Annotated in this window: 49 protein-coding genes, 1 other RNA gene and 1 other annotated feature (1 of these 51 running past the window's edge); of the genes, 38 read left to right on the forward strand and 12 right to left on the reverse strand. The window is 38.6% G+C overall.

Features of this window, described 5'->3' with window-relative positions:
• Positions 1-76: 76 nt before the first annotated feature.
• Positions 77-577, forward strand: coding sequence for an acetolactate synthase small subunit (gene ilvN, locus H8S17_RS06030; RefSeq protein WP_178051539.1), 501 nt, complete (start codon positions 77-79; stop codon positions 575-577).
• 23 nt (positions 578-600) lie between these two features.
• Positions 601-1,623 carry a ketol-acid reductoisomerase gene (ilvC, locus tag H8S17_RS06035; RefSeq protein WP_186866608.1) on the forward strand — a complete coding sequence of 341 codons (1,023 nt, stop codon included), beginning with the start codon at positions 601-603 and terminating at the stop codon, positions 1,621-1,623.
• Positions 1,624-1,628: 5 nt separating this feature from the next.
• On the opposite strand, the gene H8S17_RS06040 is transcribed toward ilvC, so the two are convergent.
• Positions 1,629-1,817, reverse strand: coding sequence for a helix-turn-helix domain-containing protein (locus tag H8S17_RS06040; protein WP_186866609.1), 189 nt, complete (start codon positions 1,815-1,817; stop codon positions 1,629-1,631).
• Between the two features lie 36 nt (positions 1,818-1,853).
• Entirely contained in the window at positions 1,854-2,750 is an 897-nt protein-coding gene (locus tag H8S17_RS06045; protein ID WP_186866610.1) for a LysR family transcriptional regulator, read from the reverse strand.
• Positions 2,751-2,887: 137 nt separating this feature from the next.
• Here H8S17_RS06045 and leuC point away from each other — a divergent pair, with 137 nt between their 5' ends.
• From leuC to H8S17_RS06060, 3 genes are all read left to right on the forward strand, one after another.
• Positions 2,888-4,147 (forward strand): 3-isopropylmalate dehydratase large subunit, encoded by a 1,260-nt coding sequence (gene leuC, locus H8S17_RS06050; RefSeq protein ID WP_186866611.1) that lies wholly within the window; start codon positions 2,888-2,890, stop codon positions 4,145-4,147.
• A 12-nt stretch (positions 4,148-4,159) separates the two neighbouring features.
• Positions 4,160-4,648, forward strand: a complete 489-nt coding sequence (gene leuD, locus H8S17_RS06055) for a 3-isopropylmalate dehydratase small subunit (RefSeq protein WP_186866612.1) — start codon at positions 4,160-4,162, stop codon at positions 4,646-4,648.
• A 133-nt stretch (positions 4,649-4,781) separates the two neighbouring features.
• Positions 4,782-6,380, forward strand: coding sequence for a L,D-transpeptidase family protein (locus tag H8S17_RS06060; RefSeq protein ID WP_186866613.1), 1,599 nt, complete (start codon positions 4,782-4,784; stop codon positions 6,378-6,380).
• A gap of 57 nt (positions 6,381-6,437) precedes the next feature.
• Here the strand turns inward: H8S17_RS06060 and H8S17_RS06065 are convergent, their stop codons facing one another.
• On the reverse strand, positions 6,438-7,247 hold the full coding sequence (locus H8S17_RS06065) for a hypothetical protein (RefSeq protein WP_186866614.1): 810 nt from the start codon (positions 7,245-7,247) through the stop codon (positions 6,438-6,440).
• A gap of 243 nt (positions 7,248-7,490) precedes the next feature.
• Between H8S17_RS06065 and thrC the strand changes: the two genes are divergently transcribed.
• A complete protein-coding gene (gene thrC / locus H8S17_RS06070) occupies positions 7,491-8,984 on the forward strand; it encodes a threonine synthase (protein ID WP_186866615.1) in 1,494 nt (497 codons plus the stop codon).
• A 127-nt stretch (positions 8,985-9,111) separates the two neighbouring features.
• Here the strand turns inward: thrC and H8S17_RS06075 are convergent, their stop codons facing one another.
• Positions 9,112-9,993 (reverse strand): chemotaxis protein CheX, encoded by an 882-nt coding sequence (locus tag H8S17_RS06075; protein WP_186866616.1) that lies wholly within the window; start codon positions 9,991-9,993, stop codon positions 9,112-9,114.
• Positions 9,994-9,996: 3 nt separating this feature from the next.
• Positions 9,997-10,374, reverse strand: coding sequence for a response regulator (locus H8S17_RS06080; protein ID WP_186866617.1), 378 nt, complete (start codon positions 10,372-10,374; stop codon positions 9,997-9,999).
• Positions 10,375-10,592: 218 nt separating this feature from the next.
• On the opposite strand from H8S17_RS06080, the gene H8S17_RS06085 reads away from it, so the two are divergent.
• Genes H8S17_RS06085 through H8S17_RS06095 form a run of 3 tightly spaced genes read left to right on the forward strand, consistent with a single transcriptional unit; the run spans position 10,593 to position 13,247 of the window.
• Complete coding sequence (locus tag H8S17_RS06085) at positions 10,593-10,934, forward strand: hypothetical protein (protein ID WP_178052194.1); 342 nt, start codon at positions 10,593-10,595, stop codon at positions 10,932-10,934.
• A gap of 17 nt (positions 10,935-10,951) precedes the next feature.
• Positions 10,952-11,626 (forward strand): response regulator transcription factor, encoded by a 675-nt coding sequence (locus tag H8S17_RS06090; RefSeq protein WP_178052195.1) that lies wholly within the window; start codon positions 10,952-10,954, stop codon positions 11,624-11,626.
• Entirely contained in the window at positions 11,616-13,247 is a 1,632-nt protein-coding gene (locus H8S17_RS06095; protein ID WP_186866618.1) for a sensor histidine kinase, read from the forward strand. Before H8S17_RS06090 ends, H8S17_RS06095 begins: the two co-directional genes overlap by 11 nt.
• An 82-nt stretch (positions 13,248-13,329) precedes the next feature.
• On the opposite strand, the gene H8S17_RS06100 is transcribed toward H8S17_RS06095, so the two are convergent.
• On the reverse strand, positions 13,330-14,694 hold the full coding sequence (locus H8S17_RS06100) for a citrate/2-methylcitrate synthase (RefSeq protein ID WP_186866619.1): 1,365 nt from the start codon (positions 14,692-14,694) through the stop codon (positions 13,330-13,332).
• 244 nt (positions 14,695-14,938) lie between these two features.
• Here H8S17_RS06100 and deoC point away from each other — a divergent pair, with 244 nt between their 5' ends.
• The 10 genes from deoC to queA all read left to right on the forward strand — a co-directional run bounded on the left by deoC (position 14,939) and on the right by queA (position 26,506).
• Positions 14,939-15,586, forward strand: a complete 648-nt coding sequence (deoC, locus tag H8S17_RS06105) for a deoxyribose-phosphate aldolase (protein ID WP_186866620.1) — start codon at positions 14,939-14,941, stop codon at positions 15,584-15,586.
• Positions 15,587-15,982, forward strand: a complete 396-nt coding sequence (locus tag H8S17_RS06110; protein WP_178052199.1) for a cytidine deaminase — start codon at positions 15,587-15,589, stop codon at positions 15,980-15,982.
• A 102-nt stretch (positions 15,983-16,084) separates the two neighbouring features.
• Positions 16,085-16,266: non-coding RNA, 6S RNA (gene ssrS / locus H8S17_RS06115), on the forward strand.
• Positions 16,267-16,598: 332 nt separating this feature from the next.
• Entirely contained in the window at positions 16,599-18,836 is a 2,238-nt protein-coding gene (locus tag H8S17_RS06120) for a SpoIID/LytB domain-containing protein (RefSeq protein WP_186866621.1), read from the forward strand.
• Positions 18,837-18,913: 77 nt separating this feature from the next.
• Entirely contained in the window at positions 18,914-19,771 is an 858-nt protein-coding gene (locus H8S17_RS06125) for a YihY/virulence factor BrkB family protein (RefSeq protein WP_186866622.1), read from the forward strand.
• Positions 19,772-19,830: 59 nt separating this feature from the next.
• Positions 19,831-20,061: a binding site (T-box leader), on the forward strand.
• Between the two features lie 46 nt (positions 20,062-20,107).
• Entirely contained in the window at positions 20,108-21,127 is a 1,020-nt protein-coding gene (gene pheS, locus H8S17_RS06130) for a phenylalanine--tRNA ligase subunit alpha (RefSeq protein ID WP_178052202.1), read from the forward strand.
• 19 nt (positions 21,128-21,146) lie between these two features.
• On the forward strand, positions 21,147-23,567 hold the full coding sequence (pheT, locus tag H8S17_RS06135; protein ID WP_186866623.1) for a phenylalanine--tRNA ligase subunit beta: 2,421 nt from the start codon (positions 21,147-21,149) through the stop codon (positions 23,565-23,567).
• A 139-nt stretch (positions 23,568-23,706) separates the two neighbouring features.
• Positions 23,707-24,522, forward strand: a complete 816-nt coding sequence (locus H8S17_RS06140) for a hypothetical protein (RefSeq protein ID WP_186866624.1) — start codon at positions 23,707-23,709, stop codon at positions 24,520-24,522.
• Positions 24,523-24,655: 133 nt separating this feature from the next.
• Positions 24,656-25,453 (forward strand): hypothetical protein, encoded by a 798-nt coding sequence (locus H8S17_RS06145; protein ID WP_186866625.1) that lies wholly within the window; start codon positions 24,656-24,658, stop codon positions 25,451-25,453.
• Between the two features lie 21 nt (positions 25,454-25,474).
• Positions 25,475-26,506: a tRNA preQ1(34) S-adenosylmethionine ribosyltransferase-isomerase QueA gene (queA, locus tag H8S17_RS06150; protein WP_178052515.1), complete on the forward strand. Its 1,032-nt coding sequence runs from the start codon at positions 25,475-25,477 to the stop codon at positions 26,504-26,506.
• Here queA and aroA read toward each other — a convergent pair whose 3' ends face one another.
• Positions 26,507-27,787, reverse strand: a complete 1,281-nt coding sequence (aroA, locus tag H8S17_RS06155; protein WP_186866626.1) for a 3-phosphoshikimate 1-carboxyvinyltransferase — start codon at positions 27,785-27,787, stop codon at positions 26,507-26,509.
• A 23-nt stretch (positions 27,788-27,810) separates the two neighbouring features.
• Positions 27,811-28,908, reverse strand: a complete 1,098-nt coding sequence (locus H8S17_RS06160) for a prephenate dehydrogenase (protein ID WP_178052513.1) — start codon at positions 28,906-28,908, stop codon at positions 27,811-27,813.
• 343 nt (positions 28,909-29,251) lie between these two features.
• Here H8S17_RS06160 and H8S17_RS06165 point away from each other — a divergent pair, with 343 nt between their 5' ends.
• The 3 genes from H8S17_RS06165 to leuS all read left to right on the forward strand — a co-directional run bounded on the left by H8S17_RS06165 (position 29,252) and on the right by leuS (position 35,576).
• Positions 29,252-31,339, forward strand: a complete 2,088-nt coding sequence (locus H8S17_RS06165; protein ID WP_186866627.1) for an elongation factor G — start codon at positions 29,252-29,254, stop codon at positions 31,337-31,339.
• A 176-nt stretch (positions 31,340-31,515) separates the two neighbouring features.
• Complete coding sequence (locus H8S17_RS06170) at positions 31,516-32,853, forward strand: InlB B-repeat-containing protein (protein ID WP_186866628.1); 1,338 nt, start codon at positions 31,516-31,518, stop codon at positions 32,851-32,853.
• A gap of 311 nt (positions 32,854-33,164) precedes the next feature.
• On the forward strand, positions 33,165-35,576 hold the full coding sequence (gene leuS, locus H8S17_RS06175) for a leucine--tRNA ligase (RefSeq protein WP_186866629.1): 2,412 nt from the start codon (positions 33,165-33,167) through the stop codon (positions 35,574-35,576).
• An 84-nt stretch (positions 35,577-35,660) separates the two neighbouring features.
• Here the strand turns inward: leuS and H8S17_RS06180 are convergent, their stop codons facing one another.
• The gene (locus tag H8S17_RS06180; protein WP_186866630.1) at positions 35,661-35,915 is read right to left on the reverse strand and encodes a helix-turn-helix domain-containing protein; all 255 of its coding nucleotides are present in this window, start codon (positions 35,913-35,915) and stop codon (positions 35,661-35,663) included.
• Positions 35,916-36,133: 218 nt separating this feature from the next.
• Here H8S17_RS06180 and H8S17_RS06185 point away from each other — a divergent pair, with 218 nt between their 5' ends.
• The 3 genes from H8S17_RS06185 to H8S17_RS06195 all read left to right on the forward strand — a co-directional run bounded on the left by H8S17_RS06185 (position 36,134) and on the right by H8S17_RS06195 (position 42,406).
• The gene (locus H8S17_RS06185; protein WP_186866631.1) at positions 36,134-39,727 is read left to right on the forward strand and encodes an RICIN domain-containing protein; all 3,594 of its coding nucleotides are present in this window, start codon (positions 36,134-36,136) and stop codon (positions 39,725-39,727) included.
• A gap of 102 nt (positions 39,728-39,829) precedes the next feature.
• Entirely contained in the window at positions 39,830-41,317 is a 1,488-nt protein-coding gene (locus tag H8S17_RS06190) for a leucine-rich repeat domain-containing protein (protein WP_186866632.1), read from the forward strand.
• 228 nt (positions 41,318-41,545) lie between these two features.
• On the forward strand, positions 41,546-42,406 hold the full coding sequence (locus H8S17_RS06195) for a hypothetical protein (RefSeq protein WP_186866633.1): 861 nt from the start codon (positions 41,546-41,548) through the stop codon (positions 42,404-42,406).
• Positions 42,407-42,468: 62 nt separating this feature from the next.
• Here the strand turns inward: H8S17_RS06195 and H8S17_RS06200 are convergent, their stop codons facing one another.
• Together H8S17_RS06200 and H8S17_RS06205 are read right to left on the reverse strand one after the other, a co-directional pair.
• Positions 42,469-42,753 carry a hypothetical protein gene (locus H8S17_RS06200; RefSeq protein ID WP_178051314.1) on the reverse strand — a complete coding sequence of 95 codons (285 nt, stop codon included), beginning with the start codon at positions 42,751-42,753 and terminating at the stop codon, positions 42,469-42,471.
• A gap of 20 nt (positions 42,754-42,773) precedes the next feature.
• Complete coding sequence (locus H8S17_RS06205; protein ID WP_178051315.1) at positions 42,774-43,124, reverse strand: hypothetical protein; 351 nt, start codon at positions 43,122-43,124, stop codon at positions 42,774-42,776.
• A gap of 36 nt (positions 43,125-43,160) precedes the next feature.
• Here H8S17_RS06205 and H8S17_RS06210 point away from each other — a divergent pair, with 36 nt between their 5' ends.
• A complete protein-coding gene (locus tag H8S17_RS06210; protein WP_178051313.1) occupies positions 43,161-43,376 on the forward strand; it encodes a hypothetical protein in 216 nt (71 codons plus the stop codon).
• Between the two features lie 98 nt (positions 43,377-43,474).
• Here H8S17_RS06210 and H8S17_RS06215 read toward each other — a convergent pair whose 3' ends face one another.
• Positions 43,475-43,678: a chorion class high-cysteine HCB protein 13 gene (locus tag H8S17_RS06215; protein WP_178051316.1), complete on the reverse strand. Its 204-nt coding sequence runs from the start codon at positions 43,676-43,678 to the stop codon at positions 43,475-43,477.
• Between the two features lie 173 nt (positions 43,679-43,851).
• Between H8S17_RS06215 and H8S17_RS06220 the strand changes: the two genes are divergently transcribed.
• The 12 genes from H8S17_RS06220 to glgA all read left to right on the forward strand — a co-directional run.
• Positions 43,852-45,234: a 2-isopropylmalate synthase gene (locus H8S17_RS06220; protein WP_178051317.1), complete on the forward strand. Its 1,383-nt coding sequence runs from the start codon at positions 43,852-43,854 to the stop codon at positions 45,232-45,234.
• An 18-nt stretch (positions 45,235-45,252) separates the two neighbouring features.
• Positions 45,253-45,945, forward strand: coding sequence for a GntR family transcriptional regulator (locus tag H8S17_RS06225; protein ID WP_186866634.1), 693 nt, complete (start codon positions 45,253-45,255; stop codon positions 45,943-45,945).
• Positions 45,946-45,974: 29 nt separating this feature from the next.
• Positions 45,975-47,183: an NADP-dependent isocitrate dehydrogenase gene (locus H8S17_RS06230; RefSeq protein WP_186866635.1), complete on the forward strand. Its 1,209-nt coding sequence runs from the start codon at positions 45,975-45,977 to the stop codon at positions 47,181-47,183.
• Positions 47,184-47,186: 3 nt separating this feature from the next.
• A complete protein-coding gene (locus H8S17_RS06235; RefSeq protein ID WP_186866636.1) occupies positions 47,187-49,091 on the forward strand; it encodes an ABC-F family ATP-binding cassette domain-containing protein in 1,905 nt (634 codons plus the stop codon).
• Positions 49,092-49,202: 111 nt separating this feature from the next.
• Positions 49,203-49,802, forward strand: coding sequence for a redox-sensing transcriptional repressor Rex (locus H8S17_RS06240; RefSeq protein ID WP_243237991.1), 600 nt, complete (start codon positions 49,203-49,205; stop codon positions 49,800-49,802).
• A gap of 168 nt (positions 49,803-49,970) precedes the next feature.
• Positions 49,971-51,521: an NAD(P)H-hydrate dehydratase gene (locus H8S17_RS06245; protein ID WP_186866637.1), complete on the forward strand. Its 1,551-nt coding sequence runs from the start codon at positions 49,971-49,973 to the stop codon at positions 51,519-51,521.
• Positions 51,505-52,680: an alanine racemase gene (gene alr, locus H8S17_RS06250; protein ID WP_186866638.1), complete on the forward strand. Its 1,176-nt coding sequence runs from the start codon at positions 51,505-51,507 to the stop codon at positions 52,678-52,680. Before H8S17_RS06245 ends, alr begins: the two co-directional genes overlap by 17 nt.
• Before the next feature lie 63 nt (positions 52,681-52,743).
• A complete protein-coding gene (locus tag H8S17_RS06255) occupies positions 52,744-53,088 on the forward strand; it encodes a type II toxin-antitoxin system PemK/MazF family toxin (RefSeq protein ID WP_178051324.1) in 345 nt (114 codons plus the stop codon).
• A gap of 83 nt (positions 53,089-53,171) precedes the next feature.
• On the forward strand, positions 53,172-54,500 hold the full coding sequence (locus tag H8S17_RS06260) for a hemolysin family protein (protein WP_186866639.1): 1,329 nt from the start codon (positions 53,172-53,174) through the stop codon (positions 54,498-54,500).
• Positions 54,501-54,534: 34 nt separating this feature from the next.
• A complete protein-coding gene (locus H8S17_RS06265; protein ID WP_178051326.1) occupies positions 54,535-55,263 on the forward strand; it encodes a YebC/PmpR family DNA-binding transcriptional regulator in 729 nt (242 codons plus the stop codon).
• 77 nt (positions 55,264-55,340) lie between these two features.
• Positions 55,341-56,624, forward strand: coding sequence for an O-acetylhomoserine aminocarboxypropyltransferase/cysteine synthase family protein (locus tag H8S17_RS06270; protein ID WP_186866640.1), 1,284 nt, complete (start codon positions 55,341-55,343; stop codon positions 56,622-56,624).
• 19 nt (positions 56,625-56,643) lie between these two features.
• Positions 56,644-57,671: the 5' portion of a glycogen synthase GlgA gene (glgA, locus tag H8S17_RS06275; RefSeq protein WP_186866641.1), read on the forward strand. Its footprint extends 424 nt past the window's final position; the window shows 1,028 of its 1,452 coding nt (coding positions 1-1,028); the start codon lies at positions 56,644-56,646; its stop codon lies off the right edge, out of view.

Here is a 57,671-nt window from a genome sequence, read left to right on the forward strand (position 1 = left end):
CTAAAAGTATTGACTTTTCGACCATATGTGCTAGAATAATTGCTAGTGTGAGTGAAAAGAAAAGGAAGGTTTTCTTATGAGAAGACAGGTTTTATCATTGTTGGTTGAAAATACCGCAGGTGTTACCAGCCATATTTCCGGTCTGTTCAGCAGGAGAGGTTACAATATCGACAGTTTTTCGTCGGGCGTGACCGCTGATCCGAAGTATACGAGAATAACGATCGTAGCAAGCGGAGATGAACAGATACTTGAACAGATTGAAAAGCAACTGTCCAAGCTAGAAGATGTTTTAGACATCAAGAAGCTGGAACATGGAACTTCCGTGACAAGAGAACTTATCTTGGTTAAGATTCGTGCGAAGGACACAGACCGACAGGCGATTCTTAATGTAACAGAAATTTTCCACGGAAAAGTTGTAGATGTCACAAACGATTCTATGGTAATCGAACTGACCGGTCATCAGGATAAGTTAGATGCTTTCCTTGATCTCTTGCAGGGATATGAGATATTAGAACTGGCAAGAACCGGTATTACGGGACTGACAAGAGGTTCCGCAGATGTCAAATATTTAGACTAATAATTTTAGGAGGATATAGTATTATGTCAGCAAAAATTTTCTATCAGGAAGACTGTAATTTATCATTATTAGATGGAAAGACCATCGCAATCATCGGTTACGGAAGTCAGGGACATGCACATGCATTGAACTTAAAAGATTCCGGATGCCATGTAATCATCGGTCTTTATAAAGGAAGCAAATCATGGGCAAAAGCTGAGAAACAGGGCTTTGAAGTTTATACAGCAGCAGAAGCAGCTAAAAAAGCAGATATCATTATGATCCTGATCAACGATGAGAAACAGGCAGATCTTTACAAGAACGATATCGAGCCGAACCTTGAAGAAGGAAATATGTTAATGTTTGCTCATGGATTCAATATCCATTTCGGATGTATCGTACCACCTGCAAACGTAGATGTTACAATGATCGCACCAAAGGGACCGGGACATACAGTACGTTCTGAGTATCAGGCTGGAAAAGGTGTTCCTTGTCTGATCGCTGTAGAGCAGGATGCAACAGGAAAAGCACAGGATATCGCTTTAGCATACTCTTTAGGAATCGGTGGAGCAAGAGCAGGTGTTCTTGAAACAACATTCAGAACAGAAACAGAAACAGACTTATTCGGTGAGCAGGCAGTACTCTGCGGTGGTGTTTGTGCATTGATGCAGGCTGGATTTGAAACATTATGCGAAGCTGGATATGATCCAAGAAATGCATACTTCGAATGTATCCATGAGATGAAACTGATCGTAGACTTAATCTACCAGTCAGGTTTCGAAGGAATGAGATATTCTATTTCTAACACAGCAGAATATGGTGATTACATCACAGGACCAAAACTTATCACAGAAGAAACAAAGAAGACTATGAAGAAGATCTTATCCGACATTCAGGATGGTTCTTTCGCAAAAGAATTCTTATTAGATATGTCACCTGCTGGAAAACAGGTTCACTTCAAAGCTATGAGAAAATTAGCAGCAGAGCATCCATCAGAAGCAGTTGGTAAAGAGATCCGTAAACTTTACAGCTGGAACAACGAAGATGATAAGCTGATCAACAACTAATCATTTCATAAGAAGTATAATACAAGTCCTCCGGTTTGGAAGAAATTCCTTGCCGGAGGGCTTTTTTCTATTCTTACTTTTCCCTTTTCGTAATCAGAATATGCAGTCTGCACAACGTGGATTGCACAGGCGACCATCGTCTGGTTATAGTCACTGTCTTCTCTTAAAGCTCTGATTCGTTCCGTATACATCATTTTTCATCACTTCCTGTAATGATTTGAAAAATACCACTACGGCGTATACCCACGATAAAATTCAATAAACGCCCGCAGCGATTTCGACGGCTTCAACTGCGTCTTATAAGCAAATCCGACTTCCCGCTTATGAATCGGAATACCTAACGGAATCTCGATCAACGTTCCATCTGCAAGTTCAGAGGTAACAAAACTTTTAATGACACAGGCAACCCCGACACCGATCTTTGCAAATTCGATCAACAGATCCATGTCAGAAATATCAATGGAATCCTGCACATGAATATGGTTGATCTGTAGGTAATCGTCGATATATTGTCTGGTCATATTGTGCTTATCAAGCAGCATCAGCGTGGAATTTTGCAGAATATGGCTTTTGGTGACACCACGCATTTTTAAATTTCTTAGATAATCTTTAGTAGCGACAAAAATATCCTCAATTTCTTCAAGATAATCAAACTGGATATTTTTCGTATTATCCGGCTTGCCGATCAAACCGATATCGATCTTATTTTCCTCTAATAATTTCAGCGTGTCATTCGTAGACTGACAGGTGATCGAAATGCTGATGTGCGGATGGCGTTTGATAAATTCCTTCAGATAGGGGAGCAGGAGATACTTACAAAGTGTGGAACTGACACCGATCTTAAGGTGTCCGACACCAAGTTCGATCGAACGGTGCAGTTTTTCTTCGCCAAGTGTTAGTGTTTCAAATGCATTTTTGACATAAGAATAGAGAAGTTCACCTTCTTCTGTCAAAGTCACGCCCCTGGAACTTCTCAAAAAAAGTTTACAGCCGATTCCGTCCTCTAATTTCTGAATAGACTTGCTGATCGCGGGCTGGCTGATGTATAATTCTTTTGCAGCTTTTGAAATGTTTCCTGCATGAGCAACTGTATAAAAAATGCGATAAGCAGATAAATTCTGATTCATAGGTTCACCTCTATAACTGGAAATTATGGTAAATATATTTAATATGTATTTCTATTATAGCAAAACCTGTGCTACAATACAACCAAAGATAAGAAACATTCACTCACACACACAAACTATTTAGGAGGGATTACTGCATGGGAATGACAATGACCCAGAAGATTCTTGCAGCACACGCAGGTTTAGAATCTGTGCAGGCAGGACAACTGATCGAGGCGGATTTAGACCTTGTTCTTGGAAATGATATTACTTCACCGGTTGCCATCCATGAGATGGAGAAGATGAAAACAGAAGGTGTATTTAATAAAGATAAGATTGCACTGGTATTAGATCATTTTGTACCGAACAAAGACATCAAATCTGCCCAGCACTGTAAATGTGTCCGCGAATTTGCCTGTAGACACGATATTACCAATTATTTTGACGTAGGAGAAATGGGAATCGAACATGCTCTGCTGCCGGAAAAAGGTCTGACAGTTGCAGGTGATGTGATCATCGGAGCAGATTCTCATACTTGTACCTATGGAGCATTAGGAGCATTTTCTACCGGAGTAGGAAGTACAGATATGGCGGCTGGTATGGCAACTGGAAAAGCATGGTTTAAAGTGCCTTCAGCCATTAAGTTCATTCTGACCGGAAAACCGGCGAAATGGATCAGCGGAAAGGATATCATCTTACACATCATCGGTATGATCGGTGTAGATGGTGCCTTATATAAATCTATGGAATTTGTTGGAGATGGTATTCAGTATCTTTCTATGGATGATCGTTTTACGATTGCAAATATGGCGATCGAAGGTGGTGGAAAAAATGGTATTTTCCCTGTAGACGAGAAATGCGAAGCCTACATGAAAGAACATTCCATGCGTCCATACAAAGTATATGAAGCAGATGAAGATGCTGTATATGATGAAGAATATACCATCGACCTTAGCACTTTAAAACCAACGATCGCATTTCCACATCTGCCGGAAAATACAAAGACGATCGATGAAGTTGGTGATATCAAGATTGATCAGGTTGTCATTGGTTCCTGTACAAATGGACGTTTAGAAGACCTTAGGATTGCAGCCGACATCTTAAAAGGTAAAAAAGTTGCAAAAGATATCCGAGTCATCGTGATTCCGGCAACACAGAAGATTTATTTAGATGCCATGGAAGCAGGATATATCCGTACATTTATTGAAGCCGGAGCCGTTGTCAGCACACCGACATGTGGTCCTTGCCTTGGCGGTTATATGGGTATTTTAGCGGAAAAAGAACGTTGTATCTCAACAACGAACCGTAACTTTGTCGGTCGTATGGGACATGTCGAATCTGAAATTTATCTTGCAAGTCCGGCAGTTGCCGCAGCAAGTGCGATTACCGGTAAGATTTCAAGTCCGGATGAAATATAGGAGGTTACATACATGAAAGCAGCATGTGGAACAGTATTCAAATATGGTGACAATGTAGATACCGATGTAATTATTCCGGCAAGATACTTAAATTCTTCCGATCCAAAGGAATTAGCAGGACATTGTATGGAAGATATCGATAAAGATTTTGTAAAAAATGTAAAGCCGGGAGATATTATGGTGGCAACTAAGAATTTTGGCTGTGGTTCTTCAAGAGAACATGCACCGATCTCTATTAAGGCTGCCGGTATCAGTTGCGTCATTGCAGAAACATTTGCAAGGATCTTTTACCGGAATGCGATCAATATCGGACTGCCGATCGTGGAATGTAAAGAAGCAGCAAACGAGATCGAAGCCGGTGATGTAGTAGAAGTCGATTTTGATACGGGTATCATTACAGATAAGACCAAAGGTACAAAGTATCAGGGACAGGCTTTCCCGGAATTTATGCAGAAGATTATTGACAGCGAAGGCTTAGTCAACTATATTAACCAGAAATAGACCGATTGAAAAAAGTATGTGAAGTTTCACATGCTTTTTTTATTACAATAATATTAAATTTGTAATCTTCCTGTCCACTTTTTCGTAAAATGGAGTATAATAAACTGAAATGTGAAAAAGAAGGAGTGAAATTATGGTTCGCAGAAAGAAGAAAGCGGGAGTTTTACGCAGATCTTTACTGTCAGCTTTTGCAGTGATTGCATTTTTAGTACTTGGAATATACATATTCTTTGGAATTTATTTCAGAAATCATTTCTTTTATCAGACGAGCATCGAAGATGTGGATGTCAGTGGCATGACAGCCGAAGATGCAGCAGAAGAACTTCGGAGTGAAGTGAAGGACTATCTGCTGACGATGTATGACAGGAACGGTAATTCCTATCAGATCTTAGGTGCATCGATCGACTATGACTATCAGCCGACCGGAGAGGAAGAAAAACTGATAAACGAGCAGAAATCATTCTTATGGCCGGCTAAGATTACAAAAGACAAGAAGCTGGATGTCGATAAGAGCATTACCTATGATGATGCATTGTTACAGGAGGAGATCAATGATCTTGGCTGTTTAAAAGAAGATTATATGAAGAAACCGACAGATGCATTTATCCAGATGACAGATAATGGTTATGAAATTGTTCCGGAAGATCAGGGAAATTATCTGATCAAGGACAAATTAGCAGCAAGGGTGAAAGCTGCCGTTGATGCTGGAGAAACAGAATTTACTTTTACCGATGATCTTTATGAGAAACCGGAAGTTACATCCGATGATGAAGTTTTAACAGCATGTATGGATAAGATCCAGTCCTATTTTGGGGCAGAGATCACTTATGATTTCGGTGAGGATAAGGAAGTTGTAGATAAGAGCGTAATATCTTCATGGATCACTATCGATGAGAATTACAATGTGACCTTTGACGAAGACAAAGCAGCATCATATGTGCAGAGTCTTGCCAGTAAGTACAATACATACGGCGATGAGAGGGAATTCAAGACTTCCAAAGGTGATACCGTTACGATCGGCGGAGGAGATTATGGCTGGGTAATTGATAAAGAAGCGGAATTAGAACAGCTTTTGCAGGAAGTAAAAAATGGTGATGTTAAGACCAGAGAGCCGGTATATTCGCAGACCGCAGTCAGCCGGAGTAAAAATGATATCGGAGATACTTACATAGAGATCGATTATACGAACCAGCATCTGTGGTATTATGAAAAAGGCGAACTGAAGTTAGACACGGACATCGTATCCGGTAATATCAGCCGGGGAAACGGTTCACCGGATGGTGTCTATAAGATTGTATATAAGAAGAGTCCGGCAGTCCTTAAGGGAGAAAACTACGCATCGGATGTTACATATTTTATGCCATTTGCCTACAATGTCGGTATCCATGATGCACCATGGAGGCATGGCAAATTCGGAGGAACGATCTATAAGACTTCCGGTTCCCATGGATGTATCAATGTATCGGAAGATGCCGCTACTACGCTTTATAAGATTGTAGAAGTTGACACGCCGGTAGTTGCATATTATAGGGAAAAGGTAAAATTAACCGCAGAAAATACCAAAATTTCCAATGCATATTCCTATTATGATGAAGCAAAGGAAAAGGCAAAAGAAGAAGCAGCAAAAAAAGCGGAGGCAGAAAATGCGGCGAATACCCCGCAGGTAAATGAAGGTGAGCGTATCGCAGAAGATGGTAGTGTAGAAGCCGTGCCGGCAATACCGGAGCAATAATAGAATTCTTATCATTCTAAATAACAACAGACAGGTGACAAAAATAAAATGTTTTTGTTAACTGTCTGTTTGATTATATTCCGATATATACTGCAAAAATTTTTTAGAGAGTTTCAGCTCGGAATAAATAGATGCATATTCTTTCGCAGATAGATCAAGAATATAATTTTCGGCATAATTTCTTATAATGCCATGGGCGATCGCAGTATCGACTGCTTTATTATATGCGATCGCGGCAGTGATTTCTGAATCATATATGCCGACGATATAATTGCCATTGATATGCAGCCGGACTTCAAAACAAGGCTTTCCGTTGCGTACTGAAGACGTTACCCCATAATAACGGTTGACTAAGAGGATATTCGAATAACGGTAGTCTGTCTGATCCCCGTTGATAAATGTATAATCCCGTCCATTTACCGCAAAACTGCGGATACCATAGCGGGATAAGATCGTCGTCTGCATTCCATATTCATTGACAAACAGATGCCCGCCACGCTTGATGATCTTATGACTGGAATAGAAGAACAGATCGTCAATGTCAAACTTATATTCCTCCTTTGCAGAAAGATAATAGGAAAAATAATTGTGATGCAGATAAATAGGTGTTTTGATATAAATACGGTTATCCCTGAAATTGACCAGCGTAACAACCTTTTCAAAGTTCAGCATCTTCGGGTGAAATAATTTGTGTTCTAAGGAAATACCAGGATCTGTCAGGATCTTTTCTGCTTCTAAGTACGCAGCATGAGCATCTGCTTCATTTAGAAAACTTCCAAGGCTGATATGTTTATTCCGGTAAGTGATACTTGAACGGTAATAAATCGTTCCATCTTTTTTTACTGCCTGATATACGCCTTTTTGCATGAAGAACCTCCTTATGCACATATGATGTCGTCGTTCAGCCAATACTCCTATAACATATTCATGTTAGCATGATCCGTATGTTACTTAGCTTATAGCCAAACTGTTGTTATATTATAACATAAATTCCGCAAATACGTTGACATTTTCCTTTAGTTTCTTATATAATTAGAATGTTTGATGGTTATTTGAAATAACCATATACCAGAAGAATAACACTCGTACAAAGAGAAAGAGGATGAGAATATGGACTTAATTTATGCAAGTACAAGAAATGCAGAAGAAAAGGTAACCGCATCACAGGCGATTTTAAAAGGTCTTGCCGGAGAAGGTGGATTGTTTGTACCTACAGCAATTCCGGCATTAGATATTGATTTAGATGATCTTGCAAAAATGACATATCAGGAAACTGCATATGCCGTTATGAGCAGATTTTTGACAGATTTTACAGAAGAAGAATTGAAAAACTGCATCAATGCCGCATATGACAGCAAATTCGATACAGAAGAGATCGCACCTTTAGTAAGTGCAGACGGAGCATATTATTTAGAACTGTTCCATGGTTCTACGATCGCATTTAAGGATATGGCATTATCCATTCTGCCACATTTACTGATCACAGCCGCAAGAAAGAATCAGGTAAAAAATGATATCGTGATCTTAACAGCTACTTCAGGAGATACCGGAAAAGCTGCTTTAGCAGGATTTGCTGATGTCAAAGGAACAAAGATCATCGTCTTTTATCCAAAGCATGGTGTCAGCCCGATTCAAGAGAAACAGATGGTTACACAGAAAGGCGAGAATACATTTGTTGTAGGGATCAATGGTAACTTCGATCAGGCACAGACCGGTGTGAAGAAAATGTTCTCCGATGCTAAGTTAGCAAAAGTCATGGATGCCGCAGGATATCAGTTCTCCTCTGCAAACTCCATCAACATCGGACGTTTAGTTCCACAGATCGTATATTATGTATATGCTTATGCAAAATTATATGCAAATGGCGAGATCAAAAAAGGAGAGAAGATCAACGTTGTTGTTCCAACCGGTAATTTCGGTAATATTTTAGCTGCTTTCTATGCTAAAAATATGGGACTTCCAATCGCAAAACTGATCTGTGCTTCTAACGAAAATAGAGTATTATATGATTTCTTCAGCACAGGTACCTATGATAAGAACAGAGAATTTATCCTGACATCTTCACCATCTATGGATATTTTGATCTCCAGCAACTTAGAAAGACTGATCTACCGTATTGCCGGAAATGATGCAGCCAAGAATGAAGCATTTATGAAAGCATTATCAAGTGAAGGTAAATACGAGATCACAGCCGAGATGAAAGAGCAGTTAAAAGATTTCTATGGAAACTATACCACTGAAGCAGAAACCGCAGAGGTCATCAAAGATCTGTATGAGAAAACAGGCTATGTGATCGATACCCATACCGCAGTAGCAGCCGGTGTATATCACAAGTATCTCAAAGAAACAAATGATACAGATACTAAGACAGTGATTGCTTCTACAGCAAGCCCATATAAGTTTACAAGAAGCGTTATGGACGCGATTGACAAAGAGAAATATGATTCCATGACAGACTTTGAATTAGTCGATGAATTAAGCCGTATTTCCAACGTAAAAGTCCCACAGGCTATCGAAGATATCCGCAGTGCAAAAGTACTTCACGATACTGTATGCGAAGTTGATGAGATGGAGAGCGTTGTAAAGAAATTCTTAAATATCTAAGAGAAGTAAATGAAACCGCCAGATCATACCGTAATCTGGCGGTTTTTCTTGTCTATATAAACAATTCGTTTGAGCACAAAAAAACCACCGTCTGAATCGGTGGTTTCTTACGTGATAATATGTATGATTATAATTTGATCAGGAAGTTCAAGATTCCAAACGGATACATGATCGGCAGAAGGATCATATTTGAAGCGCTGCTGATAAGTGTATTCTCCATGCTGACCGGTGGATTTAAAAACAGTTCTATGGAATCATCATTTGATACATTGACGTTGAACAGTCCGTTATGGAGATTTAAGAAATCTTCGATAGAAGCCTGTACATATTCATCATATTCTTCAAATTTCTCTTTGACATATCTGGATGCAAAGATGATCGCTGTATCTTCCTGCATATCAAAATAGGAAGTCATCGAAAACTCACCATTGATGATCTGGGTAGAGCACTGGCTTGTTAAATATTCCTTACAGACCGACGGATTTAACGGAGCAAAATCTTCACCGATAAAACGGATCAGGTTATTGAATAACAGTGTCAGGTATTTAAACAGATTCTCAGAAAGTTCTGTATCTGTAATCAAAAACAGGTTACGGATCAAAGTCTGGAGATTCTCTTTCTGGATATTCGTATGCTCTAAATTAGAAATCTTATTTTCAGCCTGATAAGAGGAAATCAGATCTTCAAGTTGTGCATTTGTTAAAGTACCATTGTCTACTAAATACTGACCGATCAGAAGATAATCCGGTGTCTGCTGGTCTAAAAGAGAATTGACCTGTTCTCTAGTCAGATAGCCTTCTTCAATCGCAAGCTCCCCAAAACGTTTATCCTCATGTGTCTGCCGGATAACAATGGCATCAACCTGTGCAGCTGTCATAAGACCGGCATGGATAGCAAGTGTTCCCAGTTTAATATGCTTTGTGTGCAAATTCTCGATTGCACTGATAAGCTTATCTGCTGGAATGATATGTTTGCTTAGCAGGTAATTTCCGAAAAATTGTGAATACATACATTATCTCCCTTCAAAACGATTATTAAGAATAGATTCAATCTGCCTGCGATTAAGTGGTTTTTGTAAAAAATCCTTAGCACCAAGCTGAATAGCCTGTTTTAATTGTGATTGTGTGCCAACAGAAGATACGATGACGATATCTGCTTTTGGATCAAATTCCATGATTTCTGCAATGGCTGTGTTTCCGTCCTTTACAGGCATAACAATATCAAGAAAAACAACTTCAGGAGATTGTTCCTTATATATATCAATGACTTCTTGTCCATTAGACGCATCTAAAAAATTTCTTCCGCCTAGAGAAGATATAATATCTTTTAATTGTTTCCTGGCTAAAATGGAATCATCACCAATTAAAATTTTAGCATCTTCTAATTTCATAATAACCGCTCCTTTATAGTATGTAATATAATTATATTATACCATGTAGTCCAAAGTTTCAACATTTATTGCCCGAATAGTTCATAAAATTTTAACAAAAGAGACATTTTGTATATGCTCACCACATATTGTACCAGTTTTTCTTATTTTATATTTGCGTATCAAAATAAATCCATATATAATAGAACAATAGAAAAATAAAAAATGAGGTGAAAGACATGAATTTAGTACTAATTTTTGATGTTATCATTGCAGGACTCGGCATTTATCTGATCTATTCTGCCTTTCAGATGAAAAAGACCGGAGAGATCAGCAATGTGATCATTAACGAACTAGAAGTAACAAAGTGTAAGGATAGAAAGAGTTTTATTCAAAGCATTTATAACCAGATGATCATTTTCGGTGCCATTGCTGTGATATTTGGTGTCCTTGGCTGTATTAACGATACCGTTTTTTCGCTTGGAAAAGTCTTTGATATCGGCGGAGTTTTTATCTTTGTAGGTGCATGGCTTTGGTTTACAAGAGAAGTCAGAAAGAAAAAAGGAGAATATTTTTACTAAAAAGATGGGGGAGCAGTATGGATAGGATACTTGTAGTTGATGATGAGGAGAAAATCCGTACGATCATACGTAAATATGCAGAATTTGAAGGATATGACGTAACAGAGGCAAAAGATGGGATCGAGGCACTTCAGTTGTGCCGCAGTCAGGATTTTGATGTGATCATCTTAGATATTATGATGCCGAAAATAGATGGTTTTTCCACTTGCCGCAAGATACGTGAGATTAAAACGACTCCTGTGATCATGCTTTCTGCAAGAGGAGAAGAATATGACAGGATACATGGTTTTGAGATGGGTGTCGATGATTATGTTGTAAAACCATTTTCACCGAAAGAATTGATGATGCGAATCAAAGTCTTGATCAGCAGGACTAAGACACCAAAAGAAGAACATGTACATGAAACCTTTGAAAAAGAAGGTCTTTTTATTGATTTTACCGGACGTGTCGTAACGGTAAACGGTGAGCGGGTGAATATGTCACCAAGAGAATATGAACTGTTATTTTATCTGGTCAAAAACCGTAACATTGCCCTAGAGCGTGAAAAACTGATTACAGATGTCTGGGGCTATGATTACTATGGCGATGACAGGACCTTGGATACCCATATCAAGCTGTTGCGTAACAGTCTTGGTGAATACCGCAAATTTTTAGTAACTTTAAGAGGAGTAGGATATCGTTTTGAAGCATGAGAAAATCAGCATTAAATGGAGGATATTTATCTTCCTTTTGATATTTATCATCATTCTGTTAGTGATACTTTGGCTGTTACAGGTATGTTACTTAGATTCTTTTTACAAATATGTCAGAACGAAAACTGCAGAAAATGTCAGGGAAGAAGTGATCGCTGTCTGGAATTCCTCAGATGAAGAAAGTGTCAAAGAAGAACAGTTTAATCTGCTTGCTGCCGGAAATAATCTTGCAATCTATATCGTAGATACGAATGGACAGGTTGTATACAATGCAGAATACGTGGAAAATTCCCGCCTCAACCAGATGCCCAAACAAGAGTTAGATAACTATTACCAGTTAGCAAAAGACAATGGTGGATGTGCAAAGATTGTATTTCGGGGAAACAGGAATCCAATGTTCCAGGATCAGAATATGCCACAGGGTGGAGAAGATGTTTTATCTACTGAAGCAGCCTTTTTCCAAAAGCCGGATGATCAAGATACACCTCCCGAAAAAAAAGAGTTTCCTCAAAATGTGGAAAATCCAGCCAGTCCAAAGAATGGAAATACTCCGCCAAAAGAAGAAGTTCCGTTGCTGATGCAGTCGCATCAGATGGAACGAGCAGAAAATGTGATCTATGTGACAATCTTAAATGATGGCGAAACAGAGCATATCTTTTTTTTAAATTCCATGCTGACACCTGTGAATGCTACGATTTATACACTTAAGATCGAATTGATTTTTATCAGTATCGTAATGCTGATTTTATCCATTTTATTAGCACTTATCATTTCCAGACAGATTTCTAAATCCATGATACGTGTCAATGATTCTGCAAGGGAATTAGCCAAAGGAAAATATGATGTCGTATTTGAGGGCAAAGATTATAAAGAAATCGCAGAATTATCCGATACGTTAAATTATATGGCAAAGGAATTAGAGCGGACAGAACAATTCCGCAGGGAACTGATCGCAAATGTGTCACATGATCTGCGGACACCGCTGACGATGATCACTGCATATTCAGAAGCCATGCGGGATCTTCCGGGAGAGAACACCCCTGAAAATATTCAGGTTGTGATTGATGAAGCAATGCATCTGACAAATCTTGTTAATGATATGTTAGATCTCTCGAAGTTACAGGCAGGTGTTTTAGTCAATAACAGTGAATGTTATAATTTAACAGAAGGTATCCGTCTGGTATTAAAACGATACAATAAGCTGATGGAACAGGATCATTACCGGATCCGTTTCATTTATGACAGGGATGCATGGGTGACAGCTGATGCATTTAAAATGGAACAGGTACTTTATAACCTGATCAATAATGCAATCCATTATACCGGAGAAGATAAGACAGTCGTTGTATGCCAGATCTTAAAAGATGAAAAGGTCAGGATTGAGATCAAAGACAGTGGGGCAGGCATTGCCAAAGAAGAACTGCCTCATATCTGGGAGCGTTATTATAAGATAGATAAAGACCACAAGCGTGCTGTTGCTGGTTCAGGACTCGGCTTATCGATTGTAAAACATATCTTAGAACTGCATCAGGCGGCTTACGGTGCAGAAAGTGAGATCGGTCATGGAAGTACCTTCTGGTTTGAATTAAAAGAAGAAGATCCGGAAAATGAAGGATCTTAGATTCAGAAGAATTTTATGAATACAAAAAACGATAGTACCTTTTGAACGGGTACTATCTTTTTTTGTATAAAAATCAGATCAATTATCTTTGTGAAATCGGAATATATTCCTTGTGTTCATCTACAAATTTGTAAGCCGGACGCATGATCTTACCACTGTAAGAGAGTTCTTCAAGTCTGTGTGCACTCCAGCCTGAAATTCTTGCGATCGCAAAAATAGGTGTATAAAGCTCTAATGGAAGGTTTAACATGGAATATGCAAATCCGCTGTAGAAATCGACATTCGGGCTGACACCTTTGTAGATCTTTCTCTCATCGGCAATGATCTTTGGAGCTAACCGTTCTACAAGTGTATAAAGAGCAAATTCTTTATCTTTTCCTTTTTCTTTTGAAAGACGTTCTACAAAAGAGTGGAAGATAACCGCACGAGGATCAGAAAGGGAATAAACAGCATGTCCCATACCATAAATCAGTCCTGCGTGGTCAAATGCCTCTTTGTTCAGCAAAGCTCTTAAATATCTGCTGACTTCTTCTTCATCTGTCCAGTCTTTTAAGTTTGCCTTCATATCCTCAAACATCTGTACAACCTTGATATTTGCGCCACCATGTTTCGGGCCCTTTAAAGAGCCTAAAGAAGCGGCAATTACAGAATATGTATCTGTACCGGAAGAAGAAACTAAATGTGTTGTAAACGTGGAGTTATTACCACCGCCATGTTCCATGTGCAGAATCAGTGCAGTATCTAACAGTTTTGCTTCTAATGCTGAGAATTTAGAATCCGGTCTTAAAATATGAAGAATATTCTCCGCTGTTGAATATTCCGGTTTTGGTGAATGGATAAAAAGACTTGCCCCATCATGGTAATGCTTGTAAGCCTGATAACCATACACAGATAACAGTGGGAATAGGCTGATAAGCTGTAAACACTGACGCAGCACATTCGGAAGTGAAATATCATCGGCTGCATCATCATAAGAATAAAGCGTCAAAACACTTCGGGCTAACGTATTCATCATATCCTTACTCGGAGCTTTCATAATGATATCCCTTACAAAACTGGTAGGCAGGGTACGGTAATAGCTTAACAGTTCTGTAAATTCATCTAACTGTGGTTTTGTAGGCAGTTTCCCGAATAATAGAAGATAAGTACTTTCCTCAAAACCAAAATGACTGCTGTCATCAATTCCTTTTACGATATCCTTGACATTATATCCACGATAATAAAGGTTACCATCTGCCGGAACTGCCACACCATTTTCGATTCTGGTAGAACATACATCGGCTATCTGTGTCAATCCAACAAGGACACCTTTTCCGTTTACATCACGAAGACCTCTCTTAACATCATACTCTGAATATAACGCAGGGTTGATGGTTGCAGTTTCTTCACAGAGTTGGGAGAGTTTTAATATTTCAGGTGTTACTTCACTGTATGAATTTGTATGCATATACATCCTCCTTTTCTGTCTAGTCCTGTAACTATTCCATAGTCTGACCTATACTGAATGGTTACCTATTCTCTAATAATATCATAAAATGAAAGAATATAACAAGATAAATATGCATCTTTTAAAGAATTTTCAAAAAAAGTTTAGAATTTGTTTATTTTTTTTCAATATATGAAATGCTGGAAAAATGTAAAAATATACGTTATGATAGACACAGGATCAAATCAGGAAAGGAAGTATCAAAGTGGAATCAAAAGAATTATATACATATGTGGATCATACTGCATTAAAAGCATATACAACATGGGAAGATATAGAAAAATTATGTAAAGAGGCGATAACTTATCAGATGGCATCTGTCTGTATACCAGCCTGCTATATCAAACGGGTGCATGATGAGTTTAAGGATCTTACGATCTGTACCGTTGTCGGTTTCCCATTAGGTTACAGCAGTACCGAAGGCAAGGTTGCCGAAACCATGCAGGCATTAAAAGACGGTGCATCTGAAATCGATATGGTCATCAACATCTGTGATGTGAAAAATAAAGATTATGATAAAGTAGAGCAGGAGATCGCAGCACTTAAAAAAGCCACCGGAGATCATACTTTAAAAGTGATCATCGAAACCTGTTATCTGACAGAGGAAGAAAAAATTGCCATGTGTCAGGCAGTTACCAATGCAAAAGCAGATTTTATCAAGACATCTACAGGATTTGGAACAGCCGGTGCCACTTTAGAAGATGTGAAACTGATGAAAGAACATATTGGAGCAGATGTAAAGATCAAAGCTGCCGGTGGAATCCGAAGCCGTAAGGAAATGGAAGATTATATCAAGGCAGGTTGCAGCAGGATCGGTACAAGTTCTGCGATTTCGATGTTAGGAGAACTATAGATGAATATATTAGAATTGATCTCCGAAGCTTATAAAGCTAAGGAATATTCTTATGCACCTTATTCGAACTTTCATGTAGGAGCCGCATTATGTACAGATTCCGGCAGGATCTATCGTGGCTGTAATATTGAAAATGCCGCTTATTCACCGACAAACTGTGCAGAACGTACCGCTTTTTTTAAAGCAGTATCAGAAGGAGAACGGAAGTTTAGAGGGATTGCGATCGTCGGCGATAAAGAGGAATATTTAGCACCCTGCGGAGTCTGCCGTCAGGTAATGATGGAGTTCTGTAATCCAAAGGAATTTCAGGTCATACTTGCTAAAAATCCTACGGATTATAAAGTATATACATTAGAAGAACTTTTTCCGGGAGCATTTTCGGCAAATGACCTGTAAAACTTATGGGAAAAATTTTCCTTGTTTTTCTATGTATTTTTGATTGAAATTTATGACATATTAAGGTATAATGCTTTTAGGTTTTACAAGAACTTGAGAATTATATTCCTGGGATGTTCGACAACCCTACTATTTTGAACCTACATTTACTTTTACGGGTTTCTTATATTGCCGATTGGATGTCAAGCCGTCATATTGCAGCGGAAGACAGAAGAGAGGCTGCAGTTACCCACCTAGCTCTGGCTAGGCGTCAAAATTGTAGGAAACGGCATTTTGGGTTTTTCAAAAGACAACATGATAGAAGTACAAAAGATCATAAAGTACAGAGGATAGTCTTTATATAAATGTACGAAAGAGTTTATATATCACAGTACAGAAGATTTTGATATACAGATGATAACCTTTAGCATAAATACAAAAGCATCTAAGCTACAAAAGATATCAGTAATCAGACATACAGAAGATAGAAAATAAAACGTACAGAAGATTGGTATAAAATACATACGATGAGTCATAAATGTACAAAAGATAACATATGAATGAAAGAAGCTGCTTTTACGGCAGCTTCTTTTTTCCATCTTTATCATAAAAGAACCGGAGCATGAGAGTGATCGCAATGGTAAACAAGGGAGTAAAAGGAATGACAAGAACTATGAATAATATCATGAAACTGCTTATTATTGTGGTATGTTTTGCAGGAGTGGTCTTTTTCGTCTGGAATGACACAAAGCAGACAGTAGAATATGGGTATAGTGATGACTATGTACAGATCAAGGAATTGCCGGATCTGTTGGATTTCTGTTATTATTCAAAAAAAGAATGGGAAGATCTGCTCACAGAACAGGATTTTGGCGAAGTAGTAACCGCAGATACCGTTTTATGGATATTAGAACAGACAGGAAGCAGTGGATATATTGATTATGAAAAGGGAAATGAAGCTGTCCTGACACGAAAACAGTGGCGGGAAGTTTACAGTCAGTTATTGGACTTGCTGGACGAAAATGATCAGATCACCGTAACAGATGAAGTGATCTTAAAACAGGAAAAAGATACATTGACCTGTGCGTCTGGTACATATACATATAAGTTATCCGATATAAAGTTTACCCCAATGACTGCCATGGGATTTTACATAAAAGATAATTCAGTGATCGGAATTGCTGGAATGCAAAGCGAAACAGCCTCACTTTGTAATGTCTATGTAGAAAAGGCAGAAGCAGATCAGATCACCTTTTTGAGCAATCGGAATACCTATACATTAGATATTGTGGTAGAGCAGCCGGCTGAGGTGGAAAATCATATCTGTGACCTGCTCTGGCAGAATGGTGTCATTGCAAAAGTGCAGGTGAAGGGTGATACCATACAGGGAAATCTGATTTCTTTGAATGAACATACGATTGAGATCGAAGGCTATGGAGAGATTGCGCGGGCGGAAAACCTTCCGGTATATAAGACATATGGATCGATTGAGCAAAAAGATCTGTCGGATATTGTCATTGCAAATATGAAAGTAGAATATGTGGTTGCAGGTGAGAGCGTAGAGGCAGTCTTATTAAGAGAACCGGCACAGCTTTCAAAAATACGTGTTCTTCTGTTAGCAGATGATGGTACCCCTTATCGGGAAAATATCTATATTAGTGCGGACAGTGCCTATCAGATCCTGCAAAAAGAAGGAACTGCTGACATACCGCCTGAAACAGTATCAGCAGCGGGCGACTTATTTGCGAATATCGAAGAAAACAGCCTGCAGCTCAAACCCACAGATGAATCTGGAGAATTATATATCTGTGATGCTGCTGGAACAAGGCTGTCCTATGGTTATAAAGGAAGTATAGAACTGCGAAGATATCCGGAAGGTTATGTGATTGTCAATGAACTGCCGATCGAAGAATATCTGTGTGCAGTCGTTCCAAGTGAAATGCCGGCAGCGTATGAAGTGGAGGCATTAAAAGCACAGGCAGTATGTGCGAGAAGCTATGCCTACATCCAGTTAGAACGGGGAGATTATGCCGCTTTTGGTGCACATGTGGAAGATTCAACGAATTATCAGGTATACAATAAGAAGGAGCGGGACGAAAAAACTTCTGCAGCCGTTTTAGATACCGCCGGAAAAGTCATACATTATCAGGGGAAAATTGCAGAAGCATATTATTTTTCAACTTCTTCTGGAATCACCGGCAATGGTGAAGCATGGAATCTGGCTGCAGACAGTCAGTATGGCTATCTTCGCAATACACTTGTCAAAGAGGGCGGCGGCGAACCTGACCTGTCTACAGAAGAAGCATTTTCACAATTCCTTGCAGACAGTGATGGAACAGCATACGAAGCGGCAATGCCATATTACCGCTGGCGTGCATCAGCCGATTATACATCAAAACAGACACAGAAAAAAATAAAAAGTATTCTGCGGACGAGAAAGATGCGGACACCGGAAGATATCATCTATATGGACAGCAGTAGTCAGGTCATTCCCAAAATGAAAAAATTCGGAAACCTGACACAGCTTGCGATCACAAAAAGAAGTACCGGAGGTGTTGCATTACAACTGGCGCTGACGTATGAGCATGGAACTGTTTTGATCGGAAATGAATATAATATCAGGGCAGTACTTGGAGCAGGACTTACGTCACTGACATTAGCGGATGGAACAAACAGAGAGAGTACCTTGCTGCCGAGTGCCTATGCCACGATCGTTCCGGTTGAAAATGGAACCTATGCGATCACAGGTGGCGGATACGGACATGGGATCGGCATGAGCCAGAATGGAGCAGATGCAATGGCTGCAATGGGAAAAAGCTGGGAAGAAATCTTAAATTTCTTTTTTAAAGATATTGAAATTACAAATGTAACATGATAATCTTGAGGAATCGCAGCTTATTTTCAGCGAAAACAGTTATTGTCATTACGGTAACATCAGAGGAGTTTATGTGTATGGTATGGAAACTGATCAAAAATGGAATTGTATTTTCTGAAAAATGTAAAAAAGATAATATCAGTGCATTTGCAGCACAGTCAGCATTTTTTATGCTGTTATCCTTGATTCCGTTTCTGATGGTATTCAGTTCCCTGCTGCAATACACTATGGTATCAGAAGCCACACTCATGCACTTAGTCAACAGTCTGATGCCGGAATATATTGCCCCTTTTCTGGTATCGATCATCAATGAAGTCTATCATAAATCTGTCGGTATCGTATCTGTAACCGCCGTTGTTGCTATCTGGTCAGCAGCAAGGGGCGTACAGTATATTGCATCCGGTTTAAATCAGATCAACGGCATCAGAGAAACAAGAAACTGGGTATTACGCAGATTCTGGGCAGCAGTTTATACAATCGTATTTTTATTTGCCATTGTAGCGATTTTGGTATTACTTGTATTTGGTAATACAATCCAAGAGATACTGATCGGATATGTACCGTTTTTAGCAAAGGCAACCGCAGTATTTTTCCGTTTTCGGGGATTGATATTATTTGTCTTTATGTGCGGTCTCTTTACGATCTTATACCGCACACTGCCAAATAACAGTGATCTCAAAGACAGAAAGCTGACATTCCGCAACCAGTTCCCGGGAGCTGTCTTATGTGCAGTCATCTGGTATATGTTTTCTTTTGGAGTATCTATTTATGTAGATTATTTTAACGGATTTTCCATGTATGGCAGTCTGACAACGATTGTTCTTGTGATGCTCTGGCTGTATTTTGGTATGTATATCATGCTTTTATGCGGAGAAATCAACGTACTGTTTGGAGAAAAAGTGATCGAATTTCATAAAAAACATATCAAAAAATAAACGTAATCGTGTTGCATTTCCAAAATGCTTGTGTTACACTAGATGACGTAATTGAAAAAATAAATGCTATGAAGGTGAGCAGTAAGTATTCACACACTTAAAAGAGAGAGGAAGTCATCGGCTGGAAACGTCCTTAAAGTAAGTGGATCACCGAATTTCACACCGGAGCAGTGTGGGTGAACTTTTTATAACAGTAGTCCATAACGTTTTGCACACGTTACGTGTTTAATGAGAGCTTAAGAAATCTTCTTAAGAATCAGGGTGGTATCGCGGAGTTGTTCGTCCCTATGTGGGTGAACGGCTTTTTTTATTTTTAAAATTCAAAGGAGATATGTTATGAAGGAAAAATTGCAGAAAATCAAAGAAGAAGCAATGAACAGAATTGCAGCATCTGACGATCTGACAAAATTAAATGATGTCCGTGTTGCAGTCTTAGGAAAAAAAGGAGAACTGACCGCAGTTTTAAAGAGCATGAAAGACGTACTTCCTGAGGAACGTCCGGCATTTGGACAGCTTGTCAATGAAGTCCGTTCTGAAATTGAAGATAAGTTAGAAAATGCAAAGAAAGCATTAGAAGCCAAAGAATTAGAGCTTCGTTTACAGAATGAAGTGATCGATGTCACATTACCGGCAAAGAAAAACAAAGTCGGACACAGACATCCGAATACGATTGCATTAGAAGAAGTAGAACGTATCTTTATCGGTATGGGTTATGAAGTAGTCGAAGGTCCGGAAGTGGAATTAGATTACTATAACTTTGAAGCTTTAAATATTCCGGCAAACCATCCGGCAAAAGACGAGCAGGATACTTTCTATATCAATAATGAGATTGTACTCCGTACACAGACATCACCGGTACAGGTTCGTGAAATGGAAAAAGGAAAACTCCCGATCCGTATGATCGCACCGGGACGTGTTTTCAGGGCAGATGAAGTAGATGCTACCCACTCACCGTCTTTCCACCAGATTGAAGGACTTGTCATTGATAAACATATTACCTTTTCAGACTTAAAGGGAACCTTAGAAGAATTTGCAAGAGAATTATTCGGACCGGATACAAAAGTAAAATTCCGTCCACATCATTTCCCATTTACAGAGCCGAGTGCAGAGATGGATGTAACCTGCTTTAAATGTGGTGGAAAAGGCTGCCGTTTCTGTAAGGGTGAAGGCTGGATCGAGATCTTAGGCTGTGGAATGGTTCATCCGAGAGTGCTCCGCATGAGCGGAATTGATCCTGAAGAATATTCCGGTTTTGCATTCGGTGTAGGATTAGAGCGAATCGCATTGTTAAAATATGAAATTGATGATATGCGTCTGTTATATGAAAACGACGACAGATTCTTAAAACAGTTCTAAGACAGGGAGGAAATAAAAAATGAATACTTCATTAGCATGGATTAAAGCGTTAGTTCCGGGACTTTCCGTAACAGAGCAGGAATATATGGATGCCATGACATTGTCAGGCTCAAAAGTAGAAGGCTACAAAAAATTAGATGCAGATCTTGATAAGATCGTGATCGGACAGATCAAAGGGATCAAACCTCATCCGGATGCAGATAAACTGATCATCTGTCAGGTAGACGTTGGAGCAGGTGAAAATATCCAGATCGTAACTGGAGCACCAAACGTATCCGAAGGAGATAAAGTACCGGTTGTATTAGAAGGCGGCAGAGTTGCCGGTGGGCATGACGGTAATCTGACACCGGGCGGAATCAAGATCAAAAAAGGAAAACTCCGTGGAGTAGAATCTTGTGGTATGATGTGTTCGATCGAAGAATTAGGTTCTGCAAGAGATTTTTATCCGGAAGCACCGGAATACGGTATTTATATCTTTGAGCCGGATGCCAAAGTCGGAAGTGATGCGATCGAAGCATTAGGACTGCATGATGCTGTATTTGAATATGAGATCACTTCTAACAGAGTGGACTGTTTTGCAGTTCTTGGTATTGCAAGGGAAGCCGCAGCTACTTTCCATAAAGAATTCAAACCACCAGTTGTCACAAAGACCGGTAATGATGAAGATGTGAATGATTATATTAAAGTAACTGTAAAAGATCATGAGCTCTGCTCACGCTATACAGCAAGAGTCGTTAAAAATATCCATCTTGCACCATCCCCAAAATGGATGCAGCACCGTCTGTCAGCACAGGGAATCCGTCCGATCAATAACTTAGTCGATATCACAAACTATGTTATGTTAGAGTACGGACAGCCAATGCACGCGTATGACTTAGACACGATCGCAGGAAAAGAAATCATTGTCAGACGAGCATCTGCTGATGAAACTTTTGTAACCTTAGACGGACAGGAACGTAAGTTAGATGAAAGCGTACTGATGATCTGTGATGCAGATAAGCCTGTAGGTATTGCCGGAATCATGGGCGGTGAAAATTCCATGATCACAGATAATGTAAAAACGATGTTATTTGAAGCTGCATGTTTTGATGGTACCAATATCCGTCTTTCAAGTAAAAAGATTGGACTTCGTACAGATGCATCCTCCATATTTGAAAAGGGCTTAGATCCAAACAATGCCATGGAAGCTATGGATCGTGCCTGCCAGTTGATTGAAGAATTAGGTGCAGGTGAAGTCGTTGGCGGTGCCGTTGACATTTATCCTGTGAAAAAAGAAGGCAGAAGGATTCCATTCGAGCCGGAAAAATATAACCGTCTGCTTGGAACAGAGATTTCTAAGGAAGATATGTTATCTTATTTTAAACGCTTAGAGTTAGGTTATGATGAAGCATCCAATGAACTTTTGATCCCTTCATGGCGGCAGGATCTTGAATGTGATGCAGACATTGCAGAAGAAGTTGCAAGATTCTTCGGATATGATAATATTCCGACAACGCTACCAAACGGAGAAGCAACTACCGGAAAACTTTCCTTTAAATTAAGGATTGAAGAAGTTGCAAGAGATATTGCAGAATTCTGTGGATTTTCACAGGGAATGTGCTATTCTTTTGAAAGCCCGAAAGTATTTGATAAATTACTGATCCCGGAAGATTCAGATTTAAGAAAAACAGTAACGATCTCCAACCCATTAGGAGAAGATTTCAGCATCATGCGTACAATCTCGTTAAACGGTATGCTGACATCTTTATCTACAAACTATAACCGCAGAAATAAAGATGTACGTCTGTATGAATTGGGAAATATCTATCTTCCAAAACAGGTACCAGTGACAGAACTTCCGGAAGAACGTATGCAGTTTACATTAGGAATGTATGGCGAAGGAGATTTCTTTACTTTAAAAGGTGTGGTAGAAGAATTCCTTACAAAGATCGGCATGCATGAAAAGATTGAATATGATCCGAATGCCGGTAAACCTTATCTGCATCCGGGCAGACAGGCAAATATCTCATATGCTAGTAAAGTGATCGGTTACATCGGAGAAGTACACCCGACGGTAGCTTCTAATTATGCGATCAAAGATCGTGTGTATGTAGCAGTTTTAGATATGCCGGAGATTGTATCACAGGCAAGTTTTGACAGAAAATATCAGGGAATCGCAAAATTCCCGGCTGCTACAAGAGATATCAGTATGGTCGTACCGAGAAATATCCTTGCAGGTGATATTGAAAAAGTGTTCGACAGCAAGGGCGGTGCATATTTAGAAAGCTATAAACTGTTTGATATTTATGAAGGAACCCAGATCCGTTTAGGATATAAGTCCCTTGCATATTCCCTGACTTTCCGTGGAAAAGAGAAAAACTTAGAAGAAGCTGATATCACAGGTGCTATGGATAAGATTTTAAAAGAATTAGAAGGTATGGGTATCGAACTTCGAAAATAATATTTCTGTATCATAAGTCGGATTGCATAGACAACTTTGTTATGTTACAATAAAAATGTAATTTTGGAGTAGGTTACACAAAGAGTGTTTCCTCTGGCCATATAATTATTATTTCATTCAGAAAGGAAAACAAGAAGATATGAGAAAAGAGAGTAGTGGGTTAATGAAAAGGATTGCAAGCCTGATGCTTGCAGCAGTTATGGCAGTATCAGTTTTAACAGTCATGCCGGAAAATGTAAATGCTGCTGATTATACGATCGGTGGTTCCGGAACACAGACAATCACGATCAGTGATACAGAATGTTACTATGCAACGAGTGATTATGCATGGATCAAATTCAAACCGGCTGCAACAGGTTATGTCACTTTTTCTGCAGCAAATGCATCTGCATTAGATAATTATACAAATGGATCATGGACATTATTTGATGCTAACAAAAAGCAGATCAGTAGTCAGGATAAATTTGATACAAGTTATGATCAGGCTTACATGAAGACAAATGTATATGGTGTGCAGAAGGGTAAGACTTATTACTTAAGAGTCCTTCCGATCCTTGGAACAACAATTACTGCAAAATATACAAAAGTAAGCACAAAAGGCGGTGCAAAGAAATCAAAAGCTAAGACCATCAAAAAAGGAAAAGCTGTAAAAGGTGTCATTACTGCTGGTTCAAAAGCTTCACAGTGGTATAAATTTAAAGTAACCAAAAATCAGTATATTAAAATTTCTTATGCAGCAAAAACAAACTATGCAATTAAAATGACCGTATATCAGGGAAATAGAAATATCGGTTCTGTAAATCCAAGTTATGTAAGCTCAAAGACAACATCCCAGTATGTGGTGAATGCTAAAACAAAGAAAAAGATGAAAGTACAGGCAGGAACTACCTACTATGTACAGGTATCACGTTATAATGCAAATTCATCCGGTTTCTACACTTTGAAATGGAATTAAACATTTAAAAAGCTGCCCACTGTGGCAGCTTTTTTTTGCATTTCTGACAATCTTCTGCTATACTAAGTCAGAAGATCATCAAAGAAAGGAATGTAACTGTAAAGTACCAGCTAGTTACAAAGGAATTATGAACATGCAGAGAAAGAACAGATATCAGAAATATATATTTTTACTTGTACTTTGCTTTTTGTGCATCTTTCCGCAAACGGTATCTGCAAAAGACAAAAATCTGAACAAGAACAGCAGTATTATCTTATCTGATTCGGAAAGTTATACTTCCTCAAAAAGCTACACATGGATGCAGTATAAAGCACCGGCAGACGGCTATTTAACGATCACTGTAGCAGATGCAGCTTCATCAAGTGATCATGCTAAGGGATATCTTGCACTTTATAATAGTACAAAAGCAACCTTATTATCTTCCAAAAATATCTTTTATAATACCACTTACAGCAACAATGCATACTGGCAGCAATTTACATTTGGAATGGTAAAAGGTCAGACCTATTATCTGAGAGTAAAGCCGGAAAATGCGGTAAAGATTTCGAGAAGTTTTAAAAAAATAACCGATAAATCGGGTGCCCTGCAGTCAGCGGCATTGACCTTAAAGAAAAATAAAGCAAAGACCGGACTGATGCCGGCCGGCGTTTCGAATACAGACTGGTATCAGCTGACACTGACAAAAAAGCAGAAGATCCGGCTATATTATAAAGCTAAGACAAACGGCTGTTACAAACTTTCCGTTTATTCCGGTTCTAAATGTATTGGGACAAGAAATGTCTATTATACTTCAGGACAGAAGAAACTGACGATATGCCAGTACCAGAAATCGACCGGCAAGACCTTCGGTATGGAAAAAGGTATCTATTATGTCAAGATTGAAAAAGCAGATACACTCACTTCCGGTTATTATACACTCAAATGGAAGTAAAGATAGGAGATATACAATACAATGGATGTAAAAGATTTTTATTATGATTTACCACAGGAACTGATCGCACAAGATCCGTTAGAGGATCGTTCGAGTTCCAGACTGATGGTATTAGGAAAAACATCCGGTGAGATCACACACCGCAGATTTTCGGATATTACAGAATATTTAAAGCCGGGGGACTGTCTTGTGATCAATAATACAAAAGTCATTCCGGCAAGGTTATATGGTGTGAAAGAGGGCACCGAAGCTAAAATAGAGATTTTACTGCTCAAACGAAAAGAAAATGATATCTGGGAAACTTTAGTAAAACCGGGAAAAAAGGCAAAGATCGGAACAAAGATCATCTTTGGAGAAGGTCTTTTGACCGGAGAAGTAGTGGATATCGTAGAAGAAGGCAACCGGCTGATACAGTTTTCCTATGAAGGGATCTTTGAGGAGATCTTAGATCAGCTAGGACAGATGCCGTTACCGCCTTATATCACGCACCAGTTAAAGGATAAGAACCGTTACCAGACAGTATATGCCAAATATGACGGTTCTGCCGCAGCACCAACTGCAGGACTGCATTTCACACCGGAACTATTAGAGCAGATCCGCCAGATGGGCGTATCTATTGCAGAAGTGACATTACATGTCGGGCTTGGAACGTTTCGTCCTGTCAAGGAAACAGATGTATTAAAGCATCATATGCATTCAGAATTTTTCCAGATCACAAAAGAAGCTGCTGATCTGATCAATCAGACCAAGGAAAATGGCGGCAGGATTATTTCAGTTGGTACAACCAGTACAAGAACGCTAGAATCCGCAGCAGACGAACATGGACATCTGACAGAAAAAAGTGGCTGGACAGATATTTTTATCTATCCCGGTTATCAGTTTAAGGTGATTGATGGATTGATCACGAACTTCCATCTGCCGGAATCCACATTAGTAATGTTAGTATCGGCATTGGCAGGAAGGGAACATGTGTTAGCTGCTTATGAAGAAGCAGTCAGAGAAAAATACAGATTCTTCAGTTTTGGAGATGCGATGTTTATAAAACCGGATTGATCAATCGATCAATCCGGTTAAATCTTTGTAAAAAGTAGGATAGGAGATATTTACACATTCTGTGTCTTTCATATGACAATTCTCCGGCAGGGCTAAAGCCGCCACCGCAAAAGACATTGCAATACGATGGTCTAAATAACTTTCAAAATCCGCTTCGTGCAGGCTGTCACGATTTCCATGGATGATCATACCATCTTCGGTAGGTGTGACATCTGCTCCCATACGTTTTAAATTTTCTGTTACCGTATCAATTCTGTTCGATTCCTTGACTTTTAATTCAGCAGCATCTTTGATAATGGTCGTTCCCTCTGCAAAAGCTGCCACAACAGCAATCATTGGGATCTCATCGATCAGAGTCGGGATCAGTTCTCCGCCGATCGTCGTTCCTTTCAAATGGCTGTAAGTGACTAACAGGTCACAGACTAATTCTCCCGAAACAGTACGTTCATTTAGTTTCTCAATCTGTCCACCCATTGCATAAGCAGCTTTTAAGATACCGTCCCTTGTCGGATTGATCCCTACATTTCTGATCAGGATTTCTGAATCAGGAACTAATAAGCCTGCGGCAATAAAATATGCAGCAGAGGAAATATCTCCCGGTACTTCGATGCTCAGACCATGTAATTTTGGTTCCGGCAGGATAGAAGCTGTCGTATTTTCAGAAGTGATCTTCGCACCAAAAGCAGAAAGCATCAGTTCTGTGTGGTTTCTGGATAAAACAGGTTCTGTTACACTTGTCGGAGCATCTGCGTACAGACCGGCAAGCAAAATACAGGATTTCACCTGTGCAGAAGCAACCGGAGATTCATAAGATATCCCATGTAATTTTGCCGGTGAAAAACTCAAAGGAGCACAGTCATTACTTTTTACGCTTTTTACATCTGCTCCCATGGAAGATAGGGGAGCAAGGATTCTTTTCATCGGTCTTTTCTGGATAGATGCATCTCCGTTTAATGTAGAAGAAAAAGACTGTCCGGCAAGAATACCGGAGATCAGGCGGGTAGTCGTTCCACTGTTTCCCACATCTAAAAGTTCCGTCGGAGCGGTCAGACCATGCAGTCCCTTGCCATGTACGATCACATGGTCATTTGTATTCTCGATTGAAATTCCCATTTTCTGAAAACAGGAGATCGTCGAAAGACAGTCAGCACCCTGTAAAAAATTCGTGATCTCCGTTGTTCCCTCAGAAATCGCACCAAACATGATCGCACGGTGCGAAATTGATTTATCACCGGGAATCGAAATTGTTCCCTTTAACTGTTTTGCGTGTTTTAATTCCATAAAAATCCTTTCTGCTGTCGTTTTTAACGTTCATATACGGTATAATGATATTTGCGGAGCAATACGATCGTGCGTTCATACGAAGGCTGATCGTACATTTCTATTTTCAGGACACCGTCTTCAAATTCACGGTTGTGTATGATACCGATATTCTTGATGCTCAAGTTATTACTTGCTAAGATCGTTGCGATCGTTGCGATTCCACCAGCTTCATCGATCAGATCACAATAGAGTTCAAATACAGTCTTGATCGGACCTTTCGGTGCAACTGCAAGGGAATCCCTGTAATCTTTTGCCGACTGGAAAAAGTTCCGGATGCCGGAGGCATCTGCATCTGTGATCTTAGAACGGATATCTGAAAGCTGTTTTTCATACACATCGAGCATCTGTAAGATCTTTTCTTTATTTGTCATACAGATTTCTTCCCACATCACAGGAGAAGAAGAAGCAATTCTGGTAATATCCTTAAATCCACCGGCTGCGATCGTTTTCATCGTTTCATCGGGATCATCGGAATCTTTTACAAAATTGACAAGAGCAGCTGCGATCACATGCGGAAGATGGCTGATCGCCGCCGTTGCAGCATCGTGCGAATCATAGTCGAGTACAAGCGGGATCGCACCAAGAGAACCGATAAACTCATTAAATTCACTGACCACTGCCGGATCTGTCTGTGTCGTTGGTGTAATAATGTAATATGCATTCTCAAGCAGATAAGCAGTCGCATTTGAAAGTCCTGTTTTTTCAGAGCCGGTCATCGGATGCCCACCGATAAAATGGGATTCTAAGCCCATATTGCGGATTGCCTGATGGATATCCCCTTTGACACTTCCTACATCTGTAAGGATACAGGAATCTTTCATAACACCTTTTAATTTTTCAATATATTCTAAGTTCTGCTGTACCGGCGTACAGAGAAATATATAGTCACAGTCTGCAAAATCTTCGATGCAGGCATTAGTATCATTTTCAATCAATCCCTGATCATATGCCTGTTTTACCGTCGATTCGTGACCGGATAAAGCAATCATTTTAATGTCGGGATGAATACGTTTTGTTGTTTTTACAATGGAACCACCGATCAGTCCAAGACCAATGAATCCAAGTTGTTTGATAGACATGAAAAATCCTCCTGTTTTGTCATATGTACTCGTTACATTTAGAAAATGTACACATATTATATCATACTTTTTTAATCATAGCCTCTTTTCCTGAAAATGTCAACGCTTTAAAGCGATAAAGCAAATAGTTCCAGTTAATAGCGAACAAAAATTGCTGTATTGTACAAAATGTATATATTGTATATATATTACATATAATTTTAAGACGGGTTGTACAAGAAAAGTTTGATAAAGTGTGTGCAAATTGAATAAAATAGTTGTAATTTGTATTATAATTTAGTAAAATATAACCATATTGAAAAGACAGAATGATCTGTTACGAACTAGATTGGAGGATTTGGCTATGAATGTTTACACAACTGACAAGATTCGCAACGTGGTACTTCTTGGACATGGGGGATGCGGGAAGACCAGCTTAGTAGAAGCAATGGCTTATTTATCGGGTATGACGAGCCGCTTGGGAAAGGTAAGTGACGGTAATACGATCAGTGATTATGACAAAGAGGAGATCAACCGTCTGTTTTCCATCAACACCTCAGTGATACCGATCATCTGGGAAGATACTAAGATCAATATTTTAGATACACCGGGATATTTTGATTTTGCAGGTGAAGTAGAAGAAGCAGTATCCGCAGCAGATGCCGCTATCATCGTTGTATCGGGCAAGGCAGGAATTGAAGTCGGCACGAAGAAGGCATGGGATATCTGTGAGAGATATAAACTTCCGAGAATGGTATTTGTAACAGATATGGATATCGACGAAGCCAGTTACAGACAGGTAGTGGAAGATCTGCAGGAATTATATGGAAAACGGATTGCACCATTCCATCTGCCGATCAGGGAAAACGGACAGTTTGTCGGCTATGTCAACGTCTTACAGCAGCGGGCAAAACGCTGGACGGATAATGGAACTGTTGAGAAAGCAGAAGTACCGGACTATTCCAAAGAGAATTTAGGAATCTGCCGAGAAGCTTTGATGGAAGCCGTTGCAGAAACCAGTGAAGAATTTATGGATCGCTATTTTAATGGAGAAGAATTTTCAGAAGATGAGATCCGTCAGGCGCTCCGTGTCAATGTAGCAGACGGCAGCATCGTTCCTGTACTGATGGGTTCGAATCTGTCAGCCAGAGGACAGTATACACTTTTAGTTGATATTGTGAAATACCTTCCAAGTCCGGAAAAGAGAACCTGCGCAGGAATCAACGCAAAGACGAACGAAGTATATCAGGCAGATTACGATTTTGCAAAACCGAAGTCAGCTTATGTATTTAAGACGATCGTCGATCCGTTCATCGGTAAATATTCCTTGATAAAAGTAAATTCCGGTGTGTTAAAAACAGATGATGTACTGTATAACCACCATAAAGATACCGAGGAAAAGATCGGTAAATTATATGTTTTAAGAGGCAATAAACCGGAAGAAGTCAAAGAACTCCATGCAGGAGATATCGGGGCATTAGCAAAACTTACGAATACCGCAACCACAGATTCCCTGTCAACAAAAGCGAATCCGATCCTTTATATCCGTGCAAGTATGCCGGTACCATATACATATATGCGTTATAAAGCAAAGAATAAAGGAGATGAAGACAAGATCTCACAGGCATTGCAGAAACTGACCTTAGAAGATCTTACATTAAGGAATGTCAATGACAGTGAAAACGGTCAGACATTATTATATGGATTAGGAGAACAGCACTTAGAAGTTGTTGTAAGCAAGCTCTTTAATAAATATAAGATAGAGATCGAGCTTTCCAAGCCAAAGGTAGCATTCCGTGAAACAATCCGTAAGAAATCAGATGTAGAATATAAATACAAGAAACAGTCCGGTGGTCATGGTCAGTATGGTCATGTCAAGATGACATTTGAACCATCTGGGGATTTAGAACATGCATATGAATTTGACCAGATTGTTGTCGGCGGTGCAGTTCCTAAGAATTATTTTCCGGCAGTAGAAAAAGGTATTGCAGAAGCAGTACAGAAAGGACCACTCGCTGCTTATCCGGTTGTCGGAGTCAAAGCAGTTTTATATGATGGTTCTTATCATCCGGTCGATTCTTCTGAAATGGCATTTAAAACAGCCGCAAGACAGGCATTTAAGAAAGGATTCTTAGAGGCATCACCTGTCTTATTAGAACCGATCGTATCCTTAAAGGTCATTGTACCGGATAACTATACCGGAGATATCATGGGGGATCTGAACAAACGGCGTGGCAGAGTACTCGGCATGAATCCAGTCGATGGAGGCAAGCAGGAGATCATTGCAGATGTTCCTAGCATGGAACTGTTTGGATATAATACCGATCTTCGTTCCATGACAGGTGGTGCAGGTGAATATTCCTATGAATTTGCAAGATATGAGCAGGCACCATCTGATGTACAGGAACGTGAAATAGAGGCAAGAGCATCTAAATTAGATGCAGCAGAGTAAATGAAAAAGAGGGAGCGTTACAGTTCATAAATATTTTGAACTGTAACGTATAGAAAAAGTTAAGAGGCAGCAAACTATTACATAGAACGGAGCATATGGTTCTTTTTGTAAAAGGGACGAAAAGAATCACACCTTTATTCAGTATCAGGTCATTGTCTATAGATTGGAGCGTCAACATGAAACTGAGAAATATAAAAAGGAAATGCTTTTCTGTACTGTTGATAATAGTTTTAGTAATTCAGGATCCTTCCATTTCTAAAGCGGGATACTTAAGAAATGAAGTTTATCTTGAAAATGAGCAGACGTTTTTAAACAGTTTGTCAGAAGAGATCACAAAAGAAAATGAACCGGAATTAGAATCTTTAAATGAATTTCACATCGACTATTACTTGAATGGCGGCTCTTTTACAGAGGAGGTTTCATCTGTTTATCGTTATGATGAACTTCCATCTGCATTAGAAACACCGGAGCGTGAGGGATATAATTTTGCCGGTTGGTATGCAGACAGCCATTTTTCGGATAAAGTCAGTGAATTGAATGAAGATACGATCAAAGGTCATGCATTATATGCAAAATGGACAAGATGCATTGATGATGATTACAGTATTCAGATGTATGCATATCAGAATACGACAGCATCAAGGCATTCCGAGAAGAAATTGAAAAACTGCAGTTATGGTTTTATGAATGAAGTTGCGATACCGGGAATGCCATCTACAAGGGAAAATGATATGAAAGAGAACCGGATCACCGATACGAGCCAGTGTCCACAGGGCATCTGTCTGACCGATGATTATCTCTTGGTAAGTTCCTATAGCAGCAAAGCCAGTGGAAATCTTGGCTGTATTCATATTTTCGACCGCAAGACGGGAATCTATTTAGTAACGCTTGGCATGAGGAAAAAGAGCCATTTAGGCGGACTGACATTTGATGGTGAAAACATCTGGGTCTGTCATTCCAATAACAGTACGTTAGAATGTATTCCCTATGTTTTTGTACAGAGATTAGCCGCTGATAAGCCACAGTGCGTGATCGACTGCTCGACATTATTTGAATCTTTTCAGGTATCAAATACACCGTCATGCATTTCTTATTACGATGGTAAGATATGGGTAGCAACACATACGAAAATGTTAAATTCCAGAATGGCAGCTTATCAGATCACAAGAAATGGTCTGCGTCTGGTAGAAACTTACCGTATTCCTGACAAAGTACAGGGAGTGACATTTGATGACAATGGAAAAGTATATTTAAGTACATCTTATGGCAGGCAGAATTCTTCTTACATTAAAGTATACGATTCCATTCAGGAACTTGATAAAAAGCCAAATCAGCCTAAGATAAAAGTAGAGATGCCTCCTTGTTCTGAAGAAATTGATATCGAAGGGGATGCAATCTATATTTTATTTGAGTCAGCCGGTGAAAAGTATTTTGAAGGAACAGACGGCAAAGGAAGAAGTATTTCACCGATCGAACAGATCCTTACTTTATCAAAAAGGTCGATATTTCAATAAGTTTTCTTGACAAATTGAAGCCATGTGATAAAATTTTATAGTGTATGTATAATAGCCCAGCGGGTTTTAAGCGTACCGCTGGGTTTATTTATGCGAGCAAACAGGGAAGAATCGTTACTGTTCACTCCGTGAGCAGTAACTCGTGATTTTTGCATGAAAGTTCGCTTTGCGAAGCAAAAATCACCACCTGAATCACTTTCTTACGCAGCCAGACAGTAAATGTCTGTCTGCTGTGTGAACTGTAACGAAGAACCTATGTAACTGTTTTAAAACTGTTATATAAATAAATCATCTTCTTAGGAGGAAATAGTATGGCAACACCTTATAATCACAGAGCCATCGAGCAGAAATGGCGTAAAATCTGGGAAGAACATCCGATTAACGTAAACGATGGCAGCAAAGAGAAATATTATTGTCTGGATATGTTTCCATATCCGTCAGGCAATGGACTTCATGTAGGTCATTGGAGAGGATATGTTATTTCTGATGTCTGGAGCCGTTACAAATTGATGCATGGATATTATGTCATTCATCCGATGGGCTGGGATGCTTTTGGACTTCCGGCAGAGAACTATGCGATCAAGATGGGCACACATCCGGCAAAATCAACTGCGGATAATATTGCAAATATCAAAAGACAGATTCAGGAGATCGCAGCTATTTATGACTGGGATATGGAAGTAAATACGACCGATCCGAATTTCTATAAATGGACACAATGGATCTTCGTACAGATGTTTAAAAAAGGACTGGCTTATGAAAAAGAGATGCCGATCAACTGGTGTCCGTCCTGTAAGACAGGTCTTGCAAACGAAGAAGTTGTCAATGGTAAATGCGAACGTTGTGGTGCAGATGTTACCAAGAAGAACTTAAAACAGTGGATGTTAAAGATCACAAAGTATGCAGACAGATTACTTGCTGATCTTGACAAATTAGACTGGCCTGAAAAAGTTAAGAAGATGCAGACTGACTGGATCGGTAAGAGCCATGGTGCAGAAGTTCAGTTTAAAGTAGAGGGTAAAGAAGACACGATCACTGTTTATACTACCCGTCCTGACACATTATACGGAGCAACCTTTATGGTATTAGCACCGGAACATGCCATGGCAAAAGATTTAGCTACCGATGAAACAAGAGAAGCTGTAGAAGATTATATTTACAAAGCATCCTTAAAATCATCCGTAGACCGTTTACAGGATAAAGAAAAAACAGGTGTATTTACAGGAAGTTATGCGATCAATCCATTAAATGGAGCAAAAGTTCCAATCTGGCTTTCCGATTATGTGTTGGCAGATTATGGTACAGGAGCAATCATGTGTGTACCTGCACATGACGACCGTGACTTTGAATTTGCAAAGAAATTTGACCTTCCGATCATTCAGGTCATTGCAAAAGATGGAAAAGAAATCGAAAACATGACAGAAGCTTATACAGAAGCTGCCGGTACAATGATCAATTCCGGTGACTGGAATGGTATGGAATCTTCTGAGTTAAAAGTAAAAGCTCCTGAAATGATTGAGAAAATGGGCTTTGGTAAAAAGACCACAAATTATAAATTACGTGACTGGGTATTCTCACGCCAGCGTTACTGGGGAGAACCGATCCCAATCGTACATTGTCCTGACTGTGGTGCAGTTGCCGTACCGGAAGAAGAACTGCCGTTATTACTGCCGGATGTAGAATCATATCAGCCGACAGGAACCGGAGAATCACCGTTAGCAGATATTACAGAATGGGTAAATACAACCTGTCCGAAGTGTGGAAAACCGGCAAAACGTGAAACAAACACCATGCCACAGTGGGCTGGTTCATCATGGTATTTCTTACGTTATGTCGATAATAAAAATGATAAAGAGTTAGTAAGCCGTGAAAAAGCAGACAAGTATCTTCCGGTAGATATGTATATCGGTGGTGTAGAACATGCAGTACTGCATCTGTTATATTCCAGATTCTACACCAAATTCTTATATGATATCGGAGTTGTAGATTTTGATGAACCATTTACTAAACTCTTTAATCAGGGTATGATCACCGGTAAAAATGGTATCAAGATGAGTAAATCCAAAGGAAATGTTGTATCACCGGATGACCTTGTAAAAGATTACGGTTGTGATTCCTTAAGATTATACGAACTCTTTGTAGGACCTCCAGAATTAGATTCTGAATGGGATGACAGAGGAATTGACGGTGTATACCGTTTTATCACAAGATTCTGGAATCTTGTCATGGATAACAAAGATAAGAATGTAGCAGAAACGAAAGAGTTAGTAAAGATCCGTCACAAACTTGTGTATGATATTACTACCAGATTAGAGAGTTTCAGTTTAAATACGGTTATTTCCGGTTTCATGGAATACAATAACAAACTGATCGATATTTCTAAAAAAGGCGGCGTAGACAAAGCAACCTTAGAAACTTATGTACAGTTATTAGCTCCATTTGCTCCACATATCAGTGAAGAACTCTGGAGTGAATTAGGACATACAGACAGTGTATTTGCAAGCGGCTGGCCATCTTACGATGAAAAAGAAATGGAAGATGACGAGATTGAAATTGCTGTACAGATCAATGGCAAGACCAAGACAACCGTTACTCTGCCGAAAGACTGTGCAAAAGACGATGCGATCGCACAGGGTAAAGCAGCTTTAGGAGATAAACTTGCCGGAAATATTGTACGTGAGATTTATGTTCCGGGACGGATTGTGAATATTGTTGTGAAGTAAGATTATTATGAAATAAAGTATAATAAAAATAACGCAAATGGCAGAAGTTGCTATTTGCGTTATTTTTTAATATTTACGTAAATGTTATTGTTCGTCATTTAGTAGTTGGTCAGCAGTCGTATTCAGAATTTGAGCCAGTGCTTTTAATTCAATGTCTGTTACAAATCTTTTTCCACATTCTATCCGCTGTATCGCATTCTTATCGAGATCGATTCCTTTTAATTGAAGTTTATCAGCGAGTGCTCTTTGCGATACTTTAGGTGTCAGCTGTTTCCTTAAGATACTTATTTTCCCTCCGCATAAATTATTCTTTCCATTCGAAGATTTATTTTTATACATGAAATTCCTCCATAAAATTGTAGCATAATAATTAAAAATGACATTTACTAATTGTCAATATTTCTAATGTATGCTATAATTCAGACAAGATGACATTCACTAGATGTCATTTTGAAATATTATTCTATGTCACTGTGAAACAATAGATGCTTATTTAGTGAAAATTTGCATGGTTTCACAATAATATGATTAGCTGTAAGGCGGGAGGGAGAATTTTTATGAAAAGAAAACGAAGAATTTCTTGTATGTTAAAAGGGATAGTTATAATTATGAGCATTATCTTTTTGCTTCCATCTACTACAAATATCAAGGCAAGCCAATCTAAAAGCGGAAATTTTAATTCAGGATATTCTTTAAATAATGGACAAATTGATAATTTGTTATCAGTAGCACAGGCTCAGATTGGACGAACTAAAGGTCAATTTGGATATGATGAACCTTGGTGTGCAGATTTTGTAAGTGATTGTGCTAAAATAGCAGGTCTGAGTAATATAATACCATTTGATGGTTTTTGCGAAACATTATATAAGAAAATTGAGACGGCAGGTGGAGAACGTGTAACAAATCCACAGAAAGGTGATTTGGTTTTTTATTATTGTTCAGTATGTCCAACACATTGGTGTCATGTGGGAATCATGTTAAATAGCCAACAATCTATCGAAGAAAATTACAATGGAAAAGTATCTTTAGTAAATGGTGTGTACAATGATGGAAATCATACTTTAAAGAGCGGTAGAATAACTAGATTTTTTATGCGACCAGCTTATTCACAGCCAACATCCTTCACTGTAGATACACTCAAAAACAACGATACCGTTTCCGGCACAGGTTATACGATCGCCGGTACTTTCACAGGTGCTTCTTCTAATAAATCGGTAAGAATATATGTTGATTATGGAAACATTGCAACCGTAACCCCGGCAGACGGAAGATTTTCATATTCGTTAGATACAACAAAATTTAAAAATGGTTCGCATGTAATTTCTGTAAAATTTTTAGATTCATCAGGATTAGATTATTCCAATCATTATAATGTGACATTCGACAATCATAATCCAATAGGTGGAGTAAGCACACTAACCGGTGGATATTCCAAGATTGAATTAAGCGGCTGGGCATTTGATTACGATAATCTGGATGCAAAATTAGAAATACATGTTTATTTAGATGGTTCTCCAGTGAAAGGACTTACATCAAATAATGTGAATAGTAAGATCACCTCATTATATCCGCAGGTTGATTCTTCCCATGGATTTAGTGGTGAATTTCCTGTCAGTACCGTTGGGGAACATCAGATCAGTGTTTATGCAATCAATGTAGGAGATGGAAATAATATCTGCTTATACTCAAATCCTGTATATGTAAAACCTAGCAATGGTATCAATGATATTCCAGAAGACACCTATTATATAAAACCTTATGCTACGAATAATTCTGCAATCGATATATATGGTGCATATACTGAAGATGGTGTCAATGTACAATTATCAACTCTTCATGGTAGAGATAACCAGAAATTTCAATTAAAAAACTGCGGTGATGGACGATACCAGATCATAGCCGCTCATTCAGGAAAATGTTTAGCCACAGACAGTAAAGATAATGGGGCTAATGTTATACAGGCTACTATCAATAATGCTATCAATAGTCAAAAATGGATATTTGTCGATGCAGGTGACGGTTATTACAATATTTATAATAGCAGCAGTGGTAGATGTTTAGACCTATATGGAGGCTATACCTCAGATGAAACGAATATTCAGTTGTTTAATGCAAACGGAACAAATGCACAAAAGTGGAAATTAGTTTCTACAACAAACTCAGGTAAGACAGAAGATACAACAGTATCATCTTCTTATTTAGGTGACTTGAATTATGATGGAAAAGTAACTTCTGTAGATTTATCAACTGTAATGAAAGCAACAAATGGTACGATCACCTTATCTGATGATGATAAAAAACGTGCAGATGTAAATGGAGATGGAAAGATCACCAAAGAAGATGTCGAATTGATCCAGCAATATATTGTTGGTCTGATCACTGAATTTCCAGCCGAAAATATGTTGATGGACATTGTAATTACAAAAGCACCAAATAAGATCACTTATTATGTAGGCGAAAAATTGTCTACAACCGGAATGCAGGTCATGGCTGTGTATGGAAATAATACACGGAAAGAAATTACAGATTATGAAGTGAGTTTAGATACCAGTAAAGCAGGGGATAGTGAGATAGTCGTTGCTTATATGGAAGGTGACATTATAAAATCGACTTCCTACAAAATAACAGTTTTAGAAAACCATATACATAGTTATACAGAAACAGTTACAAAGAATGCAACCTGTAGTAGTACTGGAAGTATTATTTATAAATGTTCTTGCGGAAGCAGCTATACAAAAACCATTCCGAAAACCGGTCATGTAAATAAAGAAGTAAGAAACAGTGTGACAGCAACCTGTGGTGAAACGGGTTATACAGGTGATATCTATTGTAAGGATTGTGGAACAAAACTAGAAAGCGGAAAAGTAATAGAAAAGCTTCCGCATGATTATTCCAGACGCTATTTTATTTGGTATGATAATTGGAAAAAATGCAAAATCAAATATATTTGTAGTGCAGATAGTTCACACAGAAAAGAGTATGATACGGTTGTGACTTCTGTAGTTAAAAAAGAGCCTACCTGCATCACCAAAGGAAAAACCAGATATTTTGCAACTCATATAGACGGTGATATAAAACGGGTCAACAGGAAAGATGTGGAAGATATCGATATTGATAAGAATAACCATGAAGGAGCAGTTGAATTGAGAAATGTGAAAACTGCAACATGTACAGAAAATGGTTATACAGGTGATACCTATTGCTTAAGCTGTGGTGAATTGATTGAAGCCGGCACAATTATTGCAGCAAAAGGTCACACATGGAATACCGGTACAATCACACAACCTGCAACCTGTACAAATGAAGGTAAAAAACAATCTGCGTGTACGATATGTGGTACAACAAAAACAGAAACCATTCCTGCAAACGGTCATTCAAAAACAGAAATAAGAAATCAAAAAGAAGCAACTTGCAGTGAAACAGGTTATACCGGAGATATTTATTGTAAAGAATGTGGAACTAAGATAGAAACAGGAAAAACAATTGATAAAACCGATCATCAGTATATGGAGCCATCATTTGAGTGGTCAGTAGATGGAAAGAGTGCCAAAGCAGTATATACATGTAAAACAAATAAAAACCATGTGATAAAATGCGATGCTCAAGTAATTGCAGAAATCATAGAAGAACCTACCTGTAGTACAGAAGGAACGACTCTTTATACAGCAGTTTCTAATGAATACAGTGATGAAATGGAAGTAACCGACATACCCATTGACAAAACGGCTCACACTGGTGAAACAGTAATAAAAAATGCAAAAAAAGCAACTTTACAAACTACCGGTTATACAGGAGATACTTATTGTAAAGACTGTGGAGAGAAACTTTCCGATGGTGAGGAGATTGCAAAATTAAGTAGTAAGCAGCAGAGAATCGTAGTAGATTCCAAATTTAGAAAAACAGTTGTCAAAAAAGCTTCTGCATTAAAAAAGAAAAAATTTGTATATAACTTAAAAGCCAAAGCGAAAGGTACATTAACCTATGAAGTGACAAAGGGATCTTCTAAATACATTTCTGTTTCAAAAAAAGGAATTGTCACTTTAAGAAAAGGCTGTAAAAAAGGAATTTACAAGATCACAATAACTGCGGCAGAAACCGCAAATGGAGAATGTAGACAAGCAACAAAAATTATTACATTTAGAATAAAATAAGTACAATATAAATTTAAATATAGATAATTGCGAACTTGTTTCGCAATTATCTATATGGAATTTTGGTCAAGGACACTATACCAAAAAAGGGGAAAGAATTTTATGATGAAAAATATACAGAAAATAATATTTATATTTGTTATAAGTTCAATAGTATTTTGGGGTATAAATACAGTGAATGCAGCTATGACAGATGAAGCTATTAATTATGAGAATGGGAAAGTATATAGTGGAATTATAAATGCAGAAAAGGTGTCGACAAATTATTATAAGATTCAAATTGCGAAAAAATCTCATTTAATTATAAATGTAACATCAACAGGCGATGTTTCATGTAATTTAGCAGCATTAAATGTTACGCTTTTTAATTCGAGTGGAAAGGTAATCATTAAGCCTGCTGATTTTTATTTTACTTACGATAAAATTCAGGGAATCTTTAAATCAAGTCAATATAGAGTAGTAAACGCAGGAACATATTATATTGAACTAGGAACTGGATTAGGTGCTGATATTAAATATAATATGAATATGGAAATATCCGAAAAAAAATCAACAGATCAAACTGCTGTAGATTCTTCTATAGTAACAGGAATAGATGCGAATGATTATGAAATGGGTGAAACATATAGTGGAACTGTAAATGCAGAGTCAATATCAGCAGATAATTATCAGGTTCAGGTTTCAAAAAAATCCTGTTTAAGTATTAATATTACATCAACAGGTTGGGTTCCATATAATTCTGCGGCATTAAATGTTAGAATATTTGATATAAATGGAAAGGATATTATTGTACCAAAAGATTTGAATTTTACTTATGATAAAATAAGAGGAGTTTATGTAGCTAATGAAAATAGAACTTTTGACGCAGGTATATACTATATTGAATTAAGCACGAGTTTAGGTGCTGATATTCGATATACAGTTAATATGGTAACCAAAGAAGTGCCAGCAGAGAATACAATTCTTACTGATGAAAAAAGTAAGGCAACTTATAAAGTGACATTTTCTGATACAGAAAATGCCACTGTGGAATATATTGCGTTAACAAATAAAAATACATATGAAATAGTGATTCCGAAAACAGTAACGATTAATGGGATTACATATAAAGTGATAAGTGTAGCACCGTGTGCGTTTAAAAATAATAAACAGATTACAAAAGCTACAATTGGGGCAAATGTAAAAATAATAGGGAAGGAAGCTTTTAGTGGTTGTAAAAAATTAAGAACTGTTAAGATGGGAAATGATGTGACGGTTATTAGTAGTAAAACATTTTTTAATTGTGCTAATCTTACAAAAATTTCAATTCCAGCTCAAGTATCAAAAATAGATTCTTCTGCATTTAAAAACTGTAAGAATTTGTCATCAATAACAGTTGGTCCAAGTGTAAAGACCATTGGAAAAGAAGCATTTAGAGGCTGTGGTAAGTTAAAAAATATTAATATCAAATCAAAGAAGTTAAAAATAGTAGGGAAAAATGCATTTAAAGGAATTAAACCAAATGCTAGAATTAGCGTTACATCTGTTAAAGTAAAAAAATTATTAAGAAATAAAGGGCAGAACAAAAATGTAAAAATTATCAAGAAATAAAATATAATAAAGAATACAGTTCAGATGCAGCCACTTTGGAATACTCCCATGAATACCAGCATCAAACCGGTAATTCATCTGTTTTTCTATTAGTAATGATTCCTGTGCATATATGATACAAAATATCATTTAATTTTTCTGCACATCTTGTTTCGTGAACAGCTATGTATTTATAATCATTATATGGTACAATAAAACAAATAACTGCAAACGGAAGGAGATTGAAAAATGTTTTGTAAAAGGACTCAAAAAATAGCAGCATTGATGCTCATATGTTTTTTAGTGGTAACAGGCATACCCATAGGAAATCACAAAATTTGCACGACAAATACATATGCAGCAACAACCACCAAAAACAAAATAAGTTTGTTTGATTCAAACAAAACCATGTCAAAGACAGTTTATGCAGATCTGACAGGCGATGAACAAACAGAAGAAGTGGATTTTCAGATAACCTATGGTGAAAATGATATCATAGATACATTTAACATTCGTATCAATGGAGAAAATGCACTGACTTTAAAATCTTTAGGTTATGTTGTCAGAGTTAGTTGTTTAAAATTATCTGCAAAAGAAATATTCATGTATATTGTAGATGCTTCTGATAATGGAGATCCTACTGTAGATGCGATTTATCACTATAATGAAAACACGAAAAAATTAGAGCAGGTTCTCATCTTAGATACCGTTAATTACAAAAAAGGAACCTGCCATGTATATTCTACCGTAAAAGTATCAAATGACACATTAAAAGTAACTTATATGGGGCAGATGCTTGCAACAGGATATATCAAATGGGTATATGAGTACAACTATAAAAATGGAAAATTTGTATTAAAGAATAATACCGCAAAAATATTCCGTAAATGGCATAAAGGAAACTTTGTTGCCAATAAGAACATAACCTTTTATAAAAAAGCGGGCATAACCAAAAAAGCATTTACAATAAAACAGGGAACTTCTGTTAAACTGCAGAAGATCAAAACCGTCAAAAACACTTATTATCTACAATTCAAATACGGCAAAAAGACCGGCTGGATCAAAGCTGGAAAAACCAATATTTTTAAAGACGTTGTTCTCGTTGGTTAAGGCACAAAAAGACGTGGCTGCAACTCTTTGATTCACAGAGTGTACAGCCACGTCTTTAATAATTATCCCCGTTTCTTAAAATTCCGCATCAGCATCAGAATCTGATCCGCTTTCTGTTGTTCTGCCGGAGTCATATTCTGCTTTAAAACTTCAATGATCAGATCGGTTTCCGTTGGAGAAAACTGGATACCTTCCTGTTTGGCAGCACTGACAGCACCCATGATCATATTAGACATTTCTTTTGCATTGTTTGATTTATTTTGTGCGGCAAACTGCATGAGGAAATTTAATTTTTCCGGTGAAATATCTTTGAAATTCTCATTATTTTTCATAAAATCAAAATCCATGACTGATAAAATCCTTTCTATTATTCTGTTGTTGCATGAAACATCGTGTCATAAGAGGAAAACATCTGGAATGCGGTCATCATCATATCAATGGAATCCTGTTCTGCCGGAGTGCAGAATTTTTTAATATCATTGAGCAGATGAAAGGCTTTTTCAGATGAATCATCATAGGAGCACATGCTTAAAGACGAGGGTTCCTGATTAAAGATGGTAATGACATTCCTTAGTTCCATAAATTTTACAAGTACAGCAAAATTTTTCTGATTTCCACCTTCCATATATGGAATGAATGTTTTTAAGATCTGGAGGTTTTTTGACTGGGTTTCAATATCAAATGTGGTAGGAGTATATTCTAATTCTTCCTGTTCCATAGAAATCCTTTTTTTATTAGAATATGAAATGAAGTCATGTTCTATGACAGAAATGGGAAGAAGCCATATGCATATACTGATGAAAAAGAGGTGTATTTTATGGGACGTCTGGTCATAGACGGAGAAAATGTTTACGAATTAGATGAAGAATGTTTGCAGGAAAAGCATAAAGAAGAATTGAAACAGAAGCGGCTGCAGCATACCAAAACTACAGATCAGCCGGATAGTAATCGGCAAAAACGCAGGTTCTAGTTTTTTCGATATAGGATAATCTCGATGGTTGTCCTATATCGATGCAGAAAAGTGGGAAGGAATCCGATAGACTCCTTCCCACTTCCTAGTACCGCTGATTAGCAAAAGTTGTTTCCACATCCACCGCAGCAGAGAAGTAACAGAATGATCCAGATACAGTTGTTGTCGCCACATCCGCATCCATTGCCGCCAAAGCCGTTGCCATTACCGTTGCATAAGCACAACAGAATGATGATCCAGAGAATAGAGCTGCATCCTCCCTCATTACCACATCCACAGTTTGTTGCTGCTAAATCACTCATTGTAAATCCTCCATTTATTATTGATTACACTTCATAATATGTAGATGGCTTGTAAGTGTTTCCAGAGGACAAATAAAAAACTATTGACATATAATGTACGATTGTATACAATCATACACAAGGACAAAATGTATAATTGTATACAAAAAATATGACGTAAGGGTGAGTGAACAATGAGAGAAGTTGTAATGAACAAAAAAACGAATCTATTACAGTTAGAGGAGCATTTCTATCAGTTGGCAGATGTCAAAGAGCCAAATGTCTTTCACAATCTGTTTCCTTATGATGAAATTCCTAAGATTGCATTCAATGACAGGATCGTACCGCATAATATGCCGGAAGATATCTGGATCACCGATACGACTTTTCGTGATGGACAGCAGTCGAGAGCACCTTATACAACAGATCAGATTGTAACGATCTATGATTATCTGCACAAATTAGGCGGCCCGAAGGGGAAGATCAAACAGAGTGAATTTTTCCTATACAGCAAAAAAGACAGAGATGCTGTTTACAAATGCTTAGAGCGTGGATATAAATTTCCAGAGGTTACAAGCTGGATAAGAGCCAGCAAACAGGACTTCCAGTTAGTAAAAGATATCGGACTTCGTGAAACAGGAATCTTAGTAAGCTGTTCTGATTATCATATTTTTTATAAAATGAAAATGACAAGAAGGGAAGTTATGAATCTGTATTTAAGCGTTATACGTGACTGCTTAGAAACAGGTATCAGTCCCAGATGTCATTTAGAGGACATTACAAGATCCGATATTTACGGATTTGTGATCCCATTCTGCGTGGAACTGATGAAATTGATGGAAGAATATAAGATACCGATCAAAGTGCGTGCCTGCGATACGATGGGATATGGCGTGAATTTTCCGGGTGCAGTGATTCCTAGAAGTGTACCGGGTATCATTTATGGTCTGACCACACATGCAGGTGTACCGTCCGAACTGATTGAATGGCATGGACATAATGATTTTTATAAGGCTGTCAATAACTCAACAACCGCATGGTTATATGGTGCAAGTGGTGTCAACTGTTCTTTATTTGGTATCGGAGAACGTACCGGAAATACACCTCTTGAAGCCATGGTATTTGAATATGCACAGTTAAAAGGTACTTTAGACGGTATGGACACGACTGTCATTACAGAATTATCAGAATACTTTGAAAAAGAATTAGGCTATACACAGCCGAGCAGAACTCCGTTTGTCGGCAGCAACTTCAATGTAACGCGTGCAGGTATCCATGCAGACGGACTTTTGAAAAACGAGGAGATCTACAATATTTTTGATACCGGAAAATTTTTAAACCGTCCACCATTGGTATCTGTATCGAATACATCCGGTTTAGCAGGTATCGCACATTGGATCAATACTTATTATCATTTAGACAAAGACAGATGGGTAGATAAAAACTCTGAATTAGTCAAAATGGTAAAAGTATGGGTAGACAAGCAGTACGAAGAAGGCCGTGTGACTGTCTTAACCGATAATGAACTTGTCGTAGAGATAACTGATTGTTGTAAAAAACTTGGAATTGTATTATAACTATAAGGAGGGTTCATTGTGGGGGACGAAAATGAAAAGAAACAGTCCTCTGTTTCAAATACAGGAAGTTATTCTCTAAGCGGCAGAGTATTTCACCGCATCAGGGAAGATATCCTGTCAGGAAAATATCTGCAAGATGAAGAATTACGGGAAAAAGCCATTGCAGATGAATTAGGTGTCAGCAGGACACCGGTCAGAGAAGCCTTACGGCAGCTTGAATTAGAAGGATTAGTGACGATCATTCCCAATAAAGGAGCCTCAGTCGTAGGAATATCTGAAAAAGATATTCAGGATATTTACGAGATACGTTCTTTATTGGAAGGACTTTGTGCAAAATGGGCAACATCTCATATCACAGCCGAACAGTTAGATGAACTAGACGAGAATATATTTCTTTCAGAATTTCATCTGCAAAAAAAGCATTTTGAGCAGGTGCTCGAATTAGATAATAAATTTCACGATATTTTGTACAACGCATCGAACAGCAAGATGTTAGATCATGTATTATCGGATTTCCATCATTATGTGGAACGTGTAAGAAAGGTCACTTTAGGCGATGCCAAGCGTGCCAAAGAATCCATTGAGGAACATAAGAAAATCGTAGAAGCCCTACGGAACAGAGATGACAAAAAAGCAGAAAAACTTGCAAATGAGCATATTATGAATACGATACATAATATGGACAATGTAGGACTTAAGAATCTGCTGTAAAATTTATAATCCACAGGAGGACAACAGATATGAACAAAATTCAAATGACAACACCACTCGTTGAAATGGACGGAGATGAAATGACAAGAATCTTATGGTCAATGATTAAAGAGGAATTGCTGCTGCCATTTGTTGATTTAAAGACAGAGTACTATGATCTAGGCTTAGAACACAGAAATGAAACAGATGATCAGGTTACCGTTGATTCCGCAAATGCAACCAAAAAATACGGCGTTGCAGTAAAATGTGCTACGATCACTCCAAATGCAGCGAGAATGACCGAATATAACCTGAAAGAAATGTGGAAAAGCCCGAATGGAACAATCCGTGCAATGCTTGATGGAACAGTATTCCGTGCTCCAATCATTGTAAAAGGAATCGAGCCGTGTGTCCGCAACTGGAAAAAACCGATCACGATTGCAAGACATGCTTATGGTGATGTTTACAAAGCAACCGAGATGAAGATTCCAAAAGCTGGTAAAGTGGAATTAGTTTATACAGCAGAAGATGGTAGTGAAACAAGAGAAGTGATCCACAACTTCACAGGTGCAGGTGTTGTACAGGGACAGCATAATCTCTGCAATTCCATTGAAAGTTTTGCAAGAAGCTGTTTCAAATATGCATTAGATGTAAAACAGGATCTCTGGTTTGCAACAAAAGATACAATTTCTAAAAAATATGACCATACATTCAAAGATATCTTTCAGGAGATTTTTGACGCAGAATACAAAGATGCCTTTGAAAAAGCAGGCATTACATATTTCTACACCTTAATTGATGACGCTGTAGCACGAGTTATGAAATCAGAAGGCGGTTATATCTGGGCTTGTAAGAACTATGATGGTGATGTGATGAGTGACATGGTTTCTTCCGCATTTGGTTCTTTGGCCATGATGACATCTGTACTGGTTTCTCCGCAGGGATATTATGAATACGAAGCCGCACATGGAACTGTACAAAGACATTATTACAAGCACTTAAAAGGAGAAGAAACTTCTACAAACTCTGTTGCAACAATCTTTGCATGGACTGGTGCACTTAGAAAGCGTGGAGAGTTAGATAACAACGAAGCACTGATGAGCTTCGCAGATAAATTAGAGGCTGCCTGCATCAAGACGATTGAAGATGGTAAGATGACAAAAGACTTAGCACTGATCACAACTTTAGAGAATCCTACTGTATTAAATAGTCAGGAATTTATTCAGGCAATCCGTAAGACATTAGAGGAGAGTTTATAATCTATGATTTTAGCCTGTCAGAATATTTCAAAAGCATTTGGAACAGACGAAATCTTAAAAAATGTATCGTTTCATATAGAAGAACATGAAAAGGCTGCAATCGTAGGCATCAACGGTGCCGGAAAGTCTACGCTGCTTAAGATCATTATGCAGACATTGACTCCCGACACCGGAGAAACTACGCTTGCGAAAAATACATCCATCGGATACCTTGCACAGTATCAGGACGTGTCAGGCGAACATACCATTTTAGAAGAAGTATTGTCTGCAAAAGCAGATATTATCGAAATGGAAACACAGCTTCGGGAAATGGAAGATCAGATGCCCACTTTGCAGGGTGAGGCACTAGAGCAGCTTTTAAACCGTTATAACAGACTGCACCATGATTTTGAACTGCGTGATGGTTATGCTTATCGGAGTGAAGTCACAGGAATCATTCGTGGACTCGGTTTTTTAGAAGAAGACTTTGACCGCCAGATATCTGAACTTTCCGGCGGTCAGAAAACAAGGGTATTTTTAGGTAAATTATTAGTGACAAAGCCAGACCTTTTGATCTTAGACGAACCGACCAACCACTTAGATATGTCCTCGATCGCATGGTTAGAAACATTTTTATCCAATTATAAAGGGGCAGTTTTGATCGTCAGCCATGACCGTTACTTTTTAGATAAGATCGTAACGAAGGTCATTGAGTTAGAGAATCACCAAGCCCATGTATATTTAGGTAATTATTCAGATTATTCTGTCAAAAAAGCTGCAATTCGCGATGCACAGCTCAAAGCATGGTATAACCAGCAGCGTGAGATCAAGCATCAGGAAGAAGTCATTACCAAATTAAAATCTTTTAATCGGGAAAAATCGATCAAACGTGCGGAAAGCCGTGAAAAGATGTTAGATAAGATTGAACGGTTAGATAAACCGATGGAAGAACACGCAGATATGAAGATCAAGTTAGAGCCGAATATTGTCAGCGGAAACGATGTTCTGATGGTAGAAGGACTGTCGAAGTCATTTGGCAGCAACCATCTGTTTTCTGATATTTCTTTCGAGATCAAACGCGGCGAACGTGTCGCACTGATCGGTGATAATGGTACCGGAAAAACAACAATGTTAAAGATCATCAATGAAATGATCCCGTTTGACAACGGAAAGATCACCCTTGGTACGAATGTACATATCGGTTATTACGATCAGGAACATCAGGTGCTTCACGAAGAAAAGACGTTATTTGAGGAGATTTCTGATGCATATCCGAATCTGACTAATACGCAGGTGCGTAATATTTTAGCCGCCTTTTTATTTACAGATGAAGATGTATTCAAACGGATCGCTGACATCAGCGGTGGTGAAAAAGGCAGGGTTTCCCTTGCAAAACTGATGTTATCAGAGGCGAACTTCCTGATCTTAGATGAGCCGACGAACCATTTGGATATTATTTCAAAAGAGATTTTAGAATCAGCATTAAATCAATATACCGGAACTGTACTGTTTGTATCGCATGACCGTTATTTTATCAATAAGACGGCAACAAGAATCCTTGATCTGACCAATGAAACAATTGTAAATTATATCGGTAATTATGATTATTATTTAGAAAAACATGATGTTCAGATGCAGAATGTTCCGGCGGTTGCAGAAGCTGTAACAGAAGAAAAAAGTGATGCCGGAAAACTCGATTGGAAACAGCAGAAAGAGGAACAGGCGAAAGCACGTAAAAAAGCTGCACAGTTGAAACGTACGGAAGATGAAATTGCCGAAAAAGAAGCAGAAATAGAACGTCTGAATGAAGAATTGAACAAACCTGAAAATGCTGTTAATTCCGCAAAACTTTCAGAGATCCATGGAGAACTTGTAAAAGTTACAGAGGCATTAGAAGCATTATACGAATTGTGGGAAACATTAGCGTAATGGCGTTTTCATTGACAGATTTTATCTGATTCACTATAATATTCATCAGGTGTACTACGTTGGGAGGATTTTGAGTTGGATAAAGAAATTTCACAGGCAGTTATACGGAGAATGCCAAGATATTACAGATATTTAGGCGAATTGATTGATGCCGGTGTTGAAAGAATATCATCAAATGACCTAAGTTCACGCATGAAAGTGACAGCTTCCCAGATCCGGCAGGATCTGAATAATTTTGGTGGTTTCGGTCAGCAGGGATACGGCTACAATGTCAAATATCTGTATGAAGAAATCGGAAAGATCTTAGGTTTAAATGAAAAACATAATATCATTATTGTAGGTGCAGGTAATTTAGGTCAGGCATTGGCTAACTACGTCAAGTTTGAAAAGTTTGGATTTGTGATCATTGCATTATTCGATGTAAATCCTGACTTAAAAGGTCAGAAAGTCCGGGGTATTGAGATCCATATGCTAGATGAATTAGATGAATTTGTAAAACATAACAAAGTAGATATTGCAACACTGACTATGCCAAAGTCAAAAGCAGACACAATCGCAAATCATTTAGTTGATTTAGGTGTTCCGGCAATCTGGAATTTTGCACACGTCGACTTGGAATTAGTTGATAAAAATGTCGTTGTCGAAAACGTACATCTTTCAGACAGTCTGATGCAGTTGTCCTATAATATCGTAAAGAACAAACAAAAATAATGATAAAGACAGGGATTGTATTACGGCACGATAAATGTCTGCCGTTATGCAGTCTGCTGTAAGCGGAGAATCTCGCAAACGAGATTCTTTTTTCACATTCAGAATTTGTGAAAGCTGTGTAGCAGCGGAGCAATTCGTATATCAGCCATTTCTGGAGGGAGAATGCATATGCAGTATCTGGTAAACAGTCAGGAAATGAAACAATATGATAAAAATACCATAGAATATTATAAGATTCCTTCTGCAGTATTGATGGAACGGGCAGCATTAGCCGTTTCTGATGAGATCAAAAAGCAATTTAAAGATCCATCACAGACCAATACGATCTTAAGTATCTGTGGCTGTGGCAATAACGGTGGAGATGGATTAGCAGTTGCAAGACTGCTTTATTTAGCAGGATACCGTGTAGAAGTCCTGCTGCCGATGGGCACAGAGAAAATGACAGCCGAAACAAGAGCACAATACGAAACCATCCGGCAGTATCAGATACCGGAAATCACAGAACTTCCCGAATCCTCATCTTATGCAGTTATAATAGATGCCCTGTTTGGCATCGGACTGTCCCGAGAGATTGGTGGAAATTTATACAAACTGGTAGAAAAGCTAAATCAGATACCTGCTTACCGGATCGCTGTTGATATTGCATCCGGAATTTCAGCAGATACCGGAGCGATACAGGGAATCACATTTGATGCAGATACAACAGTTACCTTTGGATTTGCAAAGTACGGACAGCTTTTTTATCCGGGAGCAGAATATACCGGCAGATTGATCGTTGCAGATATTGGAATTGACACATACAGTTTTTTAGCGCAGAAGCCGTTTGGATTTTATCTGAAACCAGAAGATATCCATGCGATGCTGCCAGAACGCCATGCATATTCCAATAAAGGCAGTTATGGAAAAGTTTTGATCGTTGCCGGTTCAAAAGATATGGCAGGTGCCGCATATTTTTCAGCAAAGGCAGCTTACTACAGCGGCTGTGGTCTGGTGCGGATATTAACAGCAAAAGAAAACCGGCAAATCCTTTTGACAAAATTACCGGAAGCAATCATTACCACATATGATGCCGATACAGATGACATGACAGAATGTATCGCACAGTTAGATGACTGTATGAACTGGGCAGACTCCGTACTGATCGGTCCGGGCTTAGGTACTAGTCCGAATGCAAAGATATTAGTCGCAAAAGTTCTTTCTTATGCCGGTAAAAAAATTGTATTTGATGCAGATGCATTAAATATATTATCAAAAAACCTGACCTTGTTAAAAGAATCCAAAGCCGATAAGATCATTACCCCGCATTTAGGGGAAATGAGCCGTCTGACAGGCAGACCTGTTACACAGATACAGCAAAACTTATCAGAAACAGCAGCAGCTTTTGCCATAGAATATCAAACAATCTGCGTATTAAAAGATGCAAGAACTGTGATCTGTGCACCGGATAAAACCATTTACCTGAATACGACAGGTAATCATGGAATGGCAACCGGAGGAAGTGGTGACGTCCTTGCCGGATTGACCGCTGGATTTTTTGCAAAAAGTGAAAATGCGATGCAGACAGCAGCACTTTCCTGTTATCTGCACGGGGCGGCAGGAGATGCAGCAGCTTTGCAAAAAGGAATGTATAGCATGACAGCATCCGATATATTAGAAATGCTTCCTGTTGTGATACAGGCAGCAGATGGAGGAATCGTAAAAGATGAGAAGATACAATAGAATTTATGCAAAAATCGATCTTGATGCCATAGATTTTAATTTAAGATCCATGGAAGAAAAAATTTCAGATCATACAAAGATCATTGCTGTGATCAAAACAGACGGCTATGGCCATGGAGCCGCAGAGATCGCCGCAGAAATCGAACCAGATGAAAAGGTGTTCGGTTATGCAGTTGCAACCGCAGAAGAAGCTTATTCCTTAAGAAAACATCAACTTAAAAAGCCGATCCTGATCCTTGGTTATACCTTTGAAGAAGACTATGAAGATCTGGTCGATTTAGATGTAAGACCGGCTGTATATACTTATGCAATGGCAGAAGGTTTTTCCAAAGCGGCACAGAAATTACATAAAACAGCAAAACTCCACATTAAATTAGATACCGGTATGAGCCGTATCGGTTATCAGATCACAGAAGAATCCGCAGATGAAATTTTAAAGATCAGTAAACTGCCCGGCATTGAGATTGAAGGCATGTTTACCCATTTTGCAAGGGCAGATGAATTAGATAAGACACCTGCTTATCAGCAGATGGAAGAATATCAGAAGATGGTGGATATGTTATCAAAAAGAGGCATTGAGATTCCTTTGAAACACTGTTCAAACAGTGCAGGGATTGCAGAAATTCCAGAAGCAAATATGGATATCGTACGTGCCGGCATCACATTATACGGACTCTGGCCGTCAGAAGAAGTAAGCCGCGATTCCCTTGCACTTTCTCCTGTCATGTCTTTAAAGAGCAAAATCGTACATATTAAGACTTTAGAAGCCGGAAGATCTATCAGTTATGGCGGTACTTACAAGCTCAAAGAAGAAAAAACCATTGCAACGATTCCGGTAGGTTATGGGGACGGATATCCGAGAAGCCTTTCAAATAAAGGCTACGTCCTGATCCATGGACAAAAAGCCCCGATTTTAGGCAGAGTCTGTATGGATCAGTTTATGGTAGATATTTCAGATATCAAAGAAGCAGAATTATTAGACGAAGTGACTTTATTAGGCGAAGATCATGGAAGTTTTATTAGTATGGAAGAACTTGGAGATCTTTCCGGACGGTTTAACTATGAATTTGCCTGTGATATTGGGAAACGTGTACCACGTATTTTCTATAAAAATGGAAAAATGGTTTCTGAAAGAGATTATTTTGATCATATTGAATAAAATGAAAAAACTGGGAAATACTTCTCCTATCAAATAAAAAATGATATGGAGTGAGTATATAAGATGATTCATAGAGGAGATATTTATTACGCAGATCTAAGACCGGTGATTGGTTCTGAACAGGGTGGAATCCGTCCGGTACTGATCGTACAGAATGATGTAGGAAACAGACATTCACCAACTGTGATCTGTGCAGCGATCACGTCCCAGATGCACAAGGCAAAACTGCCGACACATGTCGAATTAGACAGCAGCCGCTATGACCTTGTGAAAGATTCTGTGATCCTGCTTGAACAGCTTCGGACAATCGATAAAACACGCTTAAAAGACAAAGTCTGTCATTTAGACAGTAACATGCTCTTTAAAGTTGACAAGGCATTAGAAGTGAGTCTGGAATTGCTTACATAACTTGACGAAAACACCGGATAATGGTATATTTCAAATGTTTGTAACAAATTTCAGGATACAAAGAAAAGATAAAGGAGATTTTTATGGAAGATGGTGGGAGTCCTTATTATATAGGATTTGGAGTATTATTGTTACTTGTGGTATTACATGCCATATTTTATGGTTTTCTGGCAGCTCTGGAAAATCAGAATGAAAATTCGTTAGAAAAGCTGGCAAAAGAAGAAAACCAGAAGGCTTTATTACTGCTTCGCCTGTCAGATGAACCGGCAGGCAGCATACATATGATCCAGTTTTTTATAACAGGTCTGACATTTTTTGCAGGAGCCTATATCATTTCTGCTTTTCACAGTGTAAACCGCATCATTATGTTTGTCTGTTACTGGCTGATCGTTGTGATGGCAGGTATTTACGCTCCGACAAAAATAGCCGCTAAAAAGGCTGAGAGCTGGGGAATCGGATTGTGCAGGCTTATGCATTTTCTGACCATGATCAGCCTGCCGTTTGTTAAAGTCCTCGAATTTCTGGGTGATATCTTCGTCCGCATCTGTGGTGTTGATCCAAATGAAAATTTAGATGATGTAACAGAAGAAGAGATCATCTCAATGGTCAATGAAGGACACGAGCAGGGCGTGTTATTAGCAAGTGAGGCTGAGATGATCCATAATATCTTTGAATTTGGCGATAAAGAAGCAAAAGATATTATGACACACCGGAAAAATATCATCGCCTTAGACGGCAGCATGACTTTTTCCGAAGCTATGGATTTTATGATACAAAGCCGAAACTCACGTTTTCCTGTATACATAGATGATATCGATAATATTATCGGTGTGCTGCATATCAAAGAAGCATTGCAGATCTGCACACATCAGGAATATTACGACAGGCAGATCAAAGATATTTCTTTTTTGATCCGGAAAGCAGAATTTATTCCGGAAACCAGAAATATCAATACATTATTCAAGGAAATGCAGTCGGAGAAAAACCATATGGTCATCGTTGTAGACGAATATGGACAGACAGCCGGAATCGTTGCAATGGAAGATATTTTAGAGGAGATCGTCGGTAATATCTTAGATGAACATGATGAAGATGAACATATGATACAAAAGCAGCCGGATGGCAGTTTCCTGATCAATGGTATGGCTGATTTTGAAGATGTGGCAAAAGCACTTGATATTACCGTAGATGAAGAAGATACCTATGAAACCTTAAACGGTTTTCTGATCTCTAAGATCGATAAGATACCAAGTGAAGATGACCGGATCGTCGTAGAAACAAACGGTTACTGCTTCAAAGTGCTTACCGTTGAAAATAAGATCATCCAAAAAGTTTCTGTCACAAAACTCTCCGAAGATACGAAAGAGTCCGTAGATAAGCCTTGTCAGGAACCTGAAAAAATGATAAAATAAACTAATGAAATTTTAATAGAAAAGAGGAACTAATATGTCAGGACATTCCAAATTTGCCAATATTAAGCATAAAAAAGAGAAAAATGATGCGGCAAAAGGAAAAATTTTCACAATTATAGGACGAGAGATTGCCATCGCAGTAAAAGAGGGTGGTCCTGATCCTGCAAATAACAGTAAATTAAGAGATGTCATTGCAAAGGCAAAGGCAAATAATATGCCAAATGATACGATCGACCGTGGTATCAAAAAAGCAGCCGGAGATTCAGGCAGTGTCAATTATGAGCAGGTTACATATGAAGGATACGGTCCATCCGGAACAGCGATCATTGTAAAAGCTCTTACCGATAATAAAAACCGTACAGCCGCAAATGTCCGTAATGCATTCAGCAAAGGACAGGGCAGCATTGGTACACAGGGTTGTGTATCTTATATGTTCGATGAAAAGGGACAGATCATCATTGCAAAAGAAGACTGTGATATGGATGCAGACGATCTGATGATGCTTGCACTTGATGCAGGTGCAGATGATTTCTCTGAAGAAGAGGACAGCTTTGAAGTCCTTACTGCACCGGAGAGTTTTTCCGTTGTTCGTGAAGCCTTAGAAAAAGAAGGAATCCCGATGGCAAGTGCAGAAGTGACCATGTTACCGCAGACTTATGTTACTCTGACAGAAGATGCAGACCTGACAAATATCCAGAGAATCTTAGACTTCTTAGACGAAGATGATGATGTACAGGAAGTCTTCCATAACTGGGATGAATAAAAAATAATGTGCGCATGGCAGATGTCTGCGCTTAAAAGTGTGCGACAAACGCACACTTTTTTATAAGGAGAATAAGTATGAGTACAAACTACAGACCGGAAACCATCTGTATTCAGGCAGGATGGAAACCAAAAAAAGGGGAACCGAGAGTATTACCGATTTACCAGAGCACAACTTTTAAATATGACAACAGCGATCAGATGGGAAGATTGTTCGACCTTGAAGAATCCGGTTATTTCTATACCAGATTACAGAATCCTACCAATGATGCCGTTGCCGCTAAGATCACAGAATTAGAAGGCGGAGTAGCAGGAATGCTTACTTCATCAGGACAGGCTGCAAACTACTATGCAGTATTTAATATCTGTGAAGCAGGAGATCATTTCATCTGTTCTAATTCTATTTATGGTGGCACTTTTAATCTGTTTGGAACAACCATGGCAAAGCAGGGGATTTCCTGTACATTTGTCAATCCAGATGCTTCTGATGAGGAACTTGAAGCTGCATTTTTACCAAATACCAAGGCAGTTTTTGCAGAAACGATCTCGAATCCATCTTTAGTTGTCTTAGATATTGAACGTTTTGCGAATATTGCACACAAACATGGAGTACCATTGATTGTAGATAATACATTTGCTACACCGATCAACTGCCGTCCGTTTGAATGGGGTGCAGATATCGTTACCCATTCTACGACTAAATACATGGACGGTCACGCAATGTGTGTCGGTGGAGCGATCATTGATTCCGGTAATTTTGACTGGATGGCACACAAGGATAAATTTCCGGGACTCACATCACCGGATGAATCTTACCATGGCATTGTCTATGCTGAAAAATTCGGTAAACTTGCCTATATTGAAAAAGCAACTGCACAGCTGATGCGTGACTTAGGTTCGATACAGTCCCCACAGAACGCATTTTTATTAAATGTAGGACTGGAAACCTTACATCTTCGTGTACCAAGACATTGTGAAAATGCACAGAAAGTTGCAGAATACTTAAATGCACATGAAAAGGTTGCATGGGTAAATTATGCGGGCTTAAAAGATAACAAATATCATGCATTGGCAGAAAAATATATGCCAAACGGAACCTGCGGAGTCATCTCTTTTGGATTAAAAGGCGGCAGGGAAGTTTCTGTTGGCTTTATGGATCATCTGAAATTGGCTGCGATCGTTACACATGTTGCTGACGCTAGAACCTGCGTCCTGCATCCGGCAAGCCACACACACCGCCAGATGACAGATGAACAGCTTCGCGAAGCAGGTGTTGCACCGGATCTGATCCGTTTCTCTGTAGGTATTGAAAATGCAGATGATATTATTGCAGATTTAGACCAGGCATTGGCAACCGTATAATTCATAAGGAGGGGTTTCTATGAAAAAAATACTTTTTGTTGCATCGGAGTGTGTTCCATTTATTAAAACAGGCGGTTTAGCCGACGTATGTGGAGCGCTGCCAAAAGAATTTTCCAAAGATGAATGGGATGTCCGTGTGGTACTTCCGAATTATAGCTGTATACCTGAGTATTACCGCAGCCAGTTCGAATATGTGACACATTTTTATATGAGTGCCGGCAGTTATATCCAGAACAAATATGTGGGTGTACTCAAATATGAATTAGATGGAATTACATACTATTTCATTGATAATGAAGAATATTTTAACTGCTTCCAGCCGTATGGAAATATCCGCTATGACATCGAGAAATTCTGTTTTTTTGATAAAGCAGTCTTATCGATCCTTCCGGCAATCAATTTCAAACCGGATCTCATTCATTGTCATGACTGGGAAACAGGCTTTATTCCGGTATATTTGAAAAATGAATTCAGCGCAGATGGATTTTACTGGGGTATCAGGACGATCATGACGATCCACAACTTAAAATTCCAGGGTGTATGGGATATTGAAACAATGCGTGGACTGACCGGATTCTCCTCAGATTTATTTGTACCGGACAAACTCGAATACCAGAAAGATGCAAATATGTTAAAGGGCGGTCTTGTCTATGCAGATTATATCACGACTGTCAGCGATTCCTATGCAAATGAGATCCAGACAGGCGAATATGGAGAAGGGTTAGACGGTCTGCTTGCTGCAAGACATTTTGACATGCAGGGTATCGTCAACGGTATTGATTACCAGATTTATGATCCTGCAACGGATCATAAGATCTATACCAATTATGATAAAGGCAGTTTCCGTCAGAAAAAGAGCCAGAACAAAGTCAGACTCCAGCAGGAATTAGGACTTGCAGTTGATAAGAAAAAATACATGATCGGTCTGATCTCAAGACTGACTGACCAGAAAGGTTTAGATCTGATCAGTTACATGATGGATTATATTGCAGATGATTATACACAGTTTGTGATCATCGGAACCGGAGATATGCGGTATGAAAATAT

It is taken from the genome of Roseburia zhanii (genome assembly GCF_014287635.1).
Lineage (GTDB): Bacteria > Bacillota > Clostridia > Lachnospirales > Lachnospiraceae > Roseburia_B > Roseburia_B zhanii.

Coding starts and splice junctions, on each gene's coding strand:
- H8S17_RS06185 (WP_186866631.1), top strand. CDS start 36,134: ATGAAAAGAAAACGAAGAATTTCTTGTATGTTAAAAGGGATAGTTATA.
- H8S17_RS06065 (WP_186866614.1), bottom strand. CDS start 7,247: ATGCAAAAAGGCGTATATCAGGCAGTAAAAAAAGATGGAACGATTTAT.
- aroA (WP_186866626.1), bottom strand. CDS start 27,787: ATGGAATTAAAACACGCAAAACAGTTAAAGGGAACAATTTCGATTCCC.
- H8S17_RS06040 (WP_186866609.1), bottom strand. CDS start 1,817: ATGATGTATACGGAACGAATCAGAGCTTTAAGAGAAGACAGTGACTAT.
- H8S17_RS06190 (WP_186866632.1), top strand. CDS start 39,830: ATGATGAAAAATATACAGAAAATAATATTTATATTTGTTATAAGTTCA.
- H8S17_RS06180 (WP_186866630.1), bottom strand. CDS start 35,915: ATGTATAAAAATAAATCTTCGAATGGAAAGAATAATTTATGCGGAGGG.
- H8S17_RS06160 (WP_178052513.1), bottom strand. CDS start 28,908: ATGTCTATCAAACAACTTGGATTCATTGGTCTTGGACTGATCGGTGGT.
- H8S17_RS06090 (WP_178052195.1), top strand. CDS start 10,952: ATGGATAGGATACTTGTAGTTGATGATGAGGAGAAAATCCGTACGATC.
- H8S17_RS06170 (WP_186866628.1), top strand. CDS start 31,516: ATGAAACTGAGAAATATAAAAAGGAAATGCTTTTCTGTACTGTTGATA.
- H8S17_RS06205 (WP_178051315.1), bottom strand. CDS start 43,124: ATGGAACAGGAAGAATTAGAATATACTCCTACCACATTTGATATTGAA.
- H8S17_RS06100 (WP_186866619.1), bottom strand. CDS start 14,694: ATGCATACAAATTCATACAGTGAAGTAACACCTGAAATATTAAAACTC.
- queA (WP_178052515.1), top strand. CDS start 25,475: ATGGATGTAAAAGATTTTTATTATGATTTACCACAGGAACTGATCGCA.
- pheT (WP_186866623.1), top strand. CDS start 21,147: ATGAATACTTCATTAGCATGGATTAAAGCGTTAGTTCCGGGACTTTCC.
- leuD (WP_186866612.1), top strand. CDS start 4,160: ATGAAAGCAGCATGTGGAACAGTATTCAAATATGGTGACAATGTAGAT.
- H8S17_RS06200 (WP_178051314.1), bottom strand. CDS start 42,753: ATGGATTTTGATTTTATGAAAAATAATGAGAATTTCAAAGATATTTCA.
- alr (WP_186866638.1), top strand. CDS start 51,505: ATGAGAAGATACAATAGAATTTATGCAAAAATCGATCTTGATGCCATA.
- H8S17_RS06075 (WP_186866616.1), bottom strand. CDS start 9,993: ATGTATTCACAATTTTTCGGAAATTACCTGCTAAGCAAACATATCATT.
- pheS (WP_178052202.1), top strand. CDS start 20,108: ATGAAGGAAAAATTGCAGAAAATCAAAGAAGAAGCAATGAACAGAATT.
- H8S17_RS06140 (WP_186866624.1), top strand. CDS start 23,707: ATGAGAAAAGAGAGTAGTGGGTTAATGAAAAGGATTGCAAGCCTGATG.
- H8S17_RS06085 (WP_178052194.1), top strand. CDS start 10,593: ATGAATTTAGTACTAATTTTTGATGTTATCATTGCAGGACTCGGCATT.
- H8S17_RS06125 (WP_186866622.1), top strand. CDS start 18,914: ATGGTATGGAAACTGATCAAAAATGGAATTGTATTTTCTGAAAAATGT.
- H8S17_RS06145 (WP_186866625.1), top strand. CDS start 24,656: ATGCAGAGAAAGAACAGATATCAGAAATATATATTTTTACTTGTACTT.
- H8S17_RS06165 (WP_186866627.1), top strand. CDS start 29,252: ATGAATGTTTACACAACTGACAAGATTCGCAACGTGGTACTTCTTGGA.
- ilvN (WP_178051539.1), top strand. CDS start 77: ATGAGAAGACAGGTTTTATCATTGTTGGTTGAAAATACCGCAGGTGTT.
- thrC (WP_186866615.1), top strand. CDS start 7,491: ATGGACTTAATTTATGCAAGTACAAGAAATGCAGAAGAAAAGGTAACC.
- H8S17_RS06255 (WP_178051324.1), top strand. CDS start 52,744: ATGATTCATAGAGGAGATATTTATTACGCAGATCTAAGACCGGTGATT.
- H8S17_RS06210 (WP_178051313.1), top strand. CDS start 43,161: ATGTTCTATGACAGAAATGGGAAGAAGCCATATGCATATACTGATGAA.
- leuS (WP_186866629.1), top strand. CDS start 33,165: ATGGCAACACCTTATAATCACAGAGCCATCGAGCAGAAATGGCGTAAA.
- H8S17_RS06120 (WP_186866621.1), top strand. CDS start 16,599: ATGGTAAACAAGGGAGTAAAAGGAATGACAAGAACTATGAATAATATC.
- ilvC (WP_186866608.1), top strand. CDS start 601: ATGTCAGCAAAAATTTTCTATCAGGAAGACTGTAATTTATCATTATTA.
- H8S17_RS06080 (WP_186866617.1), bottom strand. CDS start 10,374: ATGAAATTAGAAGATGCTAAAATTTTAATTGGTGATGATTCCATTTTA.
- H8S17_RS06245 (WP_186866637.1), top strand. CDS start 49,971: ATGCAGTATCTGGTAAACAGTCAGGAAATGAAACAATATGATAAAAAT.
- H8S17_RS06060 (WP_186866613.1), top strand. CDS start 4,782: ATGGTTCGCAGAAAGAAGAAAGCGGGAGTTTTACGCAGATCTTTACTG.
- H8S17_RS06230 (WP_186866635.1), top strand. CDS start 45,975: ATGAACAAAATTCAAATGACAACACCACTCGTTGAAATGGACGGAGAT.
- leuC (WP_186866611.1), top strand. CDS start 2,888: ATGGGAATGACAATGACCCAGAAGATTCTTGCAGCACACGCAGGTTTA.
- H8S17_RS06260 (WP_186866639.1), top strand. CDS start 53,172: ATGGAAGATGGTGGGAGTCCTTATTATATAGGATTTGGAGTATTATTG.
- H8S17_RS06235 (WP_186866636.1), top strand. CDS start 47,187: ATGATTTTAGCCTGTCAGAATATTTCAAAAGCATTTGGAACAGACGAA.
- H8S17_RS06270 (WP_186866640.1), top strand. CDS start 55,341: ATGAGTACAAACTACAGACCGGAAACCATCTGTATTCAGGCAGGATGG.
- H8S17_RS06045 (WP_186866610.1), bottom strand. CDS start 2,750: ATGAATCAGAATTTATCTGCTTATCGCATTTTTTATACAGTTGCTCAT.
- H8S17_RS06195 (WP_186866633.1), top strand. CDS start 41,546: ATGTTTTGTAAAAGGACTCAAAAAATAGCAGCATTGATGCTCATATGT.
- H8S17_RS06240 (WP_243237991.1), top strand. CDS start 49,203: ATGCCAAGATATTACAGATATTTAGGCGAATTGATTGATGCCGGTGTT.
- H8S17_RS06110 (WP_178052199.1), top strand. CDS start 15,587: ATGAATATATTAGAATTGATCTCCGAAGCTTATAAAGCTAAGGAATAT.
- H8S17_RS06220 (WP_178051317.1), top strand. CDS start 43,852: ATGAGAGAAGTTGTAATGAACAAAAAAACGAATCTATTACAGTTAGAG.
- H8S17_RS06215 (WP_178051316.1), bottom strand. CDS start 43,678: ATGAGTGATTTAGCAGCAACAAACTGTGGATGTGGTAATGAGGGAGGA.
- H8S17_RS06265 (WP_178051326.1), top strand. CDS start 54,535: ATGTCAGGACATTCCAAATTTGCCAATATTAAGCATAAAAAAGAGAAA.